We start from the raw sequence: 57,671 nt of genomic DNA on the forward strand, positions 1-57,671 counted from the left end.
ACACGCGTCCGGCACATTGGTGGGTGTCGGCAGGGCGGGAGCGGCTCCCCGCCCCGGCCGGCGCCGAACGGCGCCAAGGACCTCCGGAGCGGCTCCCGGACCTCCATGGACGCCATGGACGCGCAAGCCCGGCCCTGACCCGGCCCGCGTCCCTCGCGGGGACCGCCGTCGTCCCGCCCCCCGGCAACGGGGGTGCGGCGGTCCCCGCGCACACCTCTCTCCAGGCGAACCCGGCGCGTGGTCGTGCCGCGGGGCGCGGGGCGCACGGCCCGGTCGGCCGTCACTCCTCCCAGGCGTCGTCCCTGGAGGACGAGCCCGAGCGGTGGCGCAGCCGGCCGAACAGGCCCGGAGTGGTGCGGGCCGCCTGCACCGCGTTGACTCCGACGATGCCCACCCAGGTGACGACGAGACCGGGCAGATGGCCGACGGCGCCGCCGATCGCGGACAGCGGGATCGCCAGCACCATCGAGACGATGCCGAACCCGAACCGCTCCCCCCAGGAGTCGGTCGGCTTCGGGGACCGGGAGCCCCGCGCGATCTGCATCTGCTGCTCGGCGAGCTGTCTGCGCATCCGGCGCTCCACCGCGCCGTCGATGCGCTGGTCGACCTTCTCCAGGAACGAGTCGACCAGCGCGGACTCGTACTCCTCGCCGAGTTCCCGACGCGCCTGGAGGGTGGCGTCGAGTTCCTTCTTCAGGTCGGCGTCCCGCGCCTCGATTCCGGTCATACGGGCACCGTAAAGGGCCGGGGACGCCCGCCGCAGTAGGGCTAGCCCCCCTCTTGGCGTCGGGACGGCGGCCCCGGGCGGGTGCCGGGGCGGCCCGGTGTCAGGGCAGCAGGGAGACGAGCCCGGTGCCGAGGTCGCAGCGGGCCGCCGCGACGTACGCCGGTGTGAACGCCGGGTCCGCGCGGATCGCGTCACGGACCCAGGCGGTGTGGGCGCGCATGGTGTGCTCGGCCCAGTCGCCGGGGGCCGCCCGGGTCCGGCGCGCCGCGGGGATGATCTCGCCGACGAGCAGCCGCAGATGCCCCGGCACCGGCGCGCCCGTCCGCAGGTGCTCCAGGGTGGCGGCCACGGCACCGCAGCGCTCGTGCCCGAGGACGAGCACCAGGGGGATGCGCAGTTCCTCCACGCCGTACTGCACGCAGGCGAGCACCGCCTCGTCGAGCACCTGGCCCGCGGTCCGGGTGCACAGCAGGTCGCCGAGACACTGGTCGAAGACGAGTTCCGGCGGCACCCGGGAGTCGACGCAGCCGACGACCGCCGCGAAGGGGCGCTGCCCGGCGGCGGGCGCGCGGCGCCGTCCGCTGTCGCCGTGCGGATGGCGGGGGCGGCCGGCGGCGTAGCGACGGTTGCCGGCGAGGAGCGCGTCCAGGGCGGCGGGCGCGGTGCGCGGGGGACGGGACGGGGGGCCGGGCGTGGCCGCCGCCGGTGTCGCGGGGGCGGCGGCCAGCGCGCCGACGGCGGTGGCCGTCAGGAAGGCCCTGCGGTTCGGGACCATGACGCTTCCTCAGGAGTCGTGCGTACGGCACTTTTCACCGTAGGCACAAGGAGGGTCACGTGGTGTGGCCATGGGGGGATCCGCGTCGATTCCCCGGTGCATCGGCGCCGTCGGGGCACCGCCGCCCGCGCGGTCACCGGCGCGGGCGTCCTCCGCGCCGGCGCACGGGTCGCGCGGCGCCGCGCCACCGGCCGGGACACTGCGCCTGATCACGGCCTGGATCGGCGGCTGTCCCTTGCCCGGCTGTATACGGTCATGCAGAGTTCTTGGTGTGTGAATAGGGCGCCCGGTGCTCCGGCGTCCATCGGCGGTCCGGATCCGAGGGAGTCCGAACCTTATGGTCATCTGGAGGGGGAGCACGTGATGAGCGTGACCGACAGCCCTGCGACCCGCCTGCAGGCGCTCTTCGAGGGGCACCGGCTCACGCCGACCCAGCGGCGCATCGCGCACAGCATGGTGCGGCGGGCCGCCGACGTGCCGTTCCTGTCCAGCGTGGAGCTGGCCGAACTGGCCGGGGTCAGCCAGCCGTCGGTGACCCGGTTCGCGGTCGCCCTCGGCTTCGACGGCTACCCGGCCCTGCGCAGGCATCTGCGGGACGTCGTGCCCACCGAACCGGTCCCGCACGCGGCGTCCCACAACGAGTACCAGCAGGCCGTCGAGGCCGAGATCGAGAACCTGCGGCATCTGGCGGAGGTCCTTGCCGACCCGCGGCCGGTGCACCGGGCAGGCCGCGTCCTGGCCGCCTCCCGGCCGCTGCCGGTGCTCGGGCTGCGCGCCGCCGCCGCGCAGGCGTACGGCTTCGCGTACTTCGCCGCCAAGGTGCATCCGGACGTCCGGCTGCTCGACGAGGGCGGCACCATGATCCAGGACCGGGTCGACGCGGCCGTCCGCGCGGGCGCGAGCGCCCTGCTGTGCTTCGCCCTGCCACGGCACCCGCGCGAGGTCGTGGACACCCTGGCCTACGCCAAGGGCGCCGGGCTGACCGTGGTCACCGTCGCCGACTCGGCGTTCGCGCCCGTCGCCCGCCACAGCGACCTGCTGCTGCCCGCCGCCGTCGGCACCGGCCTCGCCTTCGACACCGCGTGCGCGCCGATGCTGCTCGGGCGGGTGCTGCTGGAGGCGATGTGCGACGACCTGCCGGACGCCCAGGCGCGACTGGAGGAGTTCGACACGAAGGCGGCCGCCCGCGGGCTGTTCGTGGAGTGACCCGCCGCTCTCAGAGTTGTCTCACGTTGCCCCGCTACCGTGCCTGCCCGCAGGCACTCGAAGGAGCCGGAAGACGGGAGGCCGGACGTGGCACGCGGAGCACGTAGAGGACAGGGAGGACAGGGAGGACAGGGCCTGGCCCGGGTGGCCGTCGTGGTGCGGGCCGGGGCGGCACCGCTGTGGTGGCTCGGGGTGTGCGCGGCCGGCATCGGCGTGCTCGTGCCGGGCGTGACCGGGCGTCGGATCGGTGTGCTCGGCGGGGCCGCGCTGTTCATGCTCGGCGCCGCCGTCGTGGCGTACTCCCGGCGCCGCCGGTACACGGCCCTCGCCGTCGGCGCGGCCCGCGCCGGGCGGCACGATGTGCTCCAGGACCGGGCGGTGACGGTCCGCGTCTGGCGCCGCGGCCACCGCTGGTGGCTGCTGCTCGCCTTCCTCGCCGCGTTGGGCAGCTCGTTCGCCGTGCCGGCGGCCGGGGGCATGCTGCTGGCCGGGACCGGTGCCGGGCTGCGGCTCAAGGCCGCCTGGCTCGGGCGGCGTGAGCGGGCCGGGGACGCGCTGCTGTGGGTGCGGGTCGACTGGCTCGACGGGCGCGGCGGGCGCCCGGCAGGCAAGGCGGTCAGGGCGTACCGGGGCACGGGCATCGCGGCGGGCGACGCGGCCCCGGGCGGGGCGCGCCGCCGCACCGCGGCGCTCGTCTGACCGTGGCCCCGGCTCAGACCTCCAGGTCCTGCTCTATCTTCTTCAGCTGGTGCCGGGCCATCGCGAGGTTGGCCCGGCCGGAGTCCAGCACCAGATACAGGAACAGGCCGTTGCCGCCCCGGCCCTTGAGCAGCCGGATCAGGTGGTACTGGTTGCTCAGCGTGATCAGGATGTCCTCGATCTCGCTCTTCAGGCCCAGGTGCTCCATGGTGCGCATCTTGGCCCGGATGACGTCGGTGTTGCCGGCGGCGGCCACGTTCAGGTCGAAGGTCTTGCTGCCGCCCATCGTGCCCAGCGCCATCCCGCTGGTGTAGTCGACCAGCGCGACGCCGGTGGCGCCCTCGATGGAGGTGAGGGCCTCTTTCAACGCTGTCTCGGTGTTGGCCATGGCGGTGGTTCCTTTCGTCAACTGTCGGTTGCGGTGCGCGCGTCGGTCATGGCGGCGCCCTGGGCGCGCGCGGTTCTGGTGCGTGCGGCGGCGGCACGGCCCGCCGCCGGTTTCCCGGCCCGCTCGGCCGCGGCGCCCTCCGCGGCGTCGACCAGCTCGCCGATCCGGGCGGCGGCCCTGCGGCCCTCCAGGTGCAGCCGGCCGACGTTGACCCGGTCCTGGGTGAGCAGGGTGAGGACCGCGGTGCGGCCCGCCGCGTAGGTGGCGACATAGCCGCCGGAGCCGCGGACGAGCAGTTCCCGCAGCTCGCCCTGGCCGGTCGCGTCGGCGAGCCGCACGGCGACGCCGAGCGCGGCGGCGGTGAGCGCCGCCAGGCCCTCCGGATCGACACCGGGGGTGTCCTGGGCGACGACGAGCCCGTCGACGCCGGCCGCGAGGGCGCCGGTGAGCTGGGGGACGCGGGTGCGCAGTCGGCGCAGCTCGTCGAGGATGTCCGACTCGGCCGCCATCAGGTGTCTCCTCTCGGTGGGACGGTGCCGTTCAAAGGGCCTCCAGCGCATCCCTGAGCCTCTTCAGCAGCGCGATGTCCGGGTCGGTGACCTCGGCGGCGGGTGGGGGAGCGGCGGGCGTCGAGTGGCCCGGCGACAGCAGCCCGGCCGCCGCAAGCCGTCGTACGTCCACCAGGGTGTGGAACGCGTGTCTGCCCAGCTCACGGGCGATCTCCGGGGCCGTGCGGACGCCGTCCGCGCGGTCCAGCACCGCCCGCCCGCGCGGCGTGAGGGGCGGGGCCGCGGCCGGGTCGGCCCGGATCAGCGGCGCCTGGTCGACGGCCGGGTCGGGCCAGATGCGGTGCAGCAGCCGGCGGCGGCGCAGCGTCTCGCGCTCCAGCGCCGTCACGGGGACCGGACGCAGCGGTCCCGGCCGGGCCACGGTCTCGTAGCGGAAGCGGCCAGGGGCGCTGCTGGGGGCCAGCGCGAAGTACCCGGCGTCGTACAGCGCGCCCAGGTGGCACAGCTCCAGGGCGCCCGTGGTCAGCCGGCCGGCGTCGAGCAGCAGCCGGACGGCGCCGGGCGGGTCGGCGGCCCGTTCCGCGGCCTGCCGCCACACCGCCACGTCGAGCGTGCCCCGGGCGGTGAGGAGCACATCGAGGCCGGGGGCGAAGGGGCTCTCCGCGTGGATCACCCGGCCCTCGTGCAGCAGCAGCGTGCCGTACTCGCGCACGAGCACCCCGGTGGCCCGCTCGTCGGCGAGCCGGGTGAGCATCGGGGAGAGGGCGCCGTGGGTACGCTCCCAGGCGGTCGCCCCGTTCCGCACGGGCAGCGGCGGTGGCGGTGTGGCGACCATGGTCATTCCAGCACCAGTCGGCCGGCCATCTCGCCGAGCCGGATGCGGGCGAGCGCGAGGTTGCCGTCCTCGCGGGCCAGCCACAGGTGCAGGAAGACGGTGCTGTCGAAGGGCGTGTCCACGAACCGCAGCAGGTGGTAGCTGTGCCGGTTGCTGACGATCAGATCCTCGACCGGGGGGCGTTCGCCGCCACCGGGGTCGTCGGCGGCGGCGAACGCCCCGTGCTCGGCGGCCAGCCGGGCCAGCTCGGCGGCCTCCGCCGCGGAGGTCTCATGGTCCTCGCCGGGGGCCTCCCCGACGGTGCCCAGGGCCAGTCCGCTCGTCCAGTCGACCAGCGCGGCGCCCCGGGCACCGGGCAGTCGCATGGCTTCCAATAAGCACTCGTCGATTCCGGGCACCGTGGCTCCCCTCCCGCCTGGACTCCGGCTGAGTGACGACGACACTACGCAAGGTGTGCGGGAGGGGTGAGGCTTCTGGCATTTTCCACAGGAACATGCGGCCGATGAACTAGGGTGGCTCAACTGTGGTGCGCCGCAAGCCCGTTGGCCATCGCGCCCGGGGGTATGTCAGGGGCGCTCGGGCGGCCGGAGGCCGGTGAGCGCGGCGGCGTGCGCCCCTCCCGACTCGGCCACGATCTCCTCGATCGTCTGCGGTGCCCGCACCGTCGCGAAGGCCACCTCGCCCGTGCCGTCCGGCGCGAAGCCGTACACCCCGGGCCGGGCCAGGGAGTTGTACGCGTAGTGGTGGGCGAAGTAGTAGGCGCCCGTGTCCAGCGCCGCCGCGTAGTCCCCTTGGTCGAGCGGGGGCAGCGCACGGCCCTCGGCCAGCAGGTCGCCGGAGAAGCAGGCCGGCCCGGCCACGTCCTGCACCACCTCGGGCCCGGACTTGGGCCGCCCCTTCGCGTCGTACGCGGCGATCCTGAGCGGCCACGCCCCCGGCGCGTACACCGTCCGCGTCGCCACCTGCACGCCCGCGTGGGTCACCGCGACCCGTCGCCCGCCGGCGCTCTTGGCGTACTCCACCCGCGCCACAACGGTGCCGTGCTTGGCCAGCAGCGACCGCCCGAACTCCGTCACCAGCCCGTACCGCCCGTCGAACAGCCCCGGCACGGCCTCCCGCAGCACCCGGGCGTACCGCGCGTACGTCGGCGCCGTCGCGTCCGACGCGAAGTTCACCGGCAGTCCGCCGCCGATGTCGAGCGTGTCGATCTGCCGCCGCCCGGCGCGCTCGTTGATCTCCTCGGCGAGCGCGTACGTCTCCGCCACGCCCTGCGCCAGCAGCGCCAGCGGGATGCCCTGCGAGCCGGTGTGCGCATGCAGCCGGGTCAGCCACGGCCGGTCGAGGAACGCCCGTACGACCCACTCGCGGGCGCCCTCGTCGCGCAGCGCCACCCCGAACTTGGAGGTCGCCGTCGCCGTCGAGGTGGCCCCGATGGAACCCCCGCCGATCTGCGGATTGACCCGGATGCCCAGCCGGGAGCGGGTGGGCGCCGACCGCACCAGGGCGTCGACGCGGTCCAGTTCCTGCGCGTTGTCCGCGTTGACCGCGATGCCCAGCGCCAGCGCCTCGCGCAGTTCGGCCGGCGTCTTGGCGGGCGAGTCGAGCACGGTGCGCCGCGGCGGAACCCCGGCCGCCCGCGCCAGCGCCAGCTCGCCCGGGCTGGCCACCTCCGCGCCGATGCCCTCGCCGTCCAGCAGCCGCAGGACGGCCACCAGCGGGGTCGCCTTCACGGCGAAGGCGTGCAGCACCGGTGTGCCCGGCGCCACCACCGCGTCGAACGCCGCCCGCAGCGCCGCCGCCGAGTCCCGGATGCCGGTGACGTCCAGCAGCCCGACGACGGGTGCCGTGGGGCCGAGCAGCCCCTGCGCCACGGCGGCCCGCACCGCCTGGTCCCGCCGGGCGGCCCGCCCCTCCCCGTCCGCCGCGCCCTCGCGTGTCTCGTCGTGCGTCCCGTCCGTGTGCGTGTTGTCACCGGTGTCCACGGCGCCCCCCGTCCCGTCGTTGCCTGAGCCCATGCGTCCAGCCAAACATCCGTGCCGCCTCCCGTGGCGGCCCGCCCCCGTATTGACTAGCCCTATTCATGGCGCCAGGATGTGAATAACCACCGCAACACGCCGCAGTGACCGCCGGGAGCGATCCGCGAAGCGCTCCGCTGGACATGGCGCGATGTGCCGTCGGTCGTCTGCGGCACCCTCGTGGCTGGTCGCGCAGTTCCTCGCGCCCCTTCGGGGCGCTGTCGGACCGCGGCGGACCTCACCGGACCTGCTTAGGAGGCACACCATGTCAGGACCCCGCGCCGTACGAGCGCCCCGCGGTACGGAACTGAGCGCCCTGGGATGGCAGCAGGAGGCCGCCCTGCGGATGCTGCAGAACAACCTGGACCCCGAGGTCGCCGAGCACCCCGACAAACTCGTCGTCTACGGCGGCACCGGCAAGGCCGCCCGCGACTGGCGCTCCTTCGACGCCATGGTCCGCACCCTGAGGACCCTCAAGCAGGACGAGACCATGCTGGTCCAGTCCGGCCGCCCGGTCGGCGTGATGCAGACCCATGAGTGGGCCCCGCGCGTCCTGCTCGCCAACTCCAACCTCGTCGGCGACTGGGCCAACTGGGAGGAGTTCCGCCGTCTGGAGGCCCTTGGCCTGACCATGTACGGGCAGATGACCGCCGGCTCCTGGATCTACATCGGCACCCAGGGCATCCTCCAGGGCACCTACGAGACCTTCGCCGCGGTCGCCGCGAAGAAGTTCGGCGGCACCCTCGCCGGGACGATCACCCTGACCGCGGGGCTCGGCGGCATGGGCGGCGCCCAGCCGCTCGCCGTCACCATGAACGACGGCGTCGTCATCTGCGTCGACTGCGACCCGCGCGCCATCGAGCGGCGCATCGAGCACCGCTACCTCGACGTCCGGGCCGACTCCGTCGACCACGCCCTCCAACTGGCGGTCCAGGCGCGCGACGCCCGCCGTCCGCTGTCCATCGGCGTCCTCGGCAACGCGGCCGAAGTGCTCCCGCGACTGCTCGCGATGAACGCCCCGATCGACATCGTCACCGACCAGACCTCCGCCCACGACCCGCTGGCGTACCTGCCGGTCGGCATCGCCTTCGAGGACATGGCCTCCGCCGCGGCCAAGGACCCGGCCGGCTTCACCACCCGCGCCCGCGAATCCATGGCCCGGCACGTCGAGGCCATGGTCGGCTTCCTGGACGCCGGCGCCGAGGTCTTCGACTACGGCAACTCGATCCGCGGCGAGGCCCAACTCGCCGGATACGAGCGGGCGTTCGCCTTCCCCGGCTTCGTGCCCGCCTATATCCGCCCGCTGTTCTGCGAGGGCAAGGGCCCCTTCCGCTGGGCGGCCCTTTCGGGCGAGGCGGCCGACATCGCCAAGACCGACAAGGCGATCCTGGAGCTGTTCCCGGAGAACGAGTCCCTGGCCCGCTGGATCAGGATGGCCGGCGAACGCGTCCACTTCCAGGGCCTGCCCGCCCGCATCTGCTGGCTCGGCTACGGCGAGCGCGACAAGGCCGGCGAGCGCTTCAACGACATGGTGGCGTCCGGCGAACTGGCGGCCCCCCTCGCCATCGGCCGCGACCACCTCGACTGCGGCTCCGTCGCCTCCCCGTACCGGGAGACCGAGGCCATGCTCGACGGCTCCGACGCGATCGCCGACTGGCCGCTGCTGAACGCCATGGTCAACGTGGCCTCCGGCGCCTCCTGGGTCTCCATCCACCACGGCGGCGGCGTCGGCATGGGCCGCTCCATCCACGCCGGCCAGGTGACGGTGGCCGACGGCACGAAGCTCGGCGGCGAGAAGATCCGCCGCGTGCTCACCAACGACCCCGGCATGGGCGTCATCCGGCATGTGGACGCGGGGTACGACAGCGCCGAGTCGGTGGCCGCCGAGCGCGGCGTGCGGGTCCCGATGCGCGAGGGTGACGACGCGTGAGCCGCGACCCGGGCGGGCAGGGCGGCCCTCCGGCGGGGGCCGAGGACGCGGCGCCGTCCACGACCGCGGCCGTGCCCGCCCTCCCCCAGGAAACCGCGCCAAGCACGGGCTCGGGCGAAAACCCGGCCACCCCACGGAACGACGGCCCACGGCCACGCGGGGCGACCGGCCACGGGGAGCCCGGTGGGGCCGTTGGTCACGAGGATCCCGGTGGGGCCGTCGGCCACGGGGAGCGCGGTGGGGCCGTTGGTCACGAGGATCCCGGTGGGGCCGTCGGCCACGGGGAGCCCGGCGGGGCCGCGGGCCACCGCGCGCCCTCCTTCCAGGAGATGTGGGCCGAACTGCTGCCCATCGGCAGGCACCCCGACTCGGGCGGCTACCGGCGCTACGCCTGGACCGGGGCCGACGCCGAGTGCCGTGCCTGGTTCCGGGAGCAGGCCGAGCGGCGCGGGCTCGCCTACGAGACCGACCGCAACGGCAACCAGTGGGCCTGGCTGGGGGACCCGGCCGCCGGGGACGCCGTGGTCACCGGGTCGCACCTCGACTCCGTGCCCGACGGCGGCGCCTTCGACGGGCCCCTCGGCGTGGTGTCCGCCTTCGCCGCCCTCGACGAACTGCGCGCACGGGGCGTGCGGTTCGGCCGGCCCTTCGCCGTCGTGAACTTCGGCGACGAGGAGGGCGCCCGGTTCGGGCTCGCCTGTGTCGGCTCCCGGCTGACCGCAGGACAGCTCACCGTCGAGCAGGCGCACCGGCTGACCGACGCCGACGGCGTCACGCTGCCCCGGGCCATGGCCGCCGCCGGACATGACCCCGACACCATCGGGCCTGACCCGGAGCGGCTGGCCCGCATCGGCGCGTTCGTGGAACTCCACGTCGAGCAGGGCCGGGCGCTCGACCTGTCCGGCGACCCGGTGGGCCTCGCCGACGCCATCTGGCCGCACGGGCGGTGGCGGCTCGACTTCCGCGGCGAGGCCAACCACGCGGGCACCACCCGGCTCGCCGACCGGCGCGACCCGATGCTGCCGTACGCCGAGACCGTGCTCGCCGCACGCCGCGAGGCCCGGCTGGCCGCCGCCGTCGCCACCTTCGGCAAGATCGCCGTCGAGCCGAACGGGGTCAACGCCATCCCCTCCCTGGTGCGCGGCTGGCTCGACGCCCGCGCCGCCGACCAGACGGCCCTCGACACGGTCGTCACGGGCGTGGAGCAGGCCGCGCGCGCGTACGCAGCCGCCCACGGCGTCGATGTCGACGTCGTCCGCGAGTCCTTCACGCCCGTCGTCGAGTTCGACCACGCCCTGCGCGACGAACTCGCCCGCATCCTGGGGCCGCGCATGAAGGTGCCCGTCCTGGGAACCGGTGCCGGACACGACGCGGGAATCCTCTCCGGGAGCGTCCCGACCGCCATGCTGTTCGTGCGCAACCCCACCGGCGTCTCGCACTCGCCGGCCGAGTTCGCCGCCGAGGACGACTGCGCGGCCGGGGTGACCGCGCTCGCCGACGTACTGGAAGGGCTGGCCCGCGCGTGACCAAGAGGACCTACTGGATGGAACACGCCTGGCTCGGCGACCGGGTCGAGCCGGGCGTGGCCGTGGAGGTGGCGGCCGGCCGCATCACGGCTGTCCGCGAGGAGACGCCTGCCCCGCCGCCCGGGGCCGAGGTGCTGCGCGGTCTCACGCTCCCCGGGCTGGCCAACGCGCACAGCCACGCCTTCCACCGGGCCCTGCGCGGCACCGTCCAGGTCGGCTCCGGCACCTTCTGGACCTGGCGCGAGGTCATGTACTCGTTCGCCGACAGACTGACCCCGGACACCTACCACGCGCTGGCCCGTGCCGTGTACGCGGAGATGGCGCTGGCGGGCGTCACGGCGGTCGGCGAGTTCCACTATGTGCACCACGCGCCCGGCGGCACCCCCTACGCCGACCCGAACGCCATGGGCGAGGCGCTCATCGCCGCCGCGGCCGAAGCCGGTATCCGCATCACCCTCCTCGACGCCTGTTATCTCTCCGCCGGCTTCGGCAGCCCGCCCACCACCCATCAGCGCCGCTTCTCCGACGGCACCGCCGAGTCCTGGGCGACACGCTGTTCACTTCTCAAGGAGCGGGATCACGCACGGATCGGAGCGGCCGTCCACTCCGTACGGGCCGTGCCCGCCGGGCAGTTGGCCACGGTGGCGCGGTGGGCGCAGGAGCGGCGGGCCCCGCTCCATGTGCATCTGTCCGAGCAGACCGCCGAGAACGAGGCATGCCTGGCGGCGCACGGCCGCACGCCCACCCGGCTCCTCGCCGACCACGGCGTCCTCGGCCCGCGCACCACTGGTGTGCACAACACCCATGTCACCGGCGACGACATCGCCCTGCTCGGCGGCTCCGGCACCGGCACCTGCATGTGCCCGACGACCGAGCGGGACCTGGCCGACGGCATCGGCCCCGCGGCGGCCCTGCAACGCGCGGGCTCCCCGCTCAGCCTCGGCTCCGACAGCCACGCCGTCATCGACCTGCTCGAAGAGGCGCGCGCCATGGAGTTGAACGAGCGCCTGCGCACCCGCGCCCGGGGCCACTGGACGGCCGCCGCGCTGCTGCGGGCCGCCACCGCCGACGGCCACGCCGCCCTCGGCTGGGACGAGGCGGGCACCATCGAGGCGGGCGCGCTCGCCGACCTCACGACGATCGCGCTCGACTCGGTCAGGACGGCCGGGCCGCTGCCCAGGCTCGGCGCCGAGACCGCCGTATTCGCCGCGAGCGCGGCGGACGTGCGGCACACGGTCGTCGCGGGCCGGCATGTGGTGCGCGACGGGGCGCACACGCTGGTCCCCGACGTGCCGCAGGCGCTGGCGGCAGCGGTCGAAGCCCTGCGCGCCTGACGACCCCGACCGGCCCGCCCCCGATCAGTCCGCCCCTGACCAGGCCACCCTCGATCAGCCCGCCCACGCACAGCCCGCCCACGGACAAGGACGCCATGAGCAGCACCGCCATCACCGACATCGCCACGCTGGTCACCAACGATCCCTCCTCCGGCGACGGTTCCCCTCTCGGTCTGATCCAGGACGCGGCCGTCGTCATCGACGGCGACCGAGTCGTGTGGACCGGTGAATCCAGCAAAGCACCCGCCACTGACAATCGGCTCGACGCCGGCGGCCGGACGGTGCTGCCGGGCTTCGTCGACTCCCACTCGCACCTGGTCTTCGCGGGCGACCGCACCGCCGAGTTCAACGCCCGGATGTCCGGCCGCCCCTACCGGGCGGGCGGCATCCGGACGACGGTGGCGGCCACCCGCGCCGCCACGGACGGGGAACTGGAGGCGAACCTGACCCGTTATCTGTCCGAGGCGCTGCGCCAGGGCACGACGACGTTCGAGACGAAGTCCGGGTACGGCCTGACGGTCGCCGACGAGGCGCGCTCGCTGCGCATCGCCGCCGCCCACACCGACGAGGTCACCTATCTCGGCGCGCACATCGTGTCACCGGACTACGCCGACGACCCGGCCGGGTACGTCGCCCTGGTCACCGGCGAGATGCTGGACGCCTGCGCGCCGTACGCCCGTTGGATCGACGTCTTCTGCGAGCGGGGCGCCTTCGACGGCGACCAGGCCCGGGCGATCCTCACCGCCGGCAAGGCCAGGGGCCTGCACCCCCGGGTGCACGCCAACCAGCTCTCCCACGGCCCCGGCGTGCGCCTGGCGGTCGAACTGGACGCGGCGAGCGCCGACCACTGCACCCACCTCACGGACGCGGACGTCGACGCCCTCGCGAGCGGCGACACCGTCGCGACGCTGCTGCCGGGCGCCGAGTTCTCCACGCGGGCCGAGTGGCCCGACGCCCGCCGGCTGCTCGACGCGGGCGTCACGGTCGCGTTGTCGACGGACTGCAACCCCGGTTCGTCCTTCACGTCGTCCGTGCCCTTCTGCGTCGCGCTGGCCGTGCGGGACATGGGCATGACGCCGGACGAGGCGGTCTGGTCGGCCACCGCGGGCGGCGCCGCGGCCCTGCGCCGCACCGACATCGGCCGCCTGACCCCCGGGGCGTACGCGGACCTGACCCTCCTGGACGCCCCGAGCCATGTGCATCTGGCCTACCGGCCGGGCGTGCCCCTGGTGACCGGTGTCTGGCGCCGAGGCACCCGGGTCCTGTGACCTCGGGCGCCACAAGCGCCCACGACCGGGTCGGCCAGGCCGCCGGGCCGCCGTTTGCCGACGTCGTACGACTCAAGGGGCGTCCGGAAGGCCGGGCAGCCCAAGAGGCGTCCGGAGGCCCGGGTGCCCCGAGGCGCGTCTGGTAGGCCCGGGTGACCCAAGGGGCATCCGGCGGCCCGGCTGACCCCAGGCGCGCCGGGGAGGCCGGGGTGACCCGAGGCGCGTCCGGAAGTCTCGGTTGACCCAAAGCGCTTCGGGGAGGCCCGGTTGACCCAAGGCGCGTCGGGGAGGCCCGGGTGACCCGAGGGGCGTCCGGGAGACCCGGCTGACCCCAGGCGTGCCGGGGAGGCCAGGGCGACCCGAGGCGCGTCCGGAAGGCCAGGGTGACCCGAGGGGCGTCCGGAAGGCTCGGCTGATCAAAGGGGCGTCCGGAAGGCCGGGCGATCCAAGGGGTGTCCGGGAGGCCCGGCTGACCCGGGAGGTGTCCGGGACGCCGGGCGGCCCGGAGGGTCATTCCTCCAGCGTCAGCCCCTTGCGCAGGCGTACCAACGTCCGTGACAGCAGCCGGGACACGTGCATCTGCGAGATGCCAAGCTCCTCGCCGATCTCCGACTGGGTCAGGCCGGCCACGAACCGCAGGGACAGGATCTTCCGGTCCCGCGGCGGGAGTTCGGCGATCAGCGGCTTCAACGACTCGACGTACTCGATGCCTTCGAGCCCGTGGTCCTCGTAGCCGATACGGGCCGCGAGCGCGCCCTCGGCGTCGTCCTCCTCGGGCTGGGCGTCCAGCGAGGAGGCGGTGTACGCGTTCGAGGCCGCCATGCCCTCGACGACCTCCTCGTTCGAGATGCCGAGCCGCTGGGCGAGTTCGGACACCGTCGGGGCGCGGTCCAGTTGCTGGGCCAGCTCGTCGCCCGCCTTGGCCAGGTCGAGACGCAGTTCCTGGAGCCGGCGCGGCACCCGCACGGACCACGAGGTGTCCCGGAAGAACCGCTTGATCTCGCCGATGATGGTCGGCATCGCGAAGGTCGGGAACTCGACACCGCGGGACAGCTCGAAGCGGTCGATCGCCTTGATCAGGCCGATCGTGCCGACCTGGATGATGTCCTCCATCGGCTCGCTGCGGGAGCGGAAGCGGGAGGCGGCGAACTTGACCAGCGCGAGGTTGAGTTCGACGAGGGTGTTGCGGACGTAGGCGAATTCGTGGGTGCCTTCCTCCAGCGACTCCAGCCGCTCGAAGAGGGTCTTGGACAACGCCCGTGCGTCGACGGGTCCTACCTCGTCGTACGGGGGGATCTCGGGAAGCCCCGCGATGGGATCCAGCTGTTCCGGTGGGGGTGTCGACGTCGCGGTCTGGGTATGCGATGCGTCGAGCCGGGGTGACATGGTGTCCTCCATCGTTCTCGGCATTGGGCTGCCGAAGCCATGCGTGCACTGCGGTGTGCGGCGCCTCCAAAGCCGGCCGTGTCGGTTTGTGTGTCCTTACTAGCCCTACCTGCTTCACCGAGACCCTTGCAAGTGGCTTTTGTGGGGATATGTCCGTTTGTGTGCGGTTGTTCGGGTGTCGGAGTGCGTACGGAAGGCGTAATGTTCGAGGGCGACCGCGGAGCCCTGACAGCGCCTGCGCGACAACGGCACAGGAACACGAGCAGGGCATCGGCGGGACATCAGTCAGCAGCCACGACCTCGGGAGACAGACGGCATGGACCGCGGGACGGTCGGCAGCGCACAGTCGGGCCGGCTTCTGGTGGAGGTGCGGGAAGCGGGCTCCAGCGCCGTGGTGGCACCGGCGGGTGAGCTGGATCACCACACCGCCGATCTGCTGCGCGAACCGCTCGACGACCTCCTGGACAAGGGGTTCTCGCGACTCGTCGTGGACTGTTCACGGCTGGAGTTCTGCGACTCCACGGGCCTCAACGTGCTGCTCGGCGCCCGTCTGAAGGCGGAGGCCGCCGGGGGCGGGGTGCATCTGGCCGCCATGCAGCCGGTGGTGGCCAGGGTGTTCGAGATCACCGGGGCGGAGGCGGTCTTCACCGTCCATGACACCGTCGAGGCGGCCCTGGTCGACGAGACCGGCTGAGCCCGCCGTGGATCTTCCCGGACCCCCCGAATCGGGGGGTGTTTCGTCCGGTGCGCCGGGCAGGAGACATCCTGGACCGGTCGGCCTCCAGGAGTGTCGCGGAACCGAAGAACGGCCTGTGGGCGGCGTAGGGGCCGACGGGCGCCGACCGCGACTGCATGCTGAACGTGAACTGCTCGATCGTGAACTGGTGAATCGGTGAGGTGAAGCGCTGATGAGCACCACCCGGCCTTACCCGCCGGGCGACCGCGGCCCGGAGCCGAGCGGCGCTTCCGGGGCGTCCGAGGGGGAAGCGCCGGGCGACGGCGCGTCCGCGGGGGCAGCGGCCGTACCGCCGGAGGGCCCACAGGCCCGCAGGCTCCGTCTGGTCGGCGAGAGCGGCGTCGTGCCGCTCGCCCGCGACTTCACCCGCCAGGCGTTGTACGCGTGGGGCTGGCTGCCCGCGGCCTCCGCCGACCAGCGGGCCGCCGCCGAGGACGTGCTGCTCGTCGTCTCCGAACTGGTCACCAACGCGTGTCTGCACGCCGAGGGGCCCGAGGAGCTGTTCCTCGCCCTCGACAACAAGGTGATCCGGGTCGAGGTCTCCGACCGGGGCACCGGCCAGCCGGCGCCCCGCACCCCGCACCGCGCGGGGCGGCCCGGCGGCCACGGCATGTTCATCGTGCAGCGGCTCTGCCTGGACTGGGGCGTGGTACGGGCCCCGGGCACACCCGGCAAACGAGTCTGGGCCGAACTGAGCGCACCGGCCTGACACCCCGCGTGTGCTCGGCTTACGCCGAGTTCAGGCTGGCGCCCGCGCCTGCCTGGCCGGGATGAGCCGTACGGGCTGGCCGTGAGGGGCGCGCGCCGGTCTGGTCTGGCCTGGCCTGGTCGGCCGCGCCGTCTTCGTGCTGACGCCCGCGTTGCGTGTCGGGGCACGATGTACGTCTGCGTAGGTCCGACGCGTACGGCGCGCGCGGGCTGGACTTGCGGGGCGCGGGCCGGCTGCTTCGTGGGGTGCGCGGTGGTCTGGCCTGGGTGGATGGGCGTCTTCGGGGCGGGGTGGGTCCGAGCGGTGCGGGGCGCGTGGGCTGGGTTTGCGGGGGCGCGGGTCGGCTGCTTCGCGCGGCGCGCGGTGGGCCTGGCCCGGGTGAATGCGGCGCGTTCGGGCTGGCGCCCACGTCCCGCGAGCGCCTGGCTCGTGCGGCGTGCGCCGGCCTGGCCTGTGCGGGACGCGGTCTGCTCGGCCCGAGCCCTACGCTGCGCTTGCCAGACCTGTACGGCCTGCGTTGCACTGGCCTGTGCAGATGCGGCGCGCCCGGCCTGACACCCCTGTCCCGCGCCTGCCTGGCTAGCGCAGCCTGCGCTGTCCTGACCTGCGCGGATGCGCTCCGTTCGGCTTGACGCCCGCGTCCCGCGCCCGCCTGCCCCACGCGTTCCACGTTCGCCCGACGCCCCAGCCCCGTGCCCGCCTGACCCGCGCGCCCTGCGCCCGCCTGACACCCGCGCCCCGAGCCTCGTGTCCGCCTGACGCCCAGCCGGGCTCGCCTGCCTGCGCGTCCTACGTTCGCAGGGCGCCCGCGCCCCGAGCCCCGCGTCCGCCTGACCCGTGCGTTCCACGTTCGCCCGGCCTCCCACGCCCGTGCGCGTCCCGCGCCCGCCTGACCGTGTGCCCCACGTTCGCCCGACGTTCCACGCCCTGCGCGCGTCTGACCCGCGCGCCCTGCGCCCGCCGGGCGCCCGCACCCCGTGTCCGCCTGATGCCCAGCCCCGGGCTCGCCTGCCCGTGCGTCCTACGCTCGCCTGACACTCGCGCCCGGCGCCTCGGGTCCGCCTGACGCCCAGTCCCGGGCTCGCCTGACCCACGCGCCCCGTCCGCCTGACGCCCCCGCCCCGCATCCCGCACCCGCCTGACGCCTGCGCGTCCCTGCCTGGCCCGTGCGTCCCCTCCGCCTGACGTCCACGCCCCACACCCCGCGCGCGCCTGACGCGTACGTCCCCGTCCGTATGGCCGCCCATGCCCCGCATCCCGTGCGCCCCCCGCCTGACGCCCGCGCCCCGCGCCCACCTGCCCCGTGCGCCCCTTGCTCCCCCAGTCCGTAAAGGGCCGTTCGGGTGAGTGAAGTGGTGGGGTTGGTTGTTCGAGGGGGGCGGCTGCTCGGGCGGCTCCTTATCCCGGCGCTCTTCCTCGTGGGGTCGATCGGTACAACTCCGGGTTGCTTCGTGTCTTCCCTCCTTACCGCCCCGGGCGTACCTTGACGGCCGATCTGATGTGCCGTCAGGAATGGGGTGGACCGTGTCGTACCCGAAACGAACCGCCGCGCTCGCGTCCGCCGCGGTGCTGGCCGGCTCGGTGGTGCTGCTGGCCGCGCCCGCGGCCCGGGCCGATGTCGTCGACGTCGACTACCAGTGCAAGACGCCCATCGGCGACAAGAGCGCCGTGTCGCCCATCGACATCAAGGGCGTCAAGAGCGGCGCCGGCTACAAGCTCACCATGTCCTGGCAGAAGGGCGTCTCCTCCAGCCCGGTCGAACTCGGCAAGGGCGCCATGAACCCGAGCGCCACCATCAGGCTGGGCGGCGCCGACAGCGGCACGCTGGCCGTGTCGGGCCCGGCCAACCAGGCCGCGATCCCCGCCAACACGCCCATCAAGATCAGCGACCTGAGCGGCACGTACACGCCGAAGAAGTCGGGCAAGGTCACCTTCACGGCGGGCGTCCTCACCATCAAGGCGCTCGGCACTACGACGACCTGCACCCCGTCCAACGACCCCAAACCCTCGCTGACCCTGGACGTCACGGCGGCCGGCGGCGCCTCGGGCCCGTCGCCGGGTTCGTCCGGGGGCTCCGCCCCGAGCGGCGGCGACTCCGCCGGGCAGCTCCCGAAGACCGGCCCCGAGGACTCCGCGATCGCCCTCGGCACGCTGGGTGGCACGGTCCTGCTCGCCGGTGTGGCCGGCGCCTTGTGGGTGACGCGGCGGAACCAGCCCGTACGCCGCTGAGCCCCCGGGCCCGACCGCTGGAGCCGCCGATGCCGTCCGCCGCCCGTGCCCTGTACTCGTCCCTGCTCACCCTGCTCACCCTGCTCACCCTGCTGCCCCTGCTCGGCGCCGCCCCGACGACCGCGGCGGCCGACCCGTCCCACCCGGCCACGGGCCCCGGCGGGTCCTCGCCGGCCGCCGGGTCCGCCGGCTGGTCGCTCGCGCCCGCCGGCGGCGGACGGCCCTCGTTCTACGCCGAGGGCACGCCCGGCGCGGCCTTGCGGGACGCCGTGTCCGTGACCAACCGGAGCACCCGACCGGTCACGGTACGGCTGCGGGGCACCGGTCTGCGCGTCGGCTTCGCCGAGACCGGCGTGCGGGTCCCCGCCCGCACCCGCGCCGACGTGCCGTTCACGCTGGCCGTGCCGGCCGGGGCCGCACCCGGCGACCGCCCCGGCACGATCGTCGCCCAGGACGGCCCCGGCCGGACCGCGACCGTGCGGATCCGGCTGCGCGTCGGCGGACCCGCGCTGTCCGCGCTGACCGTCGAGAATCCGGCCGTACACGCCGACCGCATCACGTACGAGCTGGTCAACCGCGGTACGACCGTCCTCGTACCGCGGCTCGCGGTGCGCGCGGACGGCGTCTTCGGCCGGGTCCTGGACCGCGCACCGCGCACCCTGCCCGTCCGGCTGGCCCCCGGCCGGCGGCTGCGGCTGACCGAGCCGTGGCCCGACCGGCCCGCCCTGGACGCGGTCGACGTACGGCTGACGGTGACCGCGCCGGGCGGGGCGCGCGCCACGGCGGACACATCGGTGCGGTTCGTGCCCTGGGGCGCGCTCGGCGCCGGGGCCGCCGCGGTGGCGGCCGGCGCGGCGGCGGCACTCGTCGTACGCCGTCGCCGGGGCCGCCGCCCGCCCGGAGCCGAGAGCGAAGTCCCGCGTACGGAGGTCGAGTTGACGGGAGCGGTGACGTGAGCGGCAAGCTGCGGATTCCGGTGCTGACGGCGGTGCTCGCGCTGCTCCTGCTGCCGCTCGCGGCCCCGGCGCAGGCGGCGCAGCGGCCCGCCGTCGAACTGTCCGCGTCGCAGGCGGGCACCGGGGGGTCGATCACCGTCAGCGGCACCGGCTGGCGCTCGCGCACCCTGCTGATGCTGCTGATCTGCGGGCGTGCCACGCCCGCACGGGGCGTGATCGGCGGCACCAACTCCTGCGCCAACGCCGACGGCCGGGCCGTCACCACCGACGCCCAAGGCGGCTTCAGCCGGAAACTGCCGGTCGCCGAGCCGCCGGTGCCCTGCCCGTGCGTGGTGCATGTGGCCACCGCGACCGGCGCGCGGGCCGACGCGGACGCCGTGTTCCAGGTCGCCGGGCATGCCGTCGAGCCGCTGCCCGCCGAGCCCGCCACCGGGCGTCTCGCCGTCCTGTCCGACACCCGGCTCGACGGGTCGAGCGGTGTGCTCACCTGGTTCGGCGCGCCTCCCTCCCGGACGCTGGTCTTCACCGTGGGCAACCTCGGGTCGACGGCCGTCCGCGACCCGGTGTTCCACGTGGGCACCGCGCACGGCGTGTTCGCCCCGCAGTGGGACGAACAGCAGTGGCGCGGCGCCCTCGCGCCAGGCAAGAAGGCGCAGATCAGACTGCCCGTCGAACTCGCCGCCGGGGCGCACGGCGACTACACCGTCTCGCTGCGCTACGGCGGCAAGGTCCTCGCCGAGCAGCCCTGGGGCGTGGGCCGGCCCTGGGGCGTGACGCTGTTCTGGATCCTGCTCTGCCTGGTCGTACCGGCCGCCCTGTTCCGGGCCGGCCTGGCCGTGGTGGACCGGGTACGGCCGCGCCGGGCGGGCGGCGTGCGTCACCGGGGGCTGCCCCGGCCGGCGTTCCGGCTGCCCTGGCCGGCGCTCCGGGCGCCCGGGCCGCGGGCGCCGGCCGACGGGCCCGCCGCGCCCGATGCGACCGCCGCGCCCGATGCGACATCGACGTTGCCGTGGTTCAGCCCGCACTCCGGTCCGGGCACGCCCGGCCGGCTCTCCGCACCGCACGACGACAGCCCGACGAGTCCTACGACTCCCACCACGAAGGGACCCACGTGAGCATGCGAAGGAGAGTCACACCGGTCGGCGGACGCGGCGCGGGCGCGGCGGCCGCGCTGATACTCGGCGGGGCGGGTGTCCTGCTGGGGGTGGCCGCGACGCCCGCGCAGGCCGCCGAGGTGTCGTTCGCCACCCACTGCGTACCGCCCGCGGGCATCGACCCGGTGGACGGCACCACGAAGGTAGAGATCACCGTGCCGGCCACCGCGAAGGTCGGCAACACGGTCGACATCGTGTGGAAGTTCGTCCAGGCCGCCTCGAAGAACCCCGACATCATCGATCTGCCCGCGAACTCGGTGCAGCCGTCGGGCACTTTGAAGGCGGCGGGCGCGCAGACCGCGGACATCGCGATGCAGGGGCCGCGCGAGAACCCGGCGATCCCCAAGGGCGGCGCCATGGTGCTGTCCGACATGAAGGGCACGCTGAAGCTGACGGCGCCCGGCGAGGTGACGCTGACGCCCGATGCGTACACCGTCAACGCGATGTCGACGGACACCAAGTGCACGCCGACGCAGACCGTGCAGAAGGCGGCGACCATCGAGGTGACGGCGGGCGACGGGAGTTCGCCGAGCCCGTCGCCGACGCCGTCCGATTCGGCCACGCCGTCGGCCACCCCCACCCCCACTCCCACGCCGTCCGCTTCGGCGAGCCAGAGCGACGGCACCGGCGGCCAGACCGACTTCACCGGCAAGGAGGTCCAGATCCCCTACGCCTGCAAGACGCCGATCGGCGACAAGAGCGCGACCTCGCCGGTGCAGATCAACGCCAAGAAGAACGGCGGGAGTTACGACCTCACCGTGCAGTTCAAGAAGTCGGTGATGGACAGCCCCGCCGACATCCCGAAGGACTCCGTCAAGCCGTCGATGGAGGTGGTCCTGGGCGGCGCCGACAAGGGCACCGTGCATGTGGAGGGACCGATGAACTCCGCCGCCATCAAGTCCGGCGACCCGATCGAGATCCCCGACCTGACCGGCACGTACAAGCCGGGTGCGAGCGGTACGTCCACGCTCTCGCCGGGCGTCCTGACGGTCGAGGCCCTGGGTACCACGACGACCTGTACGCCGACCAAGTCGGAGGTCTCGCTCACCCTCGACACGGCGGCCCAGCCGGGCGGGGCCGCGGGCGGCTCCTCGTCCTCGGGCGGCTCGTCGACCGGCGGCAGCGCCACCGGGGGCGGCCTGGCCGCGACGGGCTCCGACGACCACGGCGCCGTCAAGGCCCTCGGCCTGGTGGCGGGCACGGCGATCCTGCTGGGTACGGCGATCTTCACCTTCATGCCCCACCGCAAAACCCGATAAGCCCCGAGCCCAGCACCACCGGGGACCCGGTCCGACAGGAACCGGGTCCCCACCGCACCACCACTTCGCGGGGCGGTGCAGCGGTCAGTTGACCGTGCCCATCAGGTGTTTCACCTTGTTGCGGTACATCCACACCGCCGTGCCGGCGATGACAGCGAGGGTCGCCTCCAGGGCCACAATGCCCATCTTGTCCAGGTTGACGCCCGCCACGCCGAGCAGACCGGTCGTGGCGTCACCGGCGGTGACGGCAAGGAACCAGACGCCCATCATCTGGGAGGCGTACTTCGCGGGCGCCATCTTCGTGGTGACCGACAGACCGACCGGGGAGAGCAGCAGCTCACCGACGGTCTGCACGAAGTAGATCGCGACCAGCCACAGCGCGGCGGCCTTGTGGCCGTCCCCGGCGATCGACAGCGGGGCCAGGAAGAGGAAGAAGGACGCGCCGACCAGGATCAGGCCCAGGGCGAACTTCGTCGCCGTGCTCGGCTCCTTGCCGCGCCGGGCCAGCGCCAGCCAGAGCGCGGCGAAGACCGGCGCGAACGCCATGATCATCACCGGGTTGACCGACTGGTACCAGGAGACCGGGAAGTGCCAGCCGAAGACGCTGTTCTCGGCCCGCCCGTCGGCGAAGATCGACAGCGTGGAACCGCCCTGGTCGTAGATCATCCAGAAGACGGCCGCGGCGACGAAGAACCAGATGTACGCCGACATCCGGGACTGCTCGGTGCGGTCCAGTTCCTTGTCGCGCTTGATGCGCGCCAGCACCATGACCGGGATGACCAGGCCGGCGACGATGATCGGGACCATCACCCAGTTCAGGGTGTAGACGCCGGAGAAGCCGACGACGGCGTAGAAGACGGCGGCGACGGCCGCGCACAGGGCCGCCTTGCGCAGCGTGCCGGCCCGCTCCCGAGGAGACAGCGGCGTCGGCACCACGTTCGAGCGCGGGCTCAGATGCCGGGTGCCGAGCAGGAACTGGGCCAGGCCCAGCGCCATGCCGAGCGCGGCGAGCGCGAAGCCCAGGTGCCAGTTGACCTTCTGCCCGACGGTGCCGATGACCAGCGGCGCGGCGAAGGCCCCCACGTTGATGCCGATGTAGAAGAGCGTGAAGCCGCCGTCGCGGCGCGGGTCCTGCGGGCCGTCGTAGAGGTGGCCGACCATCGTCGAGATGTTGGCCTTCAGCAGGCCGGAACCGATCGCGACCAGGCCGAGCCCGGCGTAGAAGGTGCCGGCGCTCGGCAGCGCCAGGGTGAGGTGGCCGAGCATGATGACCGTGCCGGCGACGGCGACCGTCCTGCGGGGGCCGAGCACGCGGTCCGCGAACCAGCCGCCGGGCAGGGTGAGCAGATACACGAGGGACAGGTACACCGAGTAGATCGCGGTCGCCGTGGCCGCGTCGAGGTGCAGCCCGGCCGGGGCCACCAGATAGAGCGGGAGCAGGGCCCGCATGCCGTAGTAGGAGAATCGCTCCCACATCTCGGTCATGAAGAGGGTGGCCAGTCCGCGGGGGTGGCCGAAGAAGGTCTTCCCGGTGCCGGGGGTGCCCGGGTGGACCGAGTCCTTCGTCAGGCTGGACGCCATGGTCGTTCCTTGCTGGTCGGGACGCGCGTGGAGCTGGGGTGCGCGCCCGGTGGGGGGCGGCCGGCACCGGCGGACGGGCCGTCCACCCCACACGCCCACGGGGTGTTCCGTCCCGGATCGCGGGGCGGCGGACGGCGACCACCGGGATCCACGTGCCGTGTGCGCGACGACGCGTCCGGGGGTCCGGCCAGAGGTCATTCCTTCGAGGCCGGCGCAGGCCGACCCGCACACAAAAGAGACCTCCGGCGCCGAGTACGCGCCAAAGGTCCCCTGTGCACACAGGCGTTCTCACATCACCATACGGCAGGACAGTGCCGGATATGGAAGGATTTGAGACATGGATCACAGGTGTCGGCGGAACCGGGCGCCCGGTTCCGAAGGTCCCTCCACCATCGCACCTTCCGTACACGGGTTCGTACCGCTGTGACCCAAGGTAAGAATCCCGGGACCCGATCACACCCCAGCACATCGCGTGGGCGGACTACCATCACTCCATGACCCGTGTACTGCTCGCCGAGGACGACGCGTCCATCTCGGAGCCGCTGGCCCGCGCCCTGCGCCGGGAAGGTTACGAGGTCGAGGTGCGCGAGGACGGTCCCACCGCGCTCGACGCCGGAATCCAGGGCGGCGTCGACCTGGTCGTGCTGGACCTGGGCCTGCCCGGCATGGACGGCCTGGAGGTCGCCCGCCGGCTGCGTGCCGAGGGCCACACCGTGCCCATCCTCATCCTGACCGCGCGCGCCGACGAGGTGGACACCGTCGTCGGCCTCGACGCCGGCGCCGACGACTACGTCACCAAGCCCTTCCGTCTCGCCGAACTCCTCGCGCGCGTCCGGGCCCTGCTGCGCCGCGGCGCGGCGGAGCCGCAGCAGCCGCCGGCGACGCACGGTGTACGGATCGACGTCGAGTCGCACCGCGCGTGGATGGGGGACGAGGAACTACAGCTCACCGCGAAGGAGTTCGACCTGCTGCGGGTCCTGGTCCGGGACGCCGGCCGGGTCGTCACCCGTGACCAGTTGATGCGTGAGGTCTGGGACACGACCTGGTGGTCGTCGACCAAGACGCTCGACATGCACATCTCCTGGCTGCGCAAGAAGCTCGGCGACGACGCGGCGAACCCCCGGTACATCGCGACCGTGCGCGGGGTCGGCTTCCGCTTCGAGAAGAGCTGAGCCCCTTCGGGGAGCCACCGGGTAGGAGGACATGCGCCGCCGACTGATCCAGTCCACGCTCGCCGTGGTGCTCGTGGTGATCGCCGTCTTCGGGGTGTCCCTCGTCATCGTCGAGACCCGGACGATCAGCAACAGCGCCCAGGAGCGGGTGGACTCCGAGGCGCTGCGGCTGGCCAGCATCGTGGACAGCCGCATCCTCGGCGCGGAGGACGTCACCGCGGACATACTGCGCAACCAGGTCGGCACGGACCAGTACGCGATCATCCGGATGCCCGACCGGGCGCCGATCACGGTCGGCACCAAGCCCGAGGGCGAGGTCATCCAGTCCAGCGCCGACGGCGAGGAGGGCGAGCGGGTCACCGTCCAGGAGCCCCGCTCGTCGGTCACCCGTGAGGTGGGCCGGACACTGCTGATCATCGGGGCGGTGGCGCTGCTCGCGGTGATCGCCGCGGTGCTGCTCGCGGTGCGCCAGGCCAACCGACTCGCCTCCCCGCTGACCGACCTCGCGGAGACCGCGGAACGGCTCGGCTCCGGCGATCCGCGCCCCCGGCACAAGCGGTACGGGGTGCCCGAGCTGGACCGGGTCGCCGATGTGCTGGACTCCTCGGCGGAGCGCATCGCCCGGATGCTCACCGCCGAGCGGCGGCTGGCCGCCGACGCCTCCCACCAGCTGCGCACCCCGCTGACCGCGCTGTCGATGCGGCTGGAGGAGATCACCCTCACCGACGACCCGGACACGGTGAAGGACGAGGCGAACGTGGCGCTCACCCAGGTGGAACGGCTCACCGACGTGGTGGAGCGGCTGCTGACGAACGCCCGTGACCCGCGTACCGGCTCCGCGGTCAGCTTCGATCTGGACGAGGTCATCCAGCAGCAGCTCGCCGAGTGGCGTCCCGCCTACCGCAGCGCGGGCCGGGCCATCGTCAGCTCGGGCAAGCGGCATCTGCGGGCGGTGGGCACGCCGGGCGCGGTGGCCCAGGTGCTGGCCGCGCTGATCGAGAACTCGCTGATGCACGGGGGCGGCACGGTCGCGCTGCGCACCCGCGTCACCGGCAACCAGGCCGTGGTCGAGGTCACCGACGAGGGGCCCGGGGTGCCGGCCGACCTCGGCGCCCGGATCTTCGAGCGGGCGATCAGCGGACGGAACTCGACCGGGATCGGCCTGGCCGTGGCCCGCGATCTCGCGGAGGCGGACGGCGGACGGCTGGAACTCCTACAGGCCCAGCCGCCGGTGTTCGGCCTGTTCCTGTCCCGCACGCCGCCGCTGAAGAAGCCGGACGGGGAACAGCCAACGGTCCGTTGACGCCCCGCTCGTTCCGGCCGGTTCACGTGGTCTGCCGGCTGCGGCTGCGGGGCGGCCGGTCGCTTCCCCGCGCCCCTGCCGGGGGCGCCGTCTAGGAGATCCGCTGGCGCTGGCGGTCCTTGCCGGTCTCCGTGGCCAGGTACGACTCCGCGCCGACCACCGTCTCGCGGGCGGGCAGGGCCCGGAACACCCAGCTGCGGTAGGACCAGAAGCGGAACAGGGTCGCGACGGCGATGCCGAAGAACTTGAAGACGTTGCTCTGCAGCGGGCTGTCCCAGCCGAACCCGTACGTCGCCGTGTACAGGACGCCGTTCTCGATCACCAGGCCGACCACGCTGAACAGCAGGAACAAGGTGAGTTCCCGGGTGCGGCCGCCCTTGTCGCGGTCCCGGTACGTGAAGTAGCGGAAGCCGATGTAGTTGAAGGCGATCGCGACGACGGTGGCGATGACGCTGGCCCGGACGACGGGCAGCTCCGTGACATGCCGTACGAGGTTGAACACGCCCAGATTGACGAGGAGTCCCGCGCCGCCGACGGCGCCGAACTTGGCGACCTCGTGCACAAGCCTTCGCAGCCCCGAGGAACCCGGTTCCATGGTCGTGCAGGCTCCTGTCCGTAGGTTGCGCCGACCCAGCCATGCTAACCAGCGGCCACCGCTCCCGCCTCCGCATCCGGCCACGGGTCGGCAAGAGAGAGGAAAAGAGATCGGGCGAAATACGGATAAGAGGACGGTCGGGAGGAGCGGAATCCGGTCGTCGTGGCGCGGCCGATACCCTGGGGGCGTGACGTTCCCGGTAGTCGGCATGATCGGCGGGGGCCAGCTCGCTCGTATGACACACGAGGCTGGCATCCCGCTGGGCATCAGATTCAAGCTCCTCAGTGACACCCCTCAGGACTCCGCGGCACAGGTCGTCGGCGATGTCGTCATCGGCGACTACCGCGACCTGGACACGCTGCGCGCGTTCGCGCGGGGCTGCGACGTGATCACCTTCGATCACGAGCATGTGCCCACCGAGCACCTGCGTGCCCTGGAGGCGGACGGCGTGCTTGTCCGCCCGGGCCCTGACGCGCTGGTGCACGCCCAGGACAAGGGGGTGATGCGGGCGAGGCTCGACGCCATCGGCGTGCCGAGCCCACGGCACCGGATCGTGGCCGACCCGCAGGACGTGGCCCGCTTCGCGGCCGAGGGCGACGGGTTCCCGGTCGTCCTGAAAACCGTGCGCGGCGGCTACGACGGCAAGGGCGTGTGGGTCGTCGGGTCCGCCGAGGAGGCCGCCGACCCGTTCCGCGCCGGCGTCCCCGTGCTCGCCGAGGAGAAGGTCGACTACGTCCGCGAGCTGGCCGCGAACGTCGTACGCTCCCCGCACGGCCAGGCCGTCGCCTACCCGGTGGTGGAGTCCCGGCAGGTCGGCGGGGTCTGCGACACGGTGATCGCCCCGGCCCCCGGCCTGGACGAGTCGCTCGCACTGCGGGCCGAGGAGCTGGCGCTGCGCATCGCCAAGGAACTCGGCGTCGTCGGCCACCTCGCCGTCGAACTGTTCCAGACCCGCGACGGCCGTGTCCTCGTCAACGAACTGGCGATGCGCCCGCACAATTCCGGCCACTGGAGCCAGGACGGCGCGATCACGTCGCAGTTCGCCAACCATGTCCGCGCGGTCCTCGACCTCCCGCTCGGCGACCCGCGCCCGCGCGCGAAGTGGACCGTCATGGTCAATGTGCTCGGCGGCGACTACCCCGACATGTACTCGGCGTATCTGCACTGCATGGCCCGGGACCCCCAGCTCAAGATCCATATGTATGGCAAGGACGTGAAGCCCGGCCGCAAGGTGGGGCACGTCAACACCTACGGCGACGACCTGGACGACGTGCTGGAGCGCGCCCGCCACGCAGCCGGCTACCTGAGAGGCACCATCACCGAATGAGCCCTGTTGTTGGCATCGTCATGGGGTCGGACTCCGACTGGCCCGTCATGGAGGCCGCCGCCAAGGCCCTCGCCGAGTTCGAGATCGACTACGAGGTCGACGTCGTCTCCGCGCACCGCATGCCGCGCGAGATGATCGCGTACGGCGAGCAGGCGGCGGAGCGCGGGCTGAAGGTGATCATCGCGGGCGCGGGCGGCGCCGCCCATCTGCCCGGCATGCTCGCCTCGGTCACGCCGCTGCCGGTCGTCGGCGTCCCGGTCCCGCTGAAGCACCTCGACGGCATGGACAGCCTGCTGTCGATCGTGCAGATGCCGGCCGGCGTCCCCGTGGCCACCGTCTCCGTCGGCGGCGCCCGCAACGCCGGCCTCCTCGCGGCCCGCATCCTCGCCGCGCACGACGGTGAACTCCTCGCCCGCATGCGGGACTTCCAGCAGGAGCTGAACGACCAGGCGACCGAGAAGGGCAAACGGCTGCGCGCCAAGGCCGAAGGGTCGAACGGCTTCGGTTTCGGGAAGTGACAGGTATGACCTCACTGGACCGAGCCAGGGCGCTGCTGCGCCAACACCCCGTGGTCGACGGCCACAACGACCTGCCGTGGGCGCTGCGCGAGCAGGTCCGTTACGACCTCGCCGCCCGAGACATCGCCGACCACCAGAACGCGCATCTGCACACCGACCTGCCGCGGCTGCGCGAGGGCGGCGTGGGCGCGCAGTACTGGTCGGTGTACGTCCGCTCGGACCTGCCCGACGCGGTCCCGGCCACCCTCGAACAGATCGACTGCGTACGGCAGTTGCTGGCCCGCTACCCGAAGGACCTGGCGCCCGCGCTGACCGCGGCCGACATGGAGGCGGCGCGCGCGGACGGCCGTATCGCCTCGCTCATGGGCGCGGAGGGCGGCCACTCCATCGGCTGCTCGCTCGGCACCCTGCGCGGCCTGTACGACCTGGGCGTGCGCTATCTGACGCTCACCCACAACGACAACGTGCCGTGGGCGGACTCGGCGACCGACGAGCCGGGCGTCGGCGGTCTGTCGGCCTTCGGCCGCGAGGTCGTAGGGGAGATGAACCGGCTGGGCATGCTCGTCGATCTATCCCATGTGGCGGCGACGACGATGCGGGACGCGCTGGACGCCACGTCCGCGCCGGTGATCTTCTCGCACTCCTCGTCCCGTGCGGTGTGCGACCACCCGCGCAACATCCCCGACGACGTCCTGGAACGGCTGCCCGCGAACGGCGGCATGGCGATGGTGACGTTCGTACCGAAGTTCGTGCTCCAGGCCGCCGTGGACTGGACGGCAGCGGCCGACGACAACATGCGCGCGCACGGCTTCCACCACCTGGACACGACCGAGGAGGCGATGAAGGTCCACCGGGCCTTCGAGGAGGCGCACCCGCGTCCCGTCGCCACGGTGGCCACCGTCGCCGACCATCTGGACCACATGCGTGAGGTCGCGGGCATCGACCACCTCGGCATCGGCGGCGACTACGACGGCACGCCTTTCACACCGGACGGCCTGAACGACGTCTCCGGCTATCCGAACCTGATCGCCGAACTGCTCGACCGCGGCTGGTCCACGTCCGACCTGGCCAAGCTGACCTGGCAGAACGCGGTACGGGTGCTGGGCGCGGCGGAGGACGTGGCCCGCTCGCTCCAGGCGACGCGCGGCCCGTCCAACGCCACGATCGAGTCACTGGACGGCTGACCGCCCGGGCGGGGTGGCGGCCACAGCCGCCCGCCCCGCCCTACGAGGCGACCGAGGCGGCCCGGGGGCACTGGGCCGTACCCCTTCTCCCGGTCAGCAGGCGCACAGGCAGAACGGGTGGCCTGCCGGGTCCGCGTACACCCGCCAGGTGCGCGAGCGGTCCGCCGTGTCGAGTGCGGTCGCGCCCAGGGCGAGGACGCTCTCCTCGGCCGCGTCCAGGTCCTCCACCGTGAGGTCCAGGTGGAACTGCTGGGAGTGGCCGGGCTCCGGCCACTTCGGCGGCACATGCCCGGGCGCCGCCTGGAAGGCCAGCGTCTGCCCGCCGGGCACCTTCACATCCACCCAGTCGGGCTCCTCGGGGTGCGTCTCGACGGTGCCGCCCATCACCTCGGCGTAGAACCCGGCGAGCGCGCGGGGATCGGGACAGTCCAGAACGACGGCGCCCAGCTTGGCGTAGGTCATGACTTTCCTCCTCGATCGCTGGTTACCCCCAGAACGGGGATACGGGTAACCGTTACTGCATGCTCCCGCATGAGGGGTAACGTCGCAAGCATGAGTGAGCGATCGCCCGCACCCGGTGGACTGGCGCTGATCGAGCGCCTGGTCAACACCCTGGACATCGAGTCGGGCGCCGACGCGCTCGACACGGCGGACGGCCGGGCGCGCTTCGCCATCGGCGCCGGGGAACTGCCGGCGGCGCGCGAACTGCGCGAGTCGCTGCGCGCCACCCTGCTCGCCCACGCGGGCCACCCGCCGCACCGCGAGGTGACCCCGCTCGACCGGCTGCTCGCGCACGCGCCGCTGTACCTGTCCGTCGACGACCGGGACGGCACCGCGGCCCTCGTCCCCGCCGCCGACGGCTCCCCGCTGCTCTCCCGGGTCGCCGCCGCCGTCGCCGAGGCGCTGGTGGCCGGCACGTGGCTGCGGCTGAAGGCGTGCGAGGCCGTGACCTGCCACTGGGCGTACTACGACCGCAGTCCCGCGGGCCGCGGCCGCTGGTGCTCGATGCAGGTGTGCGGGGCGCGCGCGAAGATGCGGCGGTACCGGGCCAAGGAGGCGGGATAGCGACGGACCCCGTGCCCCGGCCGCGCCCATCGGTCGGCTGCGGCGCCGTCGTGGCTGGTCGCTCCCCCACGTTCTCGGCGTCGCTCGAACAGGGGGACCCCCAACGCGGCGGAGCCGCATGTCGATACAGCCCCGCGCCCCTTGGGGGAGCAGCCGACCCGGTGCGGCAGAATGCACCAGGACGCCGGTTCGGCCGACTGAGCCTCGGCCGAACCGGCGTCATCCCCACCAGGCGCCGCTCGATCAACCGCGCCCCGAAGGCCCGAGGGGCGGCCTGCTTCGGTACGCCTGGAGGCCCTGCACCGGCGGGCGGGGGCGCCCCGCGTCGTGTCATCGGGCGGGTCCCGCGTTGGAGGGTCCGCCGACGGCCTGGCGCGCCGGGAGGGCCTGCACCGGCGGGCGGGGTGCGGGGCGTGCCGGGTGAGGGCGGCCCTGCGTCGTGCGACCGGCGTGGTTCCGCGAGGCCGCGGTCGGCTCGCACCGTGGCATCCCGCACCGTCAGGGTCACCGCCCGCGTGCCCCGGACCGCCCGCCGACCGCGCACGCGGTGGCGGCCGGTGGCCGGGCGGCGGAGGGGTCGGGGTGGCCTGCGTCGGTGGGGGGTGTGAACCCTGCCGGGGCGAGGGCGGGGCTCCGGCGTGGGGGGCGGGCTTCGCGCGTCCCTGGGCGGCTTGGCATCGTGGGCGTGTCGCAGCGCCTGGGCTTCACCCGGGCCGGCGCGTACCGCCGGGCGGCCATGCGCGTCGTGTCGTAGGGGCCGTCCTCGTGCGCCCCCGGCGTCCCTTAAAGCGCCCGGTCGGGTCGGTTCCCGGGTTATGCGGTGGGGCGGCCCATGGCGCGGTAGGTCCAGCCGGAGCGGCGCCACAGGTCGGGGTTCAGGGCGTTGCGGCCGTCGAGGATCACCTTCGCCGCGGCCACCGCGCCCAGCTCGGCCGGGTCCAGCTCGCGGAACTCCCGCCACTCGGTCAGGTGCAGGACGACGTCCGCGCCGCGCACGGCATCCAGCGCCGAGTCCGCGTAGCCGAGCGTCGGGAAGACCCGGCGGGCGTTGTCCATGCCCTTCGGGTCGTACACCGTCACCTGTCCGCCCTGGAGATGGATCTGGCCCGCCACGTTGAGCGCGGGCGAGTCCCGCACGTCGTCCGAGTCGGGTTTGAAGGCCGCCCCGAGCACCGCGACCCGCTTGCCCAGGAAGGAGCCGCCGCCCAGCGCCTCCCGGGCCATCTCGACCATCTGGCCGCGGCGGCGCATGTTGATGGAGTCGATCTCGCGCAGGAAGGTCAGCGCCTGGTCCGCGCCCAGCTCTCCGGCCCGGGCCATGAACGCCCGGATGTCCTTGGGCAGACAGCCTCCGCCGAAGCCGATCCCGGCGCGCAGGAACTTCTTGCCGATCCGGTCGTCGTAGCCGATGGCCTCGGCGAGCCGGGCCACATCGCCGCCGGCGGCCTCGCACACCTCCGCCATCGCGTTGATGAACGAGATCTTGGTGGCCAGGAAGGAGTTCGCGGAGGTCTTCACCAACTCGGCGGTCGGGAAGTCGGTCACGACGAACGGCGTGCCCTCGCCGACCGGCGCCGCGTACACCTCGCGCAGCAGCTTCTCCGCCCGCTCGCTGCGTACGCCCACCACGATCCGGTCCGGGTGCAGGGTGTCCTCGACGGCGAAGCCCTCCCGTAGGAACTCCGGGTTCCAGGCCAGTTCGGCGTCGGCGCCGGCGGGCGCGTGCGCGGTCAGATAGGCGGCCAGGCGTTCCGCGGAGCCGACGGGCACGGTGGACTTGCCGACGACGAGGGCGGGGCCGGTCAGATGCGGCGCGAGGGAGGCGATCGCCGCGTCGACGTACGACATGTCCGCCGCGTACTCGCCGTGCTTCTGCGGGGTGTTCACACAGACGAAGTGCACATCGCCGAACGCGGCGACCTCGGCCCAGTCCAGGGTGAACCGCAGCCGCCCGGTGGCGCCCTCGATGCCGGCCACGTGTTTGCGCAGCAACTCCCTGAGCCCCGGCTCGTACATCGGGACCTCGCCGCGCTGGAGCAGCGCGATCTTCTCGGGTACGACGTCGAGCCCCAGCACCTCGAAGCCCAGTTCGGCCATGGCCGCGGCGTGCGTGGCGCCGAGATAGCCGGTTCCGATCACGGTGATCTTCAGGCTCATGGGTGCTCCAGGGGGAACGGATGCGATGCGAGGCCGAGCATAGCCGGGGGCTTTCGGCGCCCTGCGGCGGGCAATGTGCCCGCTGTCGGCAAGCTCACGTGGGCGCCGGGCGGGCGGCTCCCTGACATCTCGGTCACCCAACGGTGATCAGCGCCGTCACCGCGTCGGCGCCCCTGCGGCCGCGGAGCGTGAGAGACCGTGACCGGCCCCGCCCGCGGGCGGTGTTCAGTCGTCGAACCCCTCCGCCGCCCGCTTCTCGCGCAGTTCCCGGATCGCCCGGCGGCGGGCGAGGCGGTGGGTGCGGCGGATCTGGGCCTCCTGGTAGCGGCGGCGGTCCCGGTCGGTCTCCGGGAGCACCGGCGGCACCCGGCGGGGCCTGCCGTCCGCGTCCACCGCGGCGAACACCAGGTAGGCGGAGCCGACCTGGGTGGCCGGGGCCGACTCGTTCCAGCGTTCCGCGAGGACCCGCACACCGATCTCCATCGAGGTCCGCCCGGTCCAGTTGACCTGCGCCTTCACATGGACCAGATCGCCGACGCGGACCGGTTCGAGGAACGCCATCTCGTCCATGGAGGCGGTCACGGCGGGACCCCCGCTGTGCCGGCCGGCCACCGCGCCCGCCGCGTCGTCGACCAGCTTCATGATCACTCCGCCGTGCACCGTGCCCAGCAGGTTGGTGTCGCCGTGGGTCATGATGTGGCTGAGCGTGGTGCGGGACGCCGACGTGGGCTTGCCTGGAATGTCGGATTCCGCTGTGCGGGCCTGGTCTGTCATGGCCTCCACCATATGCCGAGCCGGCGTCTGCGGAATTTGTGTCAGGTTGGCAACAGCGGCGCTCTTATTTTCCGACGGCCCTTGTAAGCCATACAGCCCTGCCCTGCACACTGGGGCGCATGAATGATTGGCCCGAGGGATGGTCCGACGAGAACCGCGGAAGCCGCTACGGACGCGGCAGCGCCGGCGCGCAGCCTGAGGGCGCCCGCGTGATGCGCCAGGTACGGCGCGGCCAGGCGACCCCGCCAGGACAGCGCGGATACGGCGGCCCCGGCCCGTCGGCGCCGCCGCACGGCCAGGTCCCGCAGCAGCCGACGTACACCGACGGCCAGGGCTACGACGACTACGGCGACCCGCACGGCTACGACAGCGGCTACAACACCGGACAGGTCTACGGCAGGCCCGGCGGCGACGGTCCGGGCGGGCCCGCCGGACCGGACCCCCGCGGGCCGCGGCCCGCGCCGAACTGGCGGCGCCGGATCAAGTGGACCGCGATCACCGTGGTCGGCGTCCTCGTCGTCACCACCGTCGCGACCTACTTCTGGGCCGACTCCAAGCTGAACCGGGACGTCGACCTCTCGAAGGTCATCGAACGGCCGGAGGCGGGCGAGGGCACCAACTACCTGATCGTCGGCTCCGACAGCCGCAAGGGCATGTCGGACGAGGAGAAGAAGAAGCTGCACACCGGCTCCGCCGAGGGACAGCGCACCGACTCGATGATGATCCTGCACGTCGGCGGCAACGGCGACACGCTGATCTCACTGCCCCGCGACTCGGACGTGGAGATCCCGAGCTACAAGGGTTCGACGTCCGGCAAGGTCTACCAGGGCACGGGGCGGCACACGAAGCTCAACGCGGCCTACGCGGAGGACGGGCCGACCCTGCTGGTCCGCGCGGTCGAGTTCAACACCGGTCTGCACATCGACCACTACGTGGAGATAGGCTTCGCCGGCTTCGCGAACATCGTGGACGCGGTCGGCGGCGTCGACATCACCATCGACAAGGGCTTCAAGGACAAGTACTCGGGCGCCGACTTCAAGGCGGGCAAGCAGACGCTGAACGGCGAGCAGGCGCTGGCCTTCGTGCGCACCCGGCACGCCTTCGCCGCCTCCGACCTCCAACGCACCAAGAACCAGCAGAAGTTCCTGTCGGCCCTTGCCCACCAGGTGGCGACGCCGTCCACGGTCCTCAACCCGTTCAAGCTGTACCCGACGCTGGGTGCGGGCCTGGACTCGCTGACCGTCGACAAGGACATGAGCCTGTGGAACCTGGCGTCCATGTTCTGGGCGATGAAGGGCGTCAGCGGTGGCGACGGCACCTCGATGAACATGCCGATCTCCGGTTCCACCGGGGGGAACCTGGTCTGGGACAAGGCCAAGGTCAAGACGCTGGTGAACGAACTGAACAACGACGAGAAGGTCACCGTCACGGGTTAGCTCCGCTGGTTTGGCCGTGGTGCGTCGTCGTTCGGGTGCGGCGGCGTTGTGGCTGGGCGTGGTGGGTTGTTGTTCGGGTGCGGCTCCCGTTGTGGCTGGGCGCGCAGTTCCCCGCGCCCCTTTGGGGCGCTGGCCAGCCGGTGTTGGTCTGGTTGGGGGTGAGGGGTGTGGTGGGTTGTCGTTCGGGTGCGGCTTCCGTTGTGGCTGGGCGCGCAGTTCCCCGCGCCCCTTTGGGGGCTGCTGTTGTCGTTCGGGTGCGGCGCTGGGGGCGGCCGCGCGGCGGAGCCGCATGTTGATACAGCCCCGCGCGCCTTTGGGGCGTGTTGGTGAGGGCACCCTGGGGGGTGCCCTCTGTGGGGTCAGGTTCGGGTGGTTGCCATGGCTCGGCAGGTCTCCGCGCAGCGGCGGCACGCCTCGGCGCAGCGTTGCATCTGGGCGTCGTCCGGCATGGCCATACACGCCTCCGCGCACATGTCGCACGCCATCGCGCACATCCGGCACATCTCCGCGGACATCGGCGAGCGCCGCATCATCATGTCCGCGCACATCCGGGTCATCTCCGAGCAGTCCATGAGCGCGCGCATGATCTGCATCTGGGCCTGGCCGCCCATCGACAGGCAGGAGCTCATCGTCTCCTCGCACACGCTGTGGCAGCTCATGCACGCCTGGATGCAGTCCTGCATCTGCTGGGTCATGGCCGGCATGGTTCCGGGCTGGGTCATGGCTCCTCCACGGGGAACGAAGGGGGCCCGACGGGCCCCTGTGCTTCCGTCCTACTCCGCTCGGCCATGTCCCGCCATCCGGCGACCGCCGAGCAGTGAAGTGCGCCGCGGCCCGACAGTGCCCCCAAAGGGGCGCGGGGAACTGCGCGACCAGCCACGACGCCGCCGCACCCGACAACGACGCCCCACGGCCAGACCAGCGGAGCGGACCCGCTCAGAAGGACGCCTTGTCCTTGCCGGGGCACAGCACCTCGTCGCCGCGCACCGCACCCGGCCGGGCCTGCGCGGGCGGCGGCGCCTTCACCTTGTGCACCTCGTGGAAGTCCGCCCCCGCGATCACCCTGAGCACCGGCCCCTGGTCCGGCACCGACCGCAGCTCGCTGCCGGGCAGCGCCGCCGCCACCGACCGGGCCGAGCGGTCCCAGCGCGGGTCGTAGACGACCACCGTGCGCCGCACCTCACGCTCCGACGAGGTCACCGGCCGCCCGGTGGTGGCGAAGCCGGTCGCGGCGAGGGCCGCGTCCACCCGCTTGCCGAGCCCCTCCGTACCGGTGCCGTTCTCCACCTGCACCCGGATCTGCTGCGGCGCCACGTCCACCGGCACGGACGGGGCCTGCGTCGGCCGCCGCTCCACGGTGAGCGGCTTGTCCTCGCGCAGCGACCGGAACAGCTGCTCCGCCCGGACCCGGTCCCACTTCAGGGTCGACCCGATGCCCTTGACCGGGAACGCCATCTGCCCGATCGGCACGGTGGTGAACTCGGAGGAGGCGGGGGAGAAGGTGCGCATCGCGCGGCCCAGGTCGAGCAGTTCGTCCGTGCCGAAACCGGTGTCCGCCCGGACCGAGCCCAGCACCGCCCGTGTCACGTCCCGGAACCTCATCGGGTTCAGCAGCACCCCTGAGGAGGTCGCCCGCTCGATCAGCGCCGCCAGGAACCGCTGCTGGCGCTGCATCCGGCCGAGGTCGCTGGCCCCGTCGACATGCCGCGAACGGACGTACTGCAGCGCCTCGCCGCCCATCAGCGTATGGGTGCCGGGCGCGAGGTCGAGACCGGTGAACGAGTCCTTCAGCGGTGTCGTGGTGCAGATCCGCACCCCGCCGACCACGTCGACCGTCTTCATGAAACTGGTGAAGTCGACCTCCAGATAGTGGTCGATCTTCACATGGGTCATGTGCTCCACCGTGCGCACGGTCAGCTGCGGCCCGCCCTCCGCGTAGGCCGCGTTGAGCTTCAGCGGATGCGGTCCGTGGCGTGCCCCGGTGGTCTCGTCGACGTGCTCGGGCACCTCGGCGTACGAGTCACGCGGCAGGCTCACCACGGTGGCCCGCTCCCGGTCCTCCGAGATGTGCACGATCATGATCGTGTCGGTGCAGTGGCACGGCGCCCCGCCCAGCCGGAACCGCCGCCGCTGCTCCTCGCTGATCTTGTCCCGGCCGTCGGTGCCGACCAGCAGGACGTTCGTGCCGTGCCCGCCGCTCGGCCGGTTCTTCATGTCCCGGAACGGATCCACCCGGGCGATGTCCGCGTCCAGGCTGCTGACCACCGCGTGCCCGATCCCGGCCGAGGCGAGCACCACCACGGACAGCGTCGTCACCGCCCGCATGGCCCAGCGGGGCCGCTTCTGGCGCACGGGCCGCACCGGCCGCGCGGGCGGCCGCTGCGCACGACGGGGCGGCTGCGGTCGGCGCTGCGGCCGGGCAGCGGGCCGGGACGGGCTGGCGGACAAGGGGACACCTCCGGACGACGGCCGTACGTGGGATCCGGGAGCACCGTAGGCCCATACGATCTCCAGCCCGCGTCAGCGCCCCGGCGGCGCGCACCCGTGTCCCCCATTCGCGGTAACGTGAGCCCCCTATGAACGCCAAGCCCGACGTGCGGCTCCCCGCAGTTTCTGTGATCATGCCCGTCCTCGACGAGGAGCGGCATCTGCGCGGCGCCGTCCAAGCGATCCTCGCGCAGGAGTACGCCGGCGAGATGGAGGTCGTGATCGCCCTCGGTCCGTCCACGGACCGCACGGACGAGATCGCCGCCGAGCTGGTCCGCGACGACCCGCGCGTGCACACCGTCCCGAACCCGACCGGCCGCACGCCGGCCGCCCTCAACGCCGCGATCAAGGCGTCCCGCCATCCGATCGTGGTACGTGTCGACGGGCACGGCATGCTCTCGCCGAACTACATCGCGACCGCCGTACGGCTCCTGGAGGAGACCGGCGCGCAGAACGTCGGCGGCATCATGCACGCCGAGGGCGAGAACGACTGGGAGCGGGCCGTCGCCGCCGCGATGACCTCGAAGATCGGCGTCGGCAACGCCGCCTTCCACACCGGCGGCGAGGCCGGCCCGGCGGAGACCGTCTACCTGGGTGTCTTCCGCCGCGAGGCACTGGAGCAACAGGGCGGCTACAACGAGGAGTTCATCCGCGCCCAGGACTGGGAGCTGAACTTCCGCATCCGCGAGGCCGGCGGGCAGATCTGGTTCTCGCCCGAGCTGAAGGTGTCCTACCGCCCCCGCCCGTCGGTGCGTGCCCTCGCCAAGCAGTACAAGGACTACGGCCGTTGGCGGCATGTCGTGGCCCGCTACCACGAGGGCTCCATCAACGTGCGCTATCTGGCCCCGCCGACGGCGGTGTGCGCGATAGCGGCGGGTCTCGTGGTGGGCGCGGTCCTCACCCCCTGGGCCTTTGTGATCCCCGGCGGCTATCTGGCGGCGATCGTCGCCGGCTCGGTGCCCGCGGGCAAGGGCCTGCCGCCGGCGGCCCGGCTGCGCATCCCCGTGGCCCTCGCCACCATGCACATGTCCTGGGGCTGGGGCTTTTTGACCAGCCCGCGCTCCCTGGCCCGGCGGGTCATCGCCTCCCGCCGCCCGGCGGTGCTGAACTCCCGCTGAACCGACCGGACTTCGCCCGAACGCGGACGGGCCCCTCCCGAGGCAGGGAGGGGCCCGTTTCACCTCCGCGGCGGAAACCCGCTTCGGTGCGCTACCACCGGTAGGGCCGGTACACGTCCATGCACTGGTCCTTGTCCGAGCCGTTGATGGCGTCGGAACCGCCGGGCAGGTCCCCGGCCTTCGGCTTGGACTGCTTCGGATAGGCGGTGCCGTCGCGCCAGTCGGCGCCCACGACGACGGTGACCCCCGACACATCGGTCGACTGCTTCACCGAACTCGTCGGAATCCCCAGCGACTTGGCGACCGCCTGGGCGTCGCCCTCCAGGTCCGCGCTCGGATAGCGCACCACCGTCGCGTCCTCGGACAGCGGCGCCGATGTGTCCGCCGTCGCCCTGGTGTAGCCGTGCTGCACCAGCACCTGGCCGATCGTGCGCGCCCGACCGGGAACCGGGGCCTCGGTGGTGGTCCGGGTGGCGTTCTGCACCAGCACCCCGAGCCGGTCGGCGCCGACCGAGGGCGCCTTGGTCGCCTCGGCCGTCGCGGCCGGCTTCTTCTCCTTGTCCGCCGCGCCCTTGTCGTCGAACGGCACGTCGTCGCGGAGCATCTGCCACATCTTCTCCGCGTCGACCGGGTCCGGCAGGACGTGGTTGGCGTCCTGCGAGTCCTCGACCCACGGCATCGTCGTCATGGTGATGCGGTTCGTCGGCACCGTCTTGAGCTGCATGCCCAGGTCGTACAGCTTCCTGACCGTGCCGATCTCCTCCGAGACCTTCAGGGACTTGGTGGCCGCCTCGGCGAGGCCCATCAGCCGGCCGGTGTCCGTGAAGACGTTCTGCTGCTTCAGCGTGCGGATCATCGAGTTCATGTACATGTGCTGGGCTCGTGCCCGCAGGATGTCACTGCCCCAGGCGTGCCTGGTGCGCAGCCACTGGAGCGCCTGCTTGCCCTTCACCTTCTTGGTGCCGGCCGTCAGCTTCAGGCCGGAGCCGCCGGGCACGCCGGGCAGCGGGCGGTCCCACACGTTCTGGTTCACACACACGTCGACCCCGCCGATGGCGTCCGCCATCTTCACCACGCCGGCGAAGTCGATCGTCATCCAGTGGTCGATATAGACCCCGGTGAGGTTCTCCCAGGTGGCCAGCGTGCAGCCCGCCCCGCCGCGGGCCAGCGACGCGTTGATGATCGTGTTGGTCGCCTGGAACGTCTCGCCGGTCTCCGGGTCCTTGCACGCGGGGATGTCGACCCGGGTGTCCCGCGGAATGCTCACCACGGCCGCGCTCTTGCGGTCCGCGGACAGGTGGATGAGCATCTGCACGTCGGCGAGCGGCGGGTTGCCCCGGTTGTCCCTGCTGCCGCCGAGCTTCACGTTCTCGTCCGAGTTACGGCTGTCGGAGCCGAGCAGCAGGATGTTCATCGGCGTCTGCCCGGCCGCGTTCGGCTGGGCCCTGTGCGCCTTGGAGTCGCCGCTGCTGCGCTGGCCCTTCTGGATGTTTCCGTTGAGGTGCTGGTAGTAGAGGTAGCCGGCGCCCGCCGTGCCGAGTATCAGCACCGCGAGCACCGTCGCCGACCAGCGCAGCGCACGCCGTCCGCGGCCCCGTTTGTCACCGCTCGGGCCGCCCCCGCGCCGCCCGCCGCCGTGCCGGCCGCGTCCGTCGGACGCGCCTGGTTCCCGCGGTGCGAGCGACATCGTGTCGTCGACCGCGGGAGCCTCCCCCCGCACACCGCTCTGCGCCAAATCCCTGCCCTCCCCACCCTGCGCCTTGCAACGGGCCCGTCCCGCGTCGGGTTAGACGCGCGACGGGCCCGTTGGGTTACCTACGAGGCGCACTTGACCTTGTCTGCCGTGGACTTGTCCACTTCCGGCGCCTTTGTCGGAGCGGTGAGGGACACGCCCGCACCCTTGAAGTCCTTGCCCAGGGTCAGCGTCATCGCCGGCAGCCCCTGGGAGTTGGTCACGCTCTCGCCCGGTTTCATCGCGGAACCGGACAACCCCATGATGGCGGCCAGCCTACGGGCCTGCGGCGCCTGGTCCGGCGCGTACTCCAGGGTGGTCTTGGCCAGCTCCGCCGGGGCGTTGCCCGCGTTCTCCGACTTGAGCACACCCTCGTCGTTCTGCAGCCACTGCAGGGTCTCCTGCGCGCTGCCGGACACGGCGCCGCCGTTGAGGATGCGCACCCGGACCTCGGACGCGTCGGACTTGGTGCCCTTGAGCCGGGCGGCCTGCGCGTCCTTCTGCGCCTTCTGCTTCTTCTTCACCTCGGTGAAGGAGACGTCGTTCTTGATCGCGTCGAAGATCGCGGGAGCCGTGCTCTTGTTGACGACGACGGTCGCCTTGACCGTCTCCGCCGGGTTGTCCAGCACCGGCACCGTCATGAAGCTGATGTTCTTCGTCGGCACCTTCTTCAGCTCAAGCGCCACGTCCTTCAGCGTGCTGACCTTGCCGATGCCGGTGTCCACGGTCAGCGCCTTGGTGGCGGCCTCGGCCAGCGACACCAGCTTGGTCGGGCTGGTCAGGGTGTCGCTGGAGGCCATCTTGCGCATCAGCGACGCCAGGAACTGCTGCTGCACCTTGATGCGGTCCAGGTCGCCCTGGTTGCCCCAGGCGTGCCGGGTACGGACGAACGCCAGCGCCTGCTCGCCCTCGATCTTGGACTCGCCCGCGGGCAGGTTCAGATGCGACTTCGGGTCGTTCACCGCGTGGTCGAGACACACATCGACCCCGCCGACGGCCGACGTCAGCGTCTTCACCGCGTTGAAGTCGGCCATCATGAAGTGGTCGACGGGGATGCCGGTGACCGACTCCACCGTGCGCATGGTGCAGCCGGGGTCACGGCCGTCCTGGCCCAGGCTGGTGTTGAAGCGGACGCCGTCCGTGCCCGGGACGACCTTCTCGCTGCCGTCCTCCTGCTTCGTCGGGCAGTCCGGGACGTCCACGATCAGGTCGCGCGGGATGCTCAGCGCGGTGGCGTTCGTCCGGTCCTTGGAGACATGCAGCAGGACATTGGTGTCGGCGTGCCCGACGCTGCCGTTGTCGCCGTAGCCCTCGTTGCCCTTGCCGGTGCGCTTGTCGGTGCCGATGATCAGGATGTTGAAGGCCTCGTCCTTGCTGAAGCCCTGCTTGCCCGCGCTGCCCACGTCCGTGGTGGTGACGTTGCCCTCAAGGTGCTTGAGGTAGGCGTAGGCGGCGGCACCGGTGGCGATCAGGACGAACGCCATGGTGCCGCCGGTCCACATCACGGCCTTCTTCGCCTTCGACTTCTTCTTGGCCGGGCGTCGGCCGCGCCGGCCGGCCGGCGGCTCGGGCTCCGCCCGCCGTCTGCGCTGCGGCGGAACCTCCCGGCCCGGCGCCCGGCCCGTCTCCCGGCCCGGTGCCCTGCTCTGCTGCCGGCCCGGCGCCGCCGTTCTCTCCCGTGGCGCACGGTCGGATTCCCGGGAATCGGATCTGCGCGGCCCGGGCACCGACGACTGCGGTGCGGAAGGAGTCAGTCGCAGTTCGTATTCGCCGGTGTTCGGATTGAGTACCCACTGGTCTGCGGGATCGATGTTGTCCGCCCGCCCACGGCCTTGCGCGTCCACGGTTGTCCGAATCCTCCGTCGGGGCCACGCGGCGCCTTCCCCCTCAGGCGCTCGGGTCTCGGTTCAAACAGTGCACGGCCCCAGGACGGACCTCGTGGCATGGTGCACCGGATCGCTCACACTATCCGCCCAGTTCAGCGTCAAGCGACGGCGGTGACAAATTCCACGTCCCTACAACCGGGCAATCCGCCTCATATTTCTGGACGGACGTCTGTTCCCTTGGCGCGCGCTTTACCCGCAGGGGTCCTCGGCGGCGGTGTTCCCCCGGAAGGCCGGTGCCGGGGAGGGGTCGTTCCGGCCACCTGAATTGCCACTTTTTGTCGCCGATTCCGATGGAATCCGCCCGGTGATCGTCACCGGGGCATCGGACCGCAGCCGCTCGAACAGCTTTTCCGCCTTCGGTTCGAGGAGTTGGTCGCGATTGGCATCGGAGGGGTACGACTCCCGGGGAACGGTCAGGAACTGCATTTTTTCGGTGGGGATGTTCCGCAGCCCGCGCACGAGTTGGTACAAACCGCGCAAACGTGCCAGTCCGGGGTCGGTGGTGAGCGCCGAAGTGGCCGCCTCCAGCAGCGGATACAGCTTCACCGGGTTCAGCAGGACGTCGTTGGTCCGGGTCTTGGCGACCAGCGCGCCCAGGAATTGCTGCTGGCGTTCCATGCGGCCGGTGTCGCTCCCGTCGCCCAGCGACTCGCGGGCCCGCACATAGCCGAGCGCCTGCTCGCCGTCGAGCGTGACCCGGCCCGCGGGCAGCCGCAGCCCGGCGGCCCTGTCGTCCACGGGCTCCCGCAGACACACCTCCACCCCGTCGACGGCGTCCACCATCTCCTTGAACCCGCTGAAGTCGACTACGGCGTAGTGATCGATCCGGATGCCGGTCAGCTTCTCGACGGTGCGCACCGCGCAGGCGGAACCGCCCGTCTCGAAGGCGCTGTTGAGCATCGCGAAGACCGGTGCGCTGCGCCCGCCGTCCGGGCGCAGACAGCTCGGCACGGCGACCATCAGGTCCCGGGGGAGGGACACCGCGGTGGCGCCGTGCCGGTCGGCGCCCAGGTGCAGCAGGATCGCGGTGTCGGACCGCCCGGTCCCCGTGTCCCGCCCGTACGCCCCGTTGCCGTCCCCCGAACGCGTGTCGGAGCCGATGAGCAGGATGTTCTGCGCGCCGCGCACCAGCGCCGTGGGCCGCTCACGCTCATAGCGGGCCAGTTCGGCGGCGGCCGCCTCGTCCGCCGTGATGTTGCCGTCGAGCCTCGTGTACGCGACCCATCCGCCGCCCGCGCCCAGCAGGACCAGCGCCGCCAGCCCCAGGACCGCCCCCTGCGTCCAGCGCCGCCGGCGCCGGCGTATCAACCCGTATGCGGTGGCGGAGGCACCCGCGCCCGGACCGGGTTCGCTCCCGCGGGGCGTACCTGCGGTGTCGGTCACGTCCGGACCACCCCCTCGTGGCGTACGAGCGTGTCGCCCTGCTCCTACGACGATGGCCCGCGACGGTCCGAGAGGCGGCCCCCTACTACTCCAATCAGGTGATTTTCAACGAGCTGTCCGCGCCAGCGGGACACCCCAGCACGACAACCAACCCAAAACACGCACGCAACCCCCGGTAACACCCCTCCCCGGTCCCTCCGAACCCCCCGGAGCCCGACGCCGCCGCCCGCTCGCTCCGACGGAGCCGCACTCGCTTTCCGGGCGGACCGCATTCGTTCCCGGGTGGGACCGCCGCCCGCGACCGGCCGCAGCGCATCGCCGGGCCCACCGTCAGCTCCGGCCACCCTCGCCGCGCCCGCACCTCGGCGGGGCCGCTACCGCTGCTCGCCGCCTCGTGTTCCGGTGGGCTCGGGCGATTGGGTCTGCCGCGCGGTCGCCGCCTGCTCCGGTCGGCGGGGCCGCGTTCGCCCTCCGGCGCCAGCGTGCTCGTTCCCCGGGTGGGGGCGCATTCGTTACCGGGCGGTGTGGGGCTCGTTCCGGGTCGGGCAGCCGCCGCTGTCGGTCGCCTCCCGCTCCGGACGGCGAGGGTGGTTGCCGGTTCGGTCGGTGGGCCGTTGCTGTCGGGCGGAGCCGTCCGGTCAGTGGCGGGCCGCGGTCACGCGTTCGGTTTCCATTCGCTTGGTCAGGGCCGCCTCGTCCAGTCGTGTCAGGTGCCGGCACAGCACCACGGACCCGCCGACGGCCAGCGGCGCGTACAGACCCGCGCTGAGCCCTTCCCAGGTGTCGTACGGCAGCCCGGACAGCAGCCGGGAACCGGGCCCGGTCAGATCCAGCGCGGGCGCGTCCGCGCGGGCCCGCTCCACGACCTCGGCCCCCGTCATCTCCGCCCCGGCCACGATCAGCGCCGGCTCCTCCGGATCCACCGGCGCGAAGGGCGCGAACCGGTCCCCCTGACCCGGCACCTCCACGGCGTAGTCGAGGAAACCGTCCGGTGGCTGCGGGAACCGCCCGCCCAGCGGGCGCAGCGCCAGCGCGACCCGCTCGCCGGAGCAGGCCCGCGCCGCCTCCAGCGAGTCCGGCCCGCTCACCACGACGTCGGCCGCGGCGGGATTCCCGGCCACGTCCGCGACCGCGCCCACCGACGAACACGCCAGCAGCCACACCGCGGTCTGCCAGTGCGCGGGCAGCAGGAGCGCGACCCGGTCCCCGGGCCCGGCGGCCAGATCGCCCTGGAGCAGATTCGCGGTCTTGGCCACCCAATTGGCGAACGTGGCCACGGACAGTTCGACGCGTTCGCCCGTGGCGTCGTCGTAGAAGGTCACCAGGGGGCGTGCGGGATCCGCGGCGAGCGCGGAACGCAGCAGGTCGGCAGGGGTGCGATCGGTGGCGTTCACCCGCGCAAGGGTACGCGGCGGCGCGGGCGCGCACCGGCCGGCGGGGCCACCGGTTCGGAGGAGCGACAGCCGACGGGCCGTCAGTTCACCGATGGACAGATATGTATGACTATGTTCAAGATCAGGGGCATGCGTGGACATTTCTCCTCTTCCATCGGTGCCCCCTCGGTCGGTCTCACCTGCGCGGCCGTACTCGCCCTCCCGCTGACCCTGCCCGCGACCGCCGCGCCCGCGACCGCCGCGCCCGTGAGACCGGCGCCGACCGCGGACGGGGCCACGACCGTCGGCCGGCCGGCCGACGCCGCCGTGCCCGGCAGGACCCAGTCGCTGCCCCTCGTCCCCCTCACCCGTGCCCGCGACCTCGGCTCCGCCTCCGAGCAGGTCGTGCACCGCCAGGACGTACGCCGCTTCTCGCTCGTCGGCGTGGTCTGGGACAACCCCGGCACCGAACTCCACGGCCAGGTCCAGGTCCGCACCCGCTCCGTCGCCACCGGCAAGTGGTCCGGCTGGCAGGACATCGAGACGCACAACGCCGACCACGGGGCCGACCCGGACACCGCGGAAAGCGCCTCGGGCCGGGTGCGGGGTGCCACGGCCCCGCTGTGGGTGGGCGACTCGGACGCCGTGGAGCTACGAGTCAGGGCCGACGCCGCACCGGCCACCGGCGACGGCCGCACCGGCTCCTCGGCACCCCTGCCCTCGGGGCTGCGCCTGGACCTGGTCGACCCCGGCACCGAACCCAAGCGCCAGGGCTCACCGGCCGACGCCTCCCGCACCGGTCTCGACCTGGACGACGCCGCGGCCGGCGCCTCCGCCGCCAACACCGACCTCGTCCCCCTCGGCGCCGCCGAGATCCCGTCGCTGAGCAAGAAGGACACCGAGCGGGAAGCGCTCGCCCTGCGCGGTGCCCCACGGGCCGGAACACCGCGCGCCCAGCCGTACGTCGGCCCGCGCCCGCGCATCGTCACCCGGAGCGGCTGGGGCGCGGACGAGAAGCTGCGCGAACGGGGCTTCGTCTACACCAAGTCGGTCAAGGCGGCGTTCGTGCACCACACCGCCTCGGGCAACAACTACAAGTGCTCGCAGGCCCCGTCCGTCATCCGCGGTATCTACCGCTACCACGTCAAGAGCATGGGCTGGCGGGACATCGGCTACAACTTCCTCGTCGACAAGTGCGGCACCCTCTACGAGGGCCGCGCCGGGGGCGTGACCAAGGCCGTCCTGGGCGCCCACACCCTCGGGTTCAACAGCGACAGCATGGGAATCGCGGCCATCGGCACGTTCAGCTCCAGCAAGCCGACCGCCTCCGCGGTGACCGCCGTCGCCAAGCTGACGGCGTGGAAGCTCGGGCTCTTCGGCGCCGATCCGAAGGGCAAGACATACCTGAGGTCCGGCGGTGGGAATCTGTACCCGAAGGGGACGAACGTACGACTGAACGTGATCTCCGGCCATCGGGACGGATACGCCACGGACTGCCCGGGCAAGCACCTGTACTCCAAGCTCGGCTCGGTCCGTACCGCCGCGGCCCGCTACCAGGGGCGCTGAGGCCGCAGAACGCGGGTACGCCGTCGGGGACGGCCGGGGGAAATCCGCACCCGGACATGACGTGACACCGCGCGGCCATCGAGGGCGTCATCGCCCGGACTGCATACACTGACCGGCCGGAAGACAGTTCGGCCGGTCCCGGCAGGAAGCGGAGACGACAGGTGACAGAAGCCATCCTCCTGGTCGGCGGCAGGGGCACCCGGCTGCGTCCGCTCACGGTGCACACGCCCAAGCCCATGGTCCCGGCCGCCGGGGTTCCGTTCCTCAGCCACCAACTGGCCCGGGCGCGAGCGGCAGGCGTGGACCACATCGTCCTCGCCACGAGCTATCTCGCCGAGGTCTTCGAACCGTACTTCGGCGACGGCGCGGCGCTCGGCCTGCACATCGAGTACGTCACCGAGGAGGAGCCGCTGGGCACGGGCGGCGCGATCCGCAACGTGGCCGCGCGCCTGCGCTCGGGGCCCGACGACCCGGTGCTGGTCTTCAACGGGGACATCCTCACCGGCCTCGACATCGGGGCGCTGGTGGACACGCACGAGTCGACGGGCGCCGATGTCTCCCTGCACCTGACCCAGGTGACCGATCCGCGCGCCTACGGTCTGGTGCCCACCGACGACACGGGCCGCGTCCTCGCGTTCCTGGAGAAGCCGCAGACCCCCGAGGAGATCGTCACCGACCAGATCAACGCCGGGGCGTACGTCTTCCGGCGCTCGGTGATCGACACGATCCCGGCGGGCCGCCCGGTGTCGGTGGAGCGCGAGACCTTCCCGGACCTGCTGTCGGCCGGGGCCCATCTGCAGGGGATGGTGGACTCGACGTACTGGCTCGACCTGGGCACCCCGGCGGCCTTCGTGCGCGGCTCGGCCGACCTGGTGCTGGGCCGGGTTCCCTCGCCGGCCGTCCCCGGCCGCTGCGGGGACCGGCTGGTGCTGCCGACGGCGCGGGTCGCGCCGGACGCGAAGCTGACAGGCGGCACGGTGGTGGGCGAGGGCGCCCTCGTGGCCGGCGGCGCCCGTGTGTTCGGCAGCACGATCCTGCCCGGCGCGGTCATCGAACCCGGCGCCGTCATCACCGACTCGCTGATCGGCACCCGCGCCCGGGTCGGCGAACGCTCCGTCCTGACCGGCACGGTCATCGGCGACGGCGCGGTGATCGGCGCCGACAACGAACTCCGCGAGGGCGCCCGCGTATGGTGCGACGCCCGCATCCCAGCAGGCGCGCTCCGCTTCTCCCCGGACCAGTAACGCCCCCCGGACCCATCCACCCGGACCGGCTTGGCGACAACGACGACAAGGGCGGGAGCACCGACAACAAAAACACCGTCAACTCCCGCTCGCCGGCCGCAGCGTGACGTGGGCGCCGTCGGGCATGGCGGTGCCGGGTGTTGTCGTTGGCTCAGGCTGCCGCGGCGCAGGGTGGTGGTTCGGGCGCTGGGGGCTACAGTCGGCCGATGTCTGCGCGGGGCATGCGGGGGGCTCGGCGGGCCGGTGTCCTTCCGCTCAGGAGGATGAGGCGGGCGGCCCGGTGCCGCTGGCCCGCGTACGGCTCCAGCAGCGACAGCATCACCGCGTCGTCCGCGTACCGGTCCCCGGCGAGCGCCCAGCCGACGATCCCCGGCAGATGCAGATCCCCCACGGTCACCGCGTCCGGCGCCCCATGACTGCGCTGCACCGTCTCCGCCGACGTCCACGGCCCGATCCCCGGCACGAGCTCCAACCGGGCCTGCGCGTCCGCCGGTTCCATGCCGGCCGCCTCCTCCAGCCGCGCGGCGACCCGCACTGCCCGCAGGATCGTCGACGCCCGTTTGTCGTCGACCCCGGCCCGATGCCACTCCCAGGACGGGATCAGCGCCCACGTCCGCGGCGCGGGCATCACCCACAGGCGCCCGGCCATGGGTCCCGGCGCCGGTTCCCCGTACGTGCGCACCAGCAGCCGCCACGCCCGGTACGCCTCACCGGTCGTGACCTTCTGCTCCAGGACCGACGGGATCAGCGACTCCAGCACCAGCCCGGTCCTGGTGAGCCTGAGCCCCGGCCGCCGGCGCCCGGCGACGGCCACCAGCCGGTGCCGCGGCGCGAACGCGTCGGGGTCGTCCGCCGCGCCGCACAGCACGGGCAACCGCTCCAGCAGCCAGTCCGCCCCCGGCCCCCACGCCTGCCCGCGCACCCCGTCGCCGTACGCGGACACCCGGAGCGTCCCGGGCCCGTCGGGCGTCCTGCTGGCCCGCCACACGGACCCGTCCGGCGTGGCCAGGAACGTGGGGTCCGCCGGCCCGCGCCTCAGCGGCCCGAGGACCAGCCCGAGATCGAGCGGCCCGTCCGGCGCCCACGTCCGAACCCGTCCCGGAGCCGGCCCGGCCTGCCGCGGCACGCCCGCGGGCACGGCGACCTGCCCGCCGCGCACGGTCGTACGCGTGGGCCGCGGAGCGAAGCGTCCTGCCACGGTGGGGTCCCAGAGTTGCCGGAGTGGTCCTACGACACGTACGAGACCAGGCGCTCATACGGCACCGTCAGCGTACTTCCACGAACGCCGACGCCTCACGCACCGGGCGGGCCCGGGGCGGCTCAGCCGGGTGCCCGACGGCCACCGCGCCCATCGGATCCCAGTTGCCGGGCAGCCCCAGGACCTCCCGCACCACGTCCCGGCAGAACATCGTCGACGACACCCACGCCGACCCCAGCCGCTCCCCGGCCAGCGCGACGAGGAAGTTCTGCACACCCGCGCCCATGGCGACCACGAACATCTCCCGCTCGGCACCGTCGCGCCGCGCGTCCCCGTAGGTGTGCGAGCCGTCCATGACGAGGCACGGCACCACGAGATGGGGCGCCCCGCGCAGCACCTCCCCGCGGCGCACCCGTTTCGCGATCGACTCCTCGCTCTTGCCGTCGCGGCGCAGGTCAGCGATCCAGGCGTCCCGCATGGCGTCGAGCAGCCGGGTCCGGGCACCGGCCGACTCCAGCAGCACGAACCGCCACGGCGTCGTGTGGTGCGGGGCGGGCGCGGTCACCGCGGCGGCCACCGCCCGCCGTACCGCCCCGGGGTCGACGGGCTCGTCGGTGAAGGCCCGCACGGTACGCCGCAGGGTGACCGCCTCCCGTACCGCCTCGGAGGTGCCGAGCCGGAACATGTCGTCGCGCGCGTCGCGCACCAGGGCCCGCGCGCCCGTCCCGTGCTCCCCGGCCACCAGGTGGGGCAGCCCGCGCAGCACGGCCACGGGCCGCCCGTCCGCCTTGCCCTTCACCAGGTCGCCCGCTGCGGCCAGTTCGTCCGCCGTGGCGACGACGGTGGCGCTGAGCGGGTTGCCGTACGCGTCCGTGCCGCCCCGCAGATCGTCCAGGACCCGCACGCCCGCGGCGCCGATCGCCACGTCCGTGAGCCCCGCGCGCCAGGGCCGTCCGAACGTGTCGGTCACCACGACCCCGACGTCCACGCCGAGGGCGTCGCGCAGTCCGTCGCGGATCGCGCGCGCGGAAGCGTCCGGGTCCTCGGGCAGCAACAGCACCGTCCCGGCCGGGGTGTTGGAGGCGTCGACCCCGGCGGCGGCCATGACCAGGCCCTGCCGGTTCTCGACGATCCGCAGCGGGCCGCGCCGGGCCACGACCCGTACCGTCTCCGCGTCGATCGCCGCCTCCCGGTCGGCCGCCTCGACGGCGCGTCCCTCCGCCTTGGACACGATCTTGGACGTGACGAGCAGCACGTCCCCGTCGCGCAGGCCGGGTTCGGCGGCGGCGATCAGCTTGCCGATGTCGTCACCGCGCTGCACCTCGGGAATCCCGTCAGGCGCCCACACCCGAAAACCAGTTACCCCACCACCCGCACTCCCGCGAGCCGCGCCGACCGCAGTCCCGTCAGCCGCACCGTCGTCACTCCGGTCAGCCGCGCCGTCGTCACTCCGGTCAGCCGCGCCGACCGCACGCCCACCGACCACGTCGGCCGCAGTCCCGTCAGCCGCGCCGGTGCCGGCGGTGTCGTCGGGTCCGGACCGCCGCGGGATCGTCTCGTCGCTCACGCTCCCCGCACCTCCTCCGCGAGTGCCAGCGCCGCACGCGCCATCTGCGCGGCCGCGTCCACGTCGGTCATCATCAGCGGCACGGCCCGGCAGCGAATGCCGGCGCTCTCCACCCGCTCGACCGCGTCCGCGTCGACCGTGTCGACCAGCCAGCCGTCGAGCAGCCCCGAGCCGTAGTGCTCGGCGACCGCCGCGGCCGTGGACTCCACGCCCACCGCCGCGAGCACCTTGTCGGCCATCCCGCGCACCGGCGCGTTCCCGACGATCGGGGACAGGCCCACCACCGGCACCTCGGCGTCGGCGATCGCCTCCCGGATGCCGGGCACGGCCAGGATGGTGCCGACGGAGACGACCGGGTTGGACGGCGGGAAGAGGATCACGTCCGCCTCGGCGATCGCCTCCAGGACACCCGGCGCCGGCTTGGACTGCTCGGCGCCGACCGGCACGACGGCCTCGGCGGGAACGGAGGCGCGCAGCCGCACCCAGTACTCCTGGAAGTGGACGGCCTTGCGCTCGCCGTCGATCTCGACCGCCACATGCGTCTCGACACGGTCGTCGGTCATCGGGATCAGCCGTACGCCCGGCTTCCAGCGGTCGCACAGCGCCTCGGTCACCGCGCTCAGCGGATAGCCGGCGCCCAGCATCTGCGTCCGCACTATGTGCGTGGCGAAGTCCCGGTCGCCGAGCCCGAACCACCCGGGGCCGGCCCCGTACGCCGCGAGTTCGTCCTTGAGGTGGAAGGTCTCGTCGGCCCGACCCCAGCCCTGCTCCTCGTTGATGCCGCCGCCGAGCGTGTACATCACCGTGTCGAGGTCCGGGCAGACCTTCAGCCCGAAGAGGTGGATGTCGTCGCCGGTGTTGCCGATGACCGTGACGTCCGCGTCCTGCGCGGCCTGCCTCAGACCGCGCAGGAACCGGGCACCGCCGATGCCGCCTGCCAGAACCACAATGCGCATGGAAACAGTGTGTCAGCCGGGTACGACAACGCGTCAGGCGGTCACCGGACGCGGCTCGACGTGCGCCTCGCAGTGCGGGGCGGTGTGCATGGGCATCTCCGTGAGGCCCGGGTGGTAGACGTGCAGACTGACCGCGGGCTCCAACGTGTCGTTGAGCACCTCGTGCACATAGCCCGGGGCGAACACCCGTTGCACGCCCGGCGTCAGGACGCGGGTGCCCCGCCGTGTCCGCTCGGTCAGCGCGCCCTCCAGGACCGTCAGCACTCCGGAGGAGCGGCCGTGGTCGTGCCGCCCGCTGCCCTGGCCCGGCACCCACGACAGCAGCCACACCTCGTAGCCGGGGCCGGTGCGCAGCCGGTGGTACCAGCGGGTCGTCGCGTCGTACCGGACGAGGTGTGCCCACTGGGCGCGGTCGGCCGCGACCGCGCGGGCGAGGCCGGCGAACTCGGCGACGGTGGCCGGGTGCTCGCGCGGTGGCTGGAGCAGGTGCGGGACTTCGAGGAGGTCGCCGGCGATCTGGAGGTCGTTCTCGCTGTTCATGGGGGTGCTGTGGGTCCTCGGCAGGAAATCGGCGGGAAGCAGGACATCGGCAGGAAAACAAGGGGCGGCTTCTGCAACGGCGAAGCGAAGGAAGGGTGGTACGAGAAAGAAGTGCCTACGAAGCGGAGGCGTAGGGGCGGCCGGAGCGCGGGTGACTCAACAGCCGGAACGCAGATGACGCAGACAACGCAGACAACAGCTACAGCGAGCGCGGGCAGCTCCGTGCGACCCGGCGGAGCGGGTCAGGACGAGTGCCGAATGCGCGAGCATGCCCACAAGGACAGCGGTTCACACCCGCACTGTCAACTCGACGTCCGAAATGTGGCACATGCTTCACCTCATCCGGTTCATCTGAGGGGGGAAAGGTTTGCTCACCGGGTGTCCGGGAGACATGGCGCACATCCGGGAGTGCGAGTCTCGTCGGAACGCGATCGAACTCCTGGGCGTCCTTCTCCGTACGGATGCCTGTACGAGGTCGGCGGCCCGCCCGGGCCCCCTCGGCGTGTCAAGGTTTATGGCGATTTGAACACTTTCCGCACGGCCTTGGTTCCGCAGAGTGAATAACGGGCCCAATAGCAGATCTCGGCTTGACTCGCCCGGAGCAGCACACTTGTAATTTCACTCGTGTCGTTCAGCCGAAATCGGTAACGGCCACCACACGGGGACGTGAAAGACAGACGAGGGGCGCACATGACCGAGCTGGTGCAGCAACTGCTGGTCGACGACGCGGACGAGGAACTCGGCTGGCAGGAGCGCGCGCTGTGCGCCCAGACCGACCCCGAGTCCTTCTTCCCCGAGAAGGGCGGCTCGACCAGAGAGGCCAAGAAGGTCTGTCTCGCCTGCGAGGTCCGCTCCGAGTGCCTGGAATACGCCCTCGCCAACGACGAGCGCTTCGGCATCTGGGGCGGCCTGTCCGAGCGTGAACGCCGCCGCCTGAAGAAGGCGGCCGTCTGATCCGAATAGCCCCGAACAGCTTCGAACAGCTCCGAATAGCTCCGAACAGCTTCGCGCGGCACAGAACCTTCACGTACCGAGGTCACGAACGGCCCGTAGCAGGTGGGTTATCCACAGGCGGCGGGCCGTCGGCATGCCCAGCCGATAGTGTGGTCGCTCGTCCGAGACGCCCCCGTGCCCCCTCGGGGCACAGGCGTCCACCACAGTCCACCGAACCGGGGCCCGTACCTCGATGTCCGTGCACAGCCATACGGCAGCCCGTCAAGACGCCGCTGCCGCAGCAGCGTTCGACCCTGCCGGCCCGGCAGCGTTCGATCCCGCCCGCCCGCCCGAGTTTCCGCGTCACGTGGTGACCGCGGTGCTCGTCTCCCATGACGGCGCCCGCTGGCTGCCCGACGCGCTCGCCGGGCTGTTCGGCCAGGAGCGGCCCGTCCAGTACGCGGTGGCGGCCGACACGGGCAGCGCGGACGACTCCGCCCAGCTCGTCACCGACGCGCTCGGCGCCGACCGCGTCCTGCACCTCGCCCGCCGCACCGGCTTCGGCCAGGCCGTCGAGGAGGCCCACCGCGCCGCACCGTCGCTCACCCCGGACGACCTGCCGTATCTGAAGCGCCCCAGCGGCTGGGACCCCGTCACGCGCAGCTGGCGCGACGACGCCTACGACATGCCGGAACTGCCGCACGGGGAACCGGTCCAGTGGCTGTGGCTGCTGCACGACGACTGCGCCCCCGAGCCCGACGCCCTCGCCCAGCTGCTGCGCGTGGTCGACAACGAGATGGAGCTGGGCCGCGACGACGTCGCCGTCGTCGGCCCCAAGCTCCGCGGCTGGTACGACCGCCGGCAGCTCCTGGAGGTCGGCGTCAGCATCGCCAACTCCGGCCGCCGCTGGACCGGCCTCGACCGCCGCGAACAGGACCAGGGGCAGCACGACCACGTGCAGCGCGTCCTGTCGGTCTCCAGCGCCGGCATGCTGATCCGGCGCGACGTCTTCGAGGAACTGGGCGGCTTCGACCGCCGGCTGCCCCTCATGCGTGACGACGTCGACCTGTGCTGGCGCGCCCACGCTGCCGGCCACCGCGTCCTGATCGCCCCCGAGGCCGTCGTGCGGCACGCCGAGGCCGCCTCCCGCGAGCGCCGCACCGTCGACTGCGTCGGCCGCACCGCCGCCTCACCGCACAAGGTCGACAAGGCGGGCGCCGCCTACACCCTCCTGGTCAACGCCCGTACGGCGGTGCTGCCCTGGATCCTGCTGCGCCTCCTGCTCGGCACCATCCTGCGGACCGTCGCCTATCTCGTCGGCAAGGTCCCCGGGCAGGCCGTGGACGAGGTCCGCGGCCTGCTGGGCGTGCTGCTGCGGCCCGAGCGGATCGCCGCGGGCCGGCGCAGCCGCGGCCGTCCCCGGATCGACAAGGCCGAACTGCGCCCGCTGTTCCCGCCGCCCGGCGCGACCGTGCGGGCCACCGTGGAGCAGGTCGCGGGCAACCTCTTCGGCTCCTCCGACCCCGAGGCGTCCTCGGCCGGACGACACGGCGGCGCGGTGGAGTCAGGCCCCGGCGGCGACGACGCGGACTTCCTGGAGATCGAACAGTTCGCCCGCCTCAAGCGCATCGCCCGCAAGCCCGGACCGGTGCTCTTCCTGGTGCTGCTGCTCGTCTCGCTGGCCGCCTGCCGCTCCCTGCTCGGCGGCGGCGCCCTGTCCGGCGGCGCCCTGCTGCCCGCACCGGCCGACTCCGGCGAGCTGTGGTCGCGCTACCTGGACGCCTGGCACCCGGTCGGCGCCGGCGGCACCCCGTCCGCGCCGCCTTACCTCGCGATCGTGGCGCTGCTCGCCTCCCTGCTCTTCGGCTCGACGGGCCTCGCGGTCACCGTCCTGCTCGTCTGCTCGGTGCCGCTGGCCGGCTTCACCGCGTACTTCGCCTCCCGGCCGCTCGTCACCTCCCGCCTCCTGCGCGCCTGGGCGGCCGTCGCCTACGCGTTCCTGCCCGCCGCCACCGGCGCCCTCGCGGGCGGCCGGATCGGCACCGCGGTGCTGGCCGTGCTGCTGCCGCTGATCGCCCGCGCGGGCATCGCCGCGAGCGGCCTGGCGCACGGCCCGGACGCGCGCGGCAGCTGGCGCGCCACCTGGGCGTACGCCCTGCTGCTGACCGTGGCCACCGCCTTCACGCCGATCGTGTGGCCCATCGCCCTGATCCTCGGCGTCGGCGTGCTGGCCGTGCGCCGCTCCGACCTCGTCGCAGGCGGCCTGCGCTTTCTCGCCCAGTTGGGCACCCCGCTGCTGATCCTCGCGCCCTGGTCGCTGACGCTGTTCCCGTCCGGCTTCTTCCAGGAGGCCGGACTGGAGTACGGCTCCTCGGCCGCCTCCGCGCTCGACCTGCTCGGCGCCAGCCCGGGCGGCCCCGGCACGGTGCACGGGCTGATGCTCATCGGTCTGGTCCTGGCCGCGCTGGCCGCGCTGCTGCGCTCCGAGCGCCAACTGGGCATCCGCACCGCCTGGGTGGCGGCCCTGGTCGCGCTCTTCTTCGCGGCCCTGTCCAACGGCTCCGCCTGGGCCGGGCCCGCCACCCTCGTCTACGGCATCGCGCTCCTGGCCGCCGCCGCGCTCGGCGCCGACGGGGCACGCGCACGCGTGGCCGAGCAGAGCTTCGGCTGGCGCCAGCCGGTCGCCGCGCTGATCGCCTTCGCCGCCGCGGCCGGACCGCTGCTGGTCGCCGCCGGCTGGATGATCCGCGGCGCCGACGGGCCGGTGCAGCGGCGCGACCCGGTGCAGGTGCCCGCGTTCGTCGCCGAGGAGAGCGGCACCCGTGACCAGGCCCGCACCCTGGTCCTCGACAGCGACTCCGGGGCGCACGTGCGCTACACCCTCGTGCGCGGCTCCGGCGTCCGCATGGGCGATGCCGAACTCGCCGTCGCCGACGGCGAGAACGCGACCCTCGACAAGGTCGTCGCCAACCTCGTCGCCGGCTCCGGCGCCGACCAGGTGGACCAGCTCGGCGGCTTTGCCGTCCGCTACGTCCTGGTCCACAAGGGCGCGCCCCGCGAGGTCAGCCGCGTGCTCGACGCCACGCCCGGCCTGAGCAGGCTCAGCCAGCAGCACGGCAGCGCGCTGTGGCGCGTCGACCGGCCGGTCTCGCGCGCTGCGATCGTCTCCGCCGACGGCGCGGGCAGCCCGCAGCCCGTCGCCGCCGGGCCCGTGGAGATCCACACCACGATCCCGTCCGGCTCCGACGGCCGCGTCCTGCGCCTGGCCGACACCGCCGCCGACGGCTGGAGCGCCACCCTGGACGGCAAGCCGCTCACCCGCACCACGGTCGACGGCTGGGCCCAGGGCTTCGAACTCCCCGCCGGCGGCGGCACGCTGGACGTCACCTACGACGACCCGTTCGGCCACACCGCCTGGCTGTGGGCCCAGGGCGCGCTCGCCGTCGTCCTGGTCGTGCTCGCCCTGCCCGGCCGCCGCCGCGACGTCGACGACGACCTGCCCGAGGAGGAGGCCGCGGGCGCCGAGGCCGTCACCGGTGAGGGCCGCCGCGCTCGCCGTCTGCGGGCCCAGGCGGAGGCCGAGGCGTCCGGCGCACCCGAGGGGACCGACCCGGACGGCACACCGCCGCCCGCACCCCAGGCCCCCGCGGCCGTACCGCACCAGCAGTCCTACGACTCGGGGACGCCCCCGGCCGAGGACACACCCGCCTGGGAAGGCGAACCGGCGGCCTACGCGGGCGCCGAGTACTACGGCGGCCAGTACCAGGGCGCCGAGGCGTACCAGGGCGGTTACGACCAGCAGGCGTACCAGGCCGACCCGTACCAGAGCGGCCAGTACGACCCGTACGGGTACGGCGGGCAGTCCCAGCAGGGCGCGTACGACCCGACGTACCAGCAGGGCTACGACCCCGGATACCACGCCGGATACGACCCGGCCCAGCCCCAGCCGCCCCAGCAGCCGCACCCCCACGGCACCGGCAGTGAGCGCCCCGACGGGAGCCAGCAGTGAAGCGCACGACCCTGTCCCTGATCGCCGGCACGGTCGCGCTGGCCGCCGTCACCGGATTCGCCGCGCTGGAGACCCCGGACGCGGCCGGCACGACCACCGCCGAGGCGGCCGTCGAGCTGCCCGTGGAGCGCACGAGCCTGCTGTGTCCCGCACCCAGCCTCTCCGACATCGCCGAGACGTCGTACACGTCCTTCACGCCGGTCACCAAGGGCGCGACGAGCGACGGGAAGGCCCAGCTCCAGGGGGCGACCGAGGAGTCGGCGGACGGCACGGGCGACACCAGGAAGGGCAAGGACACCAAGAAGAAGACCGCCAAGCCGGTGCTCACCCCCGAGAAGCCCGGCACCCCGGCCACCGGCGACACCTCCGGTGCCGACGGCACAGCGCTCGTCGGCACCGCCGAGGGGAAGTTCGCGCCCGGCTGGACCGTCCAGGAGACCACCGCGGTCGCCGCCGGCACGGGCCGCGGCCTCCAGGGCGTCACCTGCACCGCACCGGACACCGAGTTCTGGTTCCCGGGCGTCGGCACGGACGCCGACCGCACCGACTACGTACACCTCACCAACCCCGACGACGGCGCGGCCGTCGTCGACCTGGAGCTGTACGGCAAGGACGGCGCGGTCAAGTCCACGGCGGGGGAGGGCATCACGGTCCCGCCGCACTCCAGCAAGCCCGTCCTGCTGTCCACGCTGGCCGACCAGCAGCAGGCCGATCTGACCTTGCACGTCAACGTGCGCAGCGGGCGGGTCGGCGCGGCCGTGCAGGCCCTGCACGCCAAGAACGGCGGCGACTGGCTGGCCGCGTCCGCCGACCCGGCCGGTACGCTGGTGCTGCCCGGCATCCCGAAGGACGCCACCTCCGTCCGCCTGATCGCCTTCACCCCCGCGGACTCCGACGCCGACCTGAAGATCCGCCTGGCCTCCCCG

48 protein-coding genes (1 of these 48 running past the window's edge) are annotated in these 57,671 nt (G+C 73.0%); 25 read left to right on the forward strand and 23 right to left on the reverse strand.

The features are described 5' to 3' along the window. Window positions 1-280 precede the first annotated feature (280 nt). Window positions 281-727 carry a hypothetical protein gene (locus AC27LF_RS37700; protein WP_479661251.1) on the reverse strand — a complete coding sequence of 149 codons (447 nt, stop codon included), beginning with the start codon at window positions 725-727 and terminating at the stop codon, window positions 281-283. Between the two features lie 100 nt (window positions 728-827). After that, a complete protein-coding gene (locus tag AC27LF_RS37705) occupies window positions 828-1,502 on the reverse strand; it encodes a carbonic anhydrase (protein WP_479661250.1) in 675 nt (224 codons plus the stop codon). A 363-nt stretch (window positions 1,503-1,865) separates the two neighbouring features. Between AC27LF_RS37705 and AC27LF_RS37710 the strand changes: the two genes are divergently transcribed. Then, complete coding sequence (locus tag AC27LF_RS37710; protein WP_479661249.1) at window positions 1,866-2,708, forward strand: MurR/RpiR family transcriptional regulator; 843 nt, start codon at window positions 1,866-1,868, stop codon at window positions 2,706-2,708. An 87-nt stretch (window positions 2,709-2,795) separates the two neighbouring features. Further along, entirely contained in the window at window positions 2,796-3,407 is a 612-nt protein-coding gene (locus AC27LF_RS37715; RefSeq protein WP_479661248.1) for a hypothetical protein, read from the forward strand. Between the two features lie 13 nt (window positions 3,408-3,420). Here the strand turns inward: AC27LF_RS37715 and AC27LF_RS37720 are convergent, their stop codons facing one another. The 5 genes from AC27LF_RS37720 to AC27LF_RS37740 form a co-directional block, all read right to left on the reverse strand. Further along, complete coding sequence (locus AC27LF_RS37720) at window positions 3,421-3,795, reverse strand: roadblock/LC7 domain-containing protein (RefSeq protein WP_388707673.1); 375 nt, start codon at window positions 3,793-3,795, stop codon at window positions 3,421-3,423. Between the two features lie 17 nt (window positions 3,796-3,812). After that, window positions 3,813-4,304, reverse strand: coding sequence for a roadblock/LC7 domain-containing protein (locus AC27LF_RS37725; protein WP_479661247.1), 492 nt, complete (start codon window positions 4,302-4,304; stop codon window positions 3,813-3,815). Between the two features lie 31 nt (window positions 4,305-4,335). Further along, on the reverse strand, window positions 4,336-5,145 hold the full coding sequence (locus tag AC27LF_RS37730) for a transcriptional regulator (RefSeq protein ID WP_479661246.1): 810 nt from the start codon (window positions 5,143-5,145) through the stop codon (window positions 4,336-4,338). Continuing rightward, the gene (locus AC27LF_RS37735; RefSeq protein ID WP_479661245.1) at window positions 5,142-5,537 is read right to left on the reverse strand and encodes a hypothetical protein; all 396 of its coding nucleotides are present in this window, start codon (window positions 5,535-5,537) and stop codon (window positions 5,142-5,144) included. Before AC27LF_RS37735 ends, AC27LF_RS37730 begins: the two co-directional genes overlap by 4 nt. Window positions 5,538-5,705: 168 nt before the next feature. Next, window positions 5,706-7,154, reverse strand: a complete 1,449-nt coding sequence (locus AC27LF_RS37740) for a type III PLP-dependent enzyme domain-containing protein (RefSeq protein WP_479661244.1) — start codon at window positions 7,152-7,154, stop codon at window positions 5,706-5,708. A 265-nt stretch (window positions 7,155-7,419) separates the two neighbouring features. On the opposite strand from AC27LF_RS37740, the gene hutU reads away from it, so the two are divergent. From hutU to hutI, 4 genes are all read left to right on the forward strand, one after another. Next, on the forward strand, window positions 7,420-9,084 hold the full coding sequence (gene hutU, locus AC27LF_RS37745; RefSeq protein WP_479661243.1) for a urocanate hydratase: 1,665 nt from the start codon (window positions 7,420-7,422) through the stop codon (window positions 9,082-9,084). A gap of 329 nt (window positions 9,085-9,413) precedes the next feature. Beyond that, window positions 9,414-10,610: an allantoate amidohydrolase gene (locus AC27LF_RS37750; protein ID WP_479661242.1), complete on the forward strand. Its 1,197-nt coding sequence runs from the start codon at window positions 9,414-9,416 to the stop codon at window positions 10,608-10,610. Continuing rightward, window positions 10,607-11,944, forward strand: coding sequence for a formimidoylglutamate deiminase (locus tag AC27LF_RS37755; RefSeq protein WP_479661241.1), 1,338 nt, complete (start codon window positions 10,607-10,609; stop codon window positions 11,942-11,944). The genes AC27LF_RS37750 and AC27LF_RS37755 overlap by 4 nt, the downstream gene beginning before the upstream one ends. Window positions 11,945-12,039: 95 nt before the next feature. Further along, window positions 12,040-13,212 (forward strand): imidazolonepropionase, encoded by a 1,173-nt coding sequence (gene hutI / locus AC27LF_RS37760; protein ID WP_479661240.1) that lies wholly within the window; start codon window positions 12,040-12,042, stop codon window positions 13,210-13,212. A 510-nt stretch (window positions 13,213-13,722) separates the two neighbouring features. Here hutI and AC27LF_RS37765 read toward each other — a convergent pair. Beyond that, window positions 13,723-14,598 carry an RNA polymerase sigma factor SigF gene (locus AC27LF_RS37765; RefSeq protein ID WP_404035714.1) on the reverse strand — a complete coding sequence of 292 codons (876 nt, stop codon included), beginning with the start codon at window positions 14,596-14,598 and terminating at the stop codon, window positions 13,723-13,725. A gap of 316 nt (window positions 14,599-14,914) precedes the next feature. Between AC27LF_RS37765 and AC27LF_RS37770 the strand changes: the two genes are divergently transcribed. From AC27LF_RS37770 to AC27LF_RS37795, 6 genes are all read left to right on the forward strand, one after another. After that, complete coding sequence (locus AC27LF_RS37770) at window positions 14,915-15,292, forward strand: STAS domain-containing protein (RefSeq protein WP_404035717.1); 378 nt, start codon at window positions 14,915-14,917, stop codon at window positions 15,290-15,292. A 214-nt stretch (window positions 15,293-15,506) separates the two neighbouring features. After that, the gene (locus AC27LF_RS37775; protein ID WP_479661239.1) at window positions 15,507-16,043 is read left to right on the forward strand and encodes an ATP-binding protein; all 537 of its coding nucleotides are present in this window, start codon (window positions 15,507-15,509) and stop codon (window positions 16,041-16,043) included. 1,524 nt (window positions 16,044-17,567) lie between these two features. Then, the gene (locus AC27LF_RS37780; RefSeq protein WP_479661238.1) at window positions 17,568-18,272 is read left to right on the forward strand and encodes an LPXTG cell wall anchor domain-containing protein; all 705 of its coding nucleotides are present in this window, start codon (window positions 17,568-17,570) and stop codon (window positions 18,270-18,272) included. A gap of 29 nt (window positions 18,273-18,301) precedes the next feature. Further along, on the forward strand, window positions 18,302-19,228 hold the full coding sequence (locus tag AC27LF_RS37785; protein ID WP_479661237.1) for a COG1470 family protein: 927 nt from the start codon (window positions 18,302-18,304) through the stop codon (window positions 19,226-19,228). Beyond that, window positions 19,225-20,343 carry a hypothetical protein gene (locus AC27LF_RS37790; protein ID WP_479661236.1) on the forward strand — a complete coding sequence of 373 codons (1,119 nt, stop codon included), beginning with the start codon at window positions 19,225-19,227 and terminating at the stop codon, window positions 20,341-20,343. Before AC27LF_RS37785 ends, AC27LF_RS37790 begins: the two co-directional genes overlap by 4 nt. 2 nt (window positions 20,344-20,345) lie before the next feature. Continuing rightward, window positions 20,346-21,641, forward strand: coding sequence for a hypothetical protein (locus AC27LF_RS37795; RefSeq protein WP_479661235.1), 1,296 nt, complete (start codon window positions 20,346-20,348; stop codon window positions 21,639-21,641). An 84-nt stretch (window positions 21,642-21,725) separates the two neighbouring features. Here AC27LF_RS37795 and AC27LF_RS37800 read toward each other — a convergent pair whose 3' ends face one another. Next, window positions 21,726-23,222, reverse strand: a complete 1,497-nt coding sequence (locus AC27LF_RS37800; protein WP_479661234.1) for an oligopeptide:H+ symporter — start codon at window positions 23,220-23,222, stop codon at window positions 21,726-21,728. Window positions 23,223-23,716: 494 nt separating this feature from the next. Between AC27LF_RS37800 and AC27LF_RS37805 the strand changes: the two genes are divergently transcribed. Continuing rightward, entirely contained in the window at window positions 23,717-24,394 is a 678-nt protein-coding gene (locus AC27LF_RS37805; protein ID WP_141311399.1) for a response regulator transcription factor, read from the forward strand. 31 nt (window positions 24,395-24,425) lie between these two features. Next, window positions 24,426-25,697, forward strand: coding sequence for an ATP-binding protein (locus AC27LF_RS37810; protein WP_479661233.1), 1,272 nt, complete (start codon window positions 24,426-24,428; stop codon window positions 25,695-25,697). Window positions 25,698-25,788: 91 nt separating this feature from the next. On the opposite strand, the gene AC27LF_RS37815 is transcribed toward AC27LF_RS37810, so the two are convergent. Then, a complete protein-coding gene (locus tag AC27LF_RS37815) occupies window positions 25,789-26,292 on the reverse strand; it encodes a GtrA family protein (RefSeq protein ID WP_479661232.1) in 504 nt (167 codons plus the stop codon). Between the two features lie 187 nt (window positions 26,293-26,479). Between AC27LF_RS37815 and AC27LF_RS37820 the strand changes: the two genes are divergently transcribed. Genes AC27LF_RS37820 through AC27LF_RS37830 form a run of 3 tightly spaced genes read left to right on the forward strand, consistent with a single transcriptional unit; the run spans window position 26,480 to window position 29,321 of the window. Next, complete coding sequence (locus AC27LF_RS37820) at window positions 26,480-27,619, forward strand: 5-(carboxyamino)imidazole ribonucleotide synthase (RefSeq protein WP_479661231.1); 1,140 nt, start codon at window positions 26,480-26,482, stop codon at window positions 27,617-27,619. Then, window positions 27,616-28,137: a 5-(carboxyamino)imidazole ribonucleotide mutase gene (gene purE / locus AC27LF_RS37825; protein ID WP_479661230.1), complete on the forward strand. Its 522-nt coding sequence runs from the start codon at window positions 27,616-27,618 to the stop codon at window positions 28,135-28,137. The genes AC27LF_RS37820 and purE overlap by 4 nt, the downstream gene beginning before the upstream one ends. A 5-nt stretch (window positions 28,138-28,142) precedes the next feature. Then, complete coding sequence (locus tag AC27LF_RS37830; RefSeq protein WP_479661229.1) at window positions 28,143-29,321, forward strand: dipeptidase; 1,179 nt, start codon at window positions 28,143-28,145, stop codon at window positions 29,319-29,321. A gap of 93 nt (window positions 29,322-29,414) precedes the next feature. On the opposite strand, the gene AC27LF_RS37835 is transcribed toward AC27LF_RS37830, so the two are convergent. Continuing rightward, entirely contained in the window at window positions 29,415-29,783 is a 369-nt protein-coding gene (locus AC27LF_RS37835) for a VOC family protein (protein WP_479661228.1), read from the reverse strand. Between the two features lie 90 nt (window positions 29,784-29,873). Here AC27LF_RS37835 and AC27LF_RS37840 point away from each other — a divergent pair, with 90 nt between their 5' ends. Then, on the forward strand, window positions 29,874-30,386 hold the full coding sequence (locus AC27LF_RS37840) for a CGNR zinc finger domain-containing protein (RefSeq protein WP_479661227.1): 513 nt from the start codon (window positions 29,874-29,876) through the stop codon (window positions 30,384-30,386). Window positions 30,387-31,199: 813 nt separating this feature from the next. On the opposite strand, the gene AC27LF_RS37845 is transcribed toward AC27LF_RS37840, so the two are convergent. Then, entirely contained in the window at window positions 31,200-32,543 is a 1,344-nt protein-coding gene (locus AC27LF_RS37845; RefSeq protein ID WP_479661226.1) for a UDP-glucose dehydrogenase family protein, read from the reverse strand. A gap of 225 nt (window positions 32,544-32,768) precedes the next feature. After that, window positions 32,769-33,317 carry an acyl-CoA thioesterase gene (locus tag AC27LF_RS37850; RefSeq protein ID WP_479661225.1) on the reverse strand — a complete coding sequence of 183 codons (549 nt, stop codon included), beginning with the start codon at window positions 33,315-33,317 and terminating at the stop codon, window positions 32,769-32,771. Between the two features lie 119 nt (window positions 33,318-33,436). On the opposite strand from AC27LF_RS37850, the gene AC27LF_RS37855 reads away from it, so the two are divergent. Beyond that, window positions 33,437-34,753 carry an LCP family protein gene (locus AC27LF_RS37855; RefSeq protein WP_479661224.1) on the forward strand — a complete coding sequence of 439 codons (1,317 nt, stop codon included), beginning with the start codon at window positions 33,437-33,439 and terminating at the stop codon, window positions 34,751-34,753. A gap of 359 nt (window positions 34,754-35,112) precedes the next feature. On the opposite strand, the gene AC27LF_RS37860 is transcribed toward AC27LF_RS37855, so the two are convergent. Both AC27LF_RS37860 and AC27LF_RS37865 read right to left on the reverse strand, forming a co-directional pair. Then, complete coding sequence (locus tag AC27LF_RS37860; RefSeq protein WP_479661223.1) at window positions 35,113-35,475, reverse strand: four-helix bundle copper-binding protein; 363 nt, start codon at window positions 35,473-35,475, stop codon at window positions 35,113-35,115. A gap of 214 nt (window positions 35,476-35,689) precedes the next feature. Continuing rightward, a complete protein-coding gene (locus AC27LF_RS37865; RefSeq protein ID WP_479661222.1) occupies window positions 35,690-37,201 on the reverse strand; it encodes an LCP family protein in 1,512 nt (503 codons plus the stop codon). A gap of 128 nt (window positions 37,202-37,329) precedes the next feature. Here AC27LF_RS37865 and AC27LF_RS37870 point away from each other — a divergent pair, with 128 nt between their 5' ends. Next, complete coding sequence (locus AC27LF_RS37870; RefSeq protein WP_479661221.1) at window positions 37,330-38,358, forward strand: glycosyltransferase family 2 protein; 1,029 nt, start codon at window positions 37,330-37,332, stop codon at window positions 38,356-38,358. Between the two features lie 91 nt (window positions 38,359-38,449). Here AC27LF_RS37870 and AC27LF_RS37875 read toward each other — a convergent pair whose 3' ends face one another. The 4 genes from AC27LF_RS37875 to AC27LF_RS37890 all read right to left on the reverse strand — a co-directional run bounded on the left by AC27LF_RS37875 (window position 38,450) and on the right by AC27LF_RS37890 (window position 44,753). Next, window positions 38,450-40,045, reverse strand: a complete 1,596-nt coding sequence (locus AC27LF_RS37875; protein WP_479661261.1) for an LCP family protein — start codon at window positions 40,043-40,045, stop codon at window positions 38,450-38,452. 128 nt (window positions 40,046-40,173) lie between these two features. Beyond that, the gene (locus AC27LF_RS37880) at window positions 40,174-41,934 is read right to left on the reverse strand and encodes an LCP family protein (protein WP_479661220.1); all 1,761 of its coding nucleotides are present in this window, start codon (window positions 41,932-41,934) and stop codon (window positions 40,174-40,176) included. A 231-nt stretch (window positions 41,935-42,165) separates the two neighbouring features. Continuing rightward, the gene (locus AC27LF_RS37885) at window positions 42,166-43,359 is read right to left on the reverse strand and encodes an LCP family protein (protein WP_479661219.1); all 1,194 of its coding nucleotides are present in this window, start codon (window positions 43,357-43,359) and stop codon (window positions 42,166-42,168) included. 638 nt (window positions 43,360-43,997) lie between these two features. Beyond that, the gene (locus AC27LF_RS37890) at window positions 43,998-44,753 is read right to left on the reverse strand and encodes a TIGR03089 family protein (protein ID WP_479661218.1); all 756 of its coding nucleotides are present in this window, start codon (window positions 44,751-44,753) and stop codon (window positions 43,998-44,000) included. A 111-nt stretch (window positions 44,754-44,864) separates the two neighbouring features. Between AC27LF_RS37890 and AC27LF_RS37895 the strand changes: the two genes are divergently transcribed. Together AC27LF_RS37895 and manB are read left to right on the forward strand one after the other, a co-directional pair. Further along, window positions 44,865-46,298, forward strand: a complete 1,434-nt coding sequence (locus AC27LF_RS37895; RefSeq protein WP_479661260.1) for a peptidoglycan recognition protein family protein — start codon at window positions 44,865-44,867, stop codon at window positions 46,296-46,298. Between the two features lie 161 nt (window positions 46,299-46,459). After that, complete coding sequence (gene manB / locus AC27LF_RS37900) at window positions 46,460-47,542, forward strand: mannose-1-phosphate guanylyltransferase (RefSeq protein ID WP_479661217.1); 1,083 nt, start codon at window positions 46,460-46,462, stop codon at window positions 47,540-47,542. A gap of 193 nt (window positions 47,543-47,735) precedes the next feature. Here the strand turns inward: manB and AC27LF_RS37905 are convergent, their stop codons facing one another. The 4 genes from AC27LF_RS37905 to AC27LF_RS37920 all read right to left on the reverse strand — a co-directional run bounded on the left by AC27LF_RS37905 (window position 47,736) and on the right by AC27LF_RS37920 (window position 51,803). Beyond that, on the reverse strand, window positions 47,736-48,740 hold the full coding sequence (locus AC27LF_RS37905; protein WP_479661216.1) for a DNA-3-methyladenine glycosylase family protein: 1,005 nt from the start codon (window positions 48,738-48,740) through the stop codon (window positions 47,736-47,738). A gap of 67 nt (window positions 48,741-48,807) precedes the next feature. Beyond that, complete coding sequence (locus tag AC27LF_RS37910; protein WP_479661215.1) at window positions 48,808-50,088, reverse strand: coenzyme F420-0:L-glutamate ligase; 1,281 nt, start codon at window positions 50,086-50,088, stop codon at window positions 48,808-48,810. Between the two features lie 215 nt (window positions 50,089-50,303). Then, complete coding sequence (gene cofD / locus AC27LF_RS37915; RefSeq protein WP_479661214.1) at window positions 50,304-51,263, reverse strand: 2-phospho-L-lactate transferase; 960 nt, start codon at window positions 51,261-51,263, stop codon at window positions 50,304-50,306. 33 nt (window positions 51,264-51,296) lie between these two features. Then, window positions 51,297-51,803, reverse strand: a complete 507-nt coding sequence (locus AC27LF_RS37920; protein ID WP_479661213.1) for a cysteine dioxygenase — start codon at window positions 51,801-51,803, stop codon at window positions 51,297-51,299. 690 nt (window positions 51,804-52,493) lie between these two features. Between AC27LF_RS37920 and AC27LF_RS37925 the strand changes: the two genes are divergently transcribed. The 3 genes from AC27LF_RS37925 to AC27LF_RS37935 all read left to right on the forward strand — a co-directional run. Further along, on the forward strand, window positions 52,494-52,757 hold the full coding sequence (locus tag AC27LF_RS37925) for a WhiB family transcriptional regulator (RefSeq protein ID WP_003975777.1): 264 nt from the start codon (window positions 52,494-52,496) through the stop codon (window positions 52,755-52,757). 232 nt (window positions 52,758-52,989) lie between these two features. Further along, window positions 52,990-56,745: a glycosyltransferase family 2 protein gene (locus tag AC27LF_RS37930; protein WP_479661212.1), complete on the forward strand. Its 3,756-nt coding sequence runs from the start codon at window positions 52,990-52,992 to the stop codon at window positions 56,743-56,745. Beyond that, window positions 56,742-57,671 carry the 5' portion of a DUF5719 family protein gene (locus tag AC27LF_RS37935; RefSeq protein WP_479661211.1) on the forward strand. 579 nt of this gene lie beyond the right edge of the window, so the window shows 930 of its 1,509 coding nt (coding positions 1-930); the start codon lies at window positions 56,742-56,744; its stop codon lies beyond the right edge, outside the window. Before AC27LF_RS37930 ends, AC27LF_RS37935 begins: the two co-directional genes overlap by 4 nt.

The sequence above is a fragment of the Streptomyces diversicolor genome, from assembly GCF_057537855.1.

Bases quoted from the DNA above. Each gene is read 5' to 3' on its own strand.
- AC27LF_RS37795 (WP_479661235.1), top strand. From the start codon at position 20,346: ATGCGAAGGAGAGTCACACCGGTCGGCGGACGCGGCGCGGGCGCGGCG.
- AC27LF_RS37705 (WP_479661250.1), bottom strand. From the start codon at position 1,502: ATGGTCCCGAACCGCAGGGCCTTCCTGACGGCCACCGCCGTCGGCGCG.
- AC27LF_RS37765 (WP_404035714.1), bottom strand. From the start codon at position 14,598: ATGTCACCCCGGCTCGACGCATCGCATACCCAGACCGCGACGTCGACA.
- AC27LF_RS37775 (WP_479661239.1), top strand. From the start codon at position 15,507: ATGAGCACCACCCGGCCTTACCCGCCGGGCGACCGCGGCCCGGAGCCG.
- AC27LF_RS37815 (WP_479661232.1), bottom strand. From the start codon at position 26,292: ATGGAACCGGGTTCCTCGGGGCTGCGAAGGCTTGTGCACGAGGTCGCC.
- AC27LF_RS37850 (WP_479661225.1), bottom strand. From the start codon at position 33,317: ATGACAGACCAGGCCCGCACAGCGGAATCCGACATTCCAGGCAAGCCC.
- AC27LF_RS37800 (WP_479661234.1), bottom strand. From the start codon at position 23,222: ATGGCGTCCAGCCTGACGAAGGACTCGGTCCACCCGGGCACCCCCGGC.
- cofD (WP_479661214.1), bottom strand. From the start codon at position 51,263: ATGCGCATTGTGGTTCTGGCAGGCGGCATCGGCGGTGCCCGGTTCCTG.
- AC27LF_RS37845 (WP_479661226.1), bottom strand. From the start codon at position 32,543: ATGAGCCTGAAGATCACCGTGATCGGAACCGGCTATCTCGGCGCCACG.
- AC27LF_RS37870 (WP_479661221.1), top strand. From the start codon at position 37,330: ATGAACGCCAAGCCCGACGTGCGGCTCCCCGCAGTTTCTGTGATCATG.
- AC27LF_RS37740 (WP_479661244.1), bottom strand. From the start codon at position 7,154: ATGGGCTCAGGCAACGACGGGACGGGGGGCGCCGTGGACACCGGTGAC.
- AC27LF_RS37770 (WP_404035717.1), top strand. From the start codon at position 14,915: ATGGACCGCGGGACGGTCGGCAGCGCACAGTCGGGCCGGCTTCTGGTG.
- purE (WP_479661230.1), top strand. From the start codon at position 27,616: ATGAGCCCTGTTGTTGGCATCGTCATGGGGTCGGACTCCGACTGGCCC.
- AC27LF_RS37785 (WP_479661237.1), top strand. From the start codon at position 18,302: ATGCCGTCCGCCGCCCGTGCCCTGTACTCGTCCCTGCTCACCCTGCTC.
- AC27LF_RS37855 (WP_479661224.1), top strand. From the start codon at position 33,437: ATGAATGATTGGCCCGAGGGATGGTCCGACGAGAACCGCGGAAGCCGC.
- AC27LF_RS37930 (WP_479661212.1), top strand. From the start codon at position 52,990: ATGTCCGTGCACAGCCATACGGCAGCCCGTCAAGACGCCGCTGCCGCA.
- AC27LF_RS37895 (WP_479661260.1), top strand. From the start codon at position 44,865: ATGTTCAAGATCAGGGGCATGCGTGGACATTTCTCCTCTTCCATCGGT.
- AC27LF_RS37710 (WP_479661249.1), top strand. From the start codon at position 1,866: ATGAGCGTGACCGACAGCCCTGCGACCCGCCTGCAGGCGCTCTTCGAG.
- AC27LF_RS37925 (WP_003975777.1), top strand. From the start codon at position 52,494: ATGACCGAGCTGGTGCAGCAACTGCTGGTCGACGACGCGGACGAGGAA.
- AC27LF_RS37730 (WP_479661246.1), bottom strand. From the start codon at position 5,145: ATGACCATGGTCGCCACACCGCCACCGCCGCTGCCCGTGCGGAACGGG.
- AC27LF_RS37830 (WP_479661229.1), top strand. From the start codon at position 28,143: ATGACCTCACTGGACCGAGCCAGGGCGCTGCTGCGCCAACACCCCGTG.
- AC27LF_RS37835 (WP_479661228.1), bottom strand. From the start codon at position 29,783: ATGACCTACGCCAAGCTGGGCGCCGTCGTTCTGGACTGTCCCGATCCC.
- AC27LF_RS37840 (WP_479661227.1), top strand. From the start codon at position 29,874: ATGAGTGAGCGATCGCCCGCACCCGGTGGACTGGCGCTGATCGAGCGC.
- AC27LF_RS37860 (WP_479661223.1), bottom strand. From the start codon at position 35,475: ATGACCCAGCCCGGAACCATGCCGGCCATGACCCAGCAGATGCAGGAC.
- AC27LF_RS37700 (WP_479661251.1), bottom strand. From the start codon at position 727: ATGACCGGAATCGAGGCGCGGGACGCCGACCTGAAGAAGGAACTCGAC.
- AC27LF_RS37725 (WP_479661247.1), bottom strand. From the start codon at position 4,304: ATGGCGGCCGAGTCGGACATCCTCGACGAGCTGCGCCGACTGCGCACC.
- hutU (WP_479661243.1), top strand. From the start codon at position 7,420: ATGTCAGGACCCCGCGCCGTACGAGCGCCCCGCGGTACGGAACTGAGC.
- AC27LF_RS37875 (WP_479661261.1), bottom strand. From the start codon at position 40,045: ATGTCGCTCGCACCGCGGGAACCAGGCGCGTCCGACGGACGCGGCCGG.
- AC27LF_RS37750 (WP_479661242.1), top strand. From the start codon at position 9,414: ATGTGGGCCGAACTGCTGCCCATCGGCAGGCACCCCGACTCGGGCGGC.
- AC27LF_RS37810 (WP_479661233.1), top strand. From the start codon at position 24,426: ATGCGCCGCCGACTGATCCAGTCCACGCTCGCCGTGGTGCTCGTGGTG.
- hutI (WP_479661240.1), top strand. From the start codon at position 12,040: ATGAGCAGCACCGCCATCACCGACATCGCCACGCTGGTCACCAACGAT.
- AC27LF_RS37805 (WP_141311399.1), top strand. From the start codon at position 23,717: ATGACCCGTGTACTGCTCGCCGAGGACGACGCGTCCATCTCGGAGCCG.
- AC27LF_RS37920 (WP_479661213.1), bottom strand. From the start codon at position 51,803: ATGAACAGCGAGAACGACCTCCAGATCGCCGGCGACCTCCTCGAAGTC.
- AC27LF_RS37720 (WP_388707673.1), bottom strand. From the start codon at position 3,795: ATGGCCAACACCGAGACAGCGTTGAAAGAGGCCCTCACCTCCATCGAG.